Origin of the sequence: Comamonas odontotermitis (assembly GCF_040396735.1) — a bacterium.
GTDB classification, from domain to species: Bacteria; Pseudomonadota; Gammaproteobacteria; order Burkholderiales; family Burkholderiaceae_C; genus Comamonas; species Comamonas odontotermitis_C.
This window is the reverse complement of the sequence record NZ_JBEBNZ010000015.1, coordinates 1-55,535: the sequence shown is the minus strand read 5'-3', so window position 1 is coordinate 55,535 and position 55,535 is coordinate 1. Positions and strand designations below refer to the sequence as shown.

Annotated in this window: 49 protein-coding genes and 1 riboswitch (1 of these 50 running past the window's edge); of the genes, 28 read left to right on the top strand and 21 right to left on the bottom strand. The window is 63.4% G+C overall.

Features of this window, described 5'->3' with window-relative positions:
- Positions 1-302: the 5' end (the start) of a fumarate/nitrate reduction transcriptional regulator Fnr gene (gene fnr, locus ACH2DG_RS13965; protein WP_395026852.1), read on the bottom strand. The gene continues 421 nt to the left of window position 1, outside the view; 302 of the gene's 723 nt are visible here — the first part of the coding sequence; its start codon is at positions 300-302; its stop codon lies beyond the left edge, outside the window.
- Positions 303-456: 154 nt separating this feature from the next.
- On the opposite strand from fnr, the gene hemN reads away from it, so the two are divergent.
- Positions 457-1,839: an oxygen-independent coproporphyrinogen III oxidase gene (gene hemN, locus ACH2DG_RS13960; protein WP_395026850.1), complete on the top strand. Its 1,383-nt coding sequence runs from the start codon at positions 457-459 to the stop codon at positions 1,837-1,839.
- 4 nt (positions 1,840-1,843) lie between these two features.
- Here the strand turns inward: hemN and ACH2DG_RS13955 are convergent, their stop codons facing one another.
- The 3 genes from ACH2DG_RS13955 to ACH2DG_RS13945 all read right to left on the bottom strand — a co-directional run bounded on the left by ACH2DG_RS13955 (position 1,844) and on the right by ACH2DG_RS13945 (position 3,773).
- Positions 1,844-2,659: a sulfite exporter TauE/SafE family protein gene (locus ACH2DG_RS13955; protein WP_395026849.1), complete on the bottom strand. Its 816-nt coding sequence runs from the start codon at positions 2,657-2,659 to the stop codon at positions 1,844-1,846.
- Between the two features lie 509 nt (positions 2,660-3,168).
- The gene (locus ACH2DG_RS13950) at positions 3,169-3,558 is read right to left on the bottom strand and encodes a cell division protein ZapA (protein WP_395026847.1); all 390 of its coding nucleotides are present in this window, start codon (positions 3,556-3,558) and stop codon (positions 3,169-3,171) included.
- The gene (locus ACH2DG_RS13945) at positions 3,555-3,773 is read right to left on the bottom strand and encodes a PspA/IM30 family protein (protein WP_224149904.1); all 219 of its coding nucleotides are present in this window, start codon (positions 3,771-3,773) and stop codon (positions 3,555-3,557) included. The genes ACH2DG_RS13950 and ACH2DG_RS13945 overlap by 4 nt, the downstream gene beginning before the upstream one ends.
- Positions 3,774-3,809: 36 nt before the next feature.
- Positions 3,810-4,059: riboswitch (cobalamin riboswitch) on the top strand.
- Positions 4,060-4,142: 83 nt separating this feature from the next.
- Here ACH2DG_RS13945 and ACH2DG_RS13940 point away from each other — a divergent pair.
- From ACH2DG_RS13940 to ACH2DG_RS13880, 13 genes are all read left to right on the top strand, one after another.
- On the top strand, positions 4,143-6,041 hold the full coding sequence (locus ACH2DG_RS13940) for a TonB-dependent receptor domain-containing protein (RefSeq protein ID WP_395026846.1): 1,899 nt from the start codon (positions 4,143-4,145) through the stop codon (positions 6,039-6,041).
- Between the two features lie 37 nt (positions 6,042-6,078).
- Entirely contained in the window at positions 6,079-7,536 is a 1,458-nt protein-coding gene (locus ACH2DG_RS13935; RefSeq protein ID WP_395026845.1) for a cobyrinate a,c-diamide synthase, read from the top strand.
- 10 nt (positions 7,537-7,546) lie between these two features.
- Entirely contained in the window at positions 7,547-8,140 is a 594-nt protein-coding gene (locus tag ACH2DG_RS13930) for a bifunctional adenosylcobinamide kinase/adenosylcobinamide-phosphate guanylyltransferase (protein ID WP_395026844.1), read from the top strand.
- Between the two features lie 11 nt (positions 8,141-8,151).
- Positions 8,152-9,165, top strand: coding sequence for an ABC transporter substrate-binding protein (locus tag ACH2DG_RS13925; RefSeq protein WP_395026842.1), 1,014 nt, complete (start codon positions 8,152-8,154; stop codon positions 9,163-9,165).
- Entirely contained in the window at positions 9,165-10,208 is a 1,044-nt protein-coding gene (locus ACH2DG_RS13920) for a FecCD family ABC transporter permease (RefSeq protein ID WP_395026840.1), read from the top strand. The genes ACH2DG_RS13925 and ACH2DG_RS13920 overlap by 1 nt, the downstream gene beginning before the upstream one ends.
- Complete coding sequence (locus ACH2DG_RS13915) at positions 10,208-11,005, top strand: ABC transporter ATP-binding protein (RefSeq protein WP_395026839.1); 798 nt, start codon at positions 10,208-10,210, stop codon at positions 11,003-11,005. Before ACH2DG_RS13920 ends, ACH2DG_RS13915 begins: the two co-directional genes overlap by 1 nt.
- Positions 11,006-11,114: 109 nt before the next feature.
- Positions 11,115-11,684, top strand: coding sequence for a cob(I)yrinic acid a,c-diamide adenosyltransferase (gene cobO / locus ACH2DG_RS13910; protein ID WP_395026838.1), 570 nt, complete (start codon positions 11,115-11,117; stop codon positions 11,682-11,684).
- A 67-nt stretch (positions 11,685-11,751) separates the two neighbouring features.
- The gene (gene bluB, locus ACH2DG_RS13905) at positions 11,752-12,450 is read left to right on the top strand and encodes a 5,6-dimethylbenzimidazole synthase (RefSeq protein ID WP_395026837.1); all 699 of its coding nucleotides are present in this window, start codon (positions 11,752-11,754) and stop codon (positions 12,448-12,450) included.
- Positions 12,447-13,523, top strand: coding sequence for an adenosylcobinamide-phosphate synthase CbiB (gene cbiB, locus ACH2DG_RS13900; protein ID WP_395026836.1), 1,077 nt, complete (start codon positions 12,447-12,449; stop codon positions 13,521-13,523). The genes bluB and cbiB overlap by 4 nt, the downstream gene beginning before the upstream one ends.
- Positions 13,516-14,511, top strand: coding sequence for an aminotransferase class I/II-fold pyridoxal phosphate-dependent enzyme (locus tag ACH2DG_RS13895; RefSeq protein WP_395026834.1), 996 nt, complete (start codon positions 13,516-13,518; stop codon positions 14,509-14,511). Before cbiB ends, ACH2DG_RS13895 begins: the two co-directional genes overlap by 8 nt.
- A 58-nt stretch (positions 14,512-14,569) precedes the next feature.
- Positions 14,570-15,376: a HipA family kinase gene (locus ACH2DG_RS13890; protein WP_395026833.1), complete on the top strand. Its 807-nt coding sequence runs from the start codon at positions 14,570-14,572 to the stop codon at positions 15,374-15,376.
- Positions 15,363-15,770: a DUF3037 domain-containing protein gene (locus ACH2DG_RS13885; RefSeq protein WP_184708430.1), complete on the top strand. Its 408-nt coding sequence runs from the start codon at positions 15,363-15,365 to the stop codon at positions 15,768-15,770. Before ACH2DG_RS13890 ends, ACH2DG_RS13885 begins: the two co-directional genes overlap by 14 nt.
- Positions 15,767-17,230 carry a cobyric acid synthase gene (locus ACH2DG_RS13880; protein WP_395026832.1) on the top strand — a complete coding sequence of 488 codons (1,464 nt, stop codon included), beginning with the start codon at positions 15,767-15,769 and terminating at the stop codon, positions 17,228-17,230. The genes ACH2DG_RS13885 and ACH2DG_RS13880 overlap by 4 nt, the downstream gene beginning before the upstream one ends.
- 94 nt (positions 17,231-17,324) lie before the next feature.
- On the opposite strand, the gene ACH2DG_RS13875 is transcribed toward ACH2DG_RS13880, so the two are convergent.
- Positions 17,325-18,701 carry an Ig-like domain-containing protein gene (locus ACH2DG_RS13875; protein ID WP_395026831.1) on the bottom strand — a complete coding sequence of 459 codons (1,377 nt, stop codon included), beginning with the start codon at positions 18,699-18,701 and terminating at the stop codon, positions 17,325-17,327.
- Positions 18,702-19,022: 321 nt separating this feature from the next.
- Between ACH2DG_RS13875 and ACH2DG_RS13870 the strand changes: the two genes are divergently transcribed.
- Positions 19,023-19,433, top strand: coding sequence for a hypothetical protein (locus tag ACH2DG_RS13870; protein ID WP_395026829.1), 411 nt, complete (start codon positions 19,023-19,025; stop codon positions 19,431-19,433).
- Between the two features lie 257 nt (positions 19,434-19,690).
- Positions 19,691-20,782, top strand: a complete 1,092-nt coding sequence (gene cobT, locus ACH2DG_RS13865; RefSeq protein ID WP_395026828.1) for a nicotinate-nucleotide--dimethylbenzimidazole phosphoribosyltransferase — start codon at positions 19,691-19,693, stop codon at positions 20,780-20,782.
- An 81-nt stretch (positions 20,783-20,863) separates the two neighbouring features.
- On the opposite strand, the gene nth is transcribed toward cobT, so the two are convergent.
- The gene (gene nth / locus ACH2DG_RS13860; RefSeq protein WP_395026826.1) at positions 20,864-21,517 is read right to left on the bottom strand and encodes an endonuclease III; all 654 of its coding nucleotides are present in this window, start codon (positions 21,515-21,517) and stop codon (positions 20,864-20,866) included.
- 208 nt (positions 21,518-21,725) lie between these two features.
- On the opposite strand from nth, the gene ACH2DG_RS13855 reads away from it, so the two are divergent.
- Positions 21,726-23,180, top strand: coding sequence for an amidase (locus ACH2DG_RS13855; protein WP_395026825.1), 1,455 nt, complete (start codon positions 21,726-21,728; stop codon positions 23,178-23,180).
- Between the two features lie 61 nt (positions 23,181-23,241).
- Here ACH2DG_RS13855 and ACH2DG_RS13850 read toward each other — a convergent pair whose 3' ends face one another.
- Entirely contained in the window at positions 23,242-24,288 is a 1,047-nt protein-coding gene (locus ACH2DG_RS13850; RefSeq protein WP_395026824.1) for a DUF4105 domain-containing protein, read from the bottom strand.
- Positions 24,289-24,583: 295 nt separating this feature from the next.
- Here ACH2DG_RS13850 and ACH2DG_RS13845 point away from each other — a divergent pair, with 295 nt between their 5' ends.
- The 3 genes from ACH2DG_RS13845 to ACH2DG_RS13835 all read left to right on the top strand — a co-directional run bounded on the left by ACH2DG_RS13845 (position 24,584) and on the right by ACH2DG_RS13835 (position 26,817).
- Positions 24,584-25,780, top strand: a complete 1,197-nt coding sequence (locus ACH2DG_RS13845) for a PLP-dependent aminotransferase family protein (RefSeq protein ID WP_395026823.1) — start codon at positions 24,584-24,586, stop codon at positions 25,778-25,780.
- A gap of 88 nt (positions 25,781-25,868) precedes the next feature.
- Positions 25,869-26,090, top strand: a complete 222-nt coding sequence (locus ACH2DG_RS13840; protein ID WP_395026822.1) for a SlyX family protein — start codon at positions 25,869-25,871, stop codon at positions 26,088-26,090.
- Positions 26,091-26,322: 232 nt separating this feature from the next.
- The gene (locus ACH2DG_RS13835) at positions 26,323-26,817 is read left to right on the top strand and encodes a DUF2721 domain-containing protein (protein WP_395026821.1); all 495 of its coding nucleotides are present in this window, start codon (positions 26,323-26,325) and stop codon (positions 26,815-26,817) included.
- A 157-nt stretch (positions 26,818-26,974) separates the two neighbouring features.
- Here the strand turns inward: ACH2DG_RS13835 and ACH2DG_RS13830 are convergent, their stop codons facing one another.
- The 4 genes from ACH2DG_RS13830 to ACH2DG_RS13815 form a co-directional block, all read right to left on the bottom strand.
- The gene (locus tag ACH2DG_RS13830; protein WP_395026820.1) at positions 26,975-28,351 is read right to left on the bottom strand and encodes a hypothetical protein; all 1,377 of its coding nucleotides are present in this window, start codon (positions 28,349-28,351) and stop codon (positions 26,975-26,977) included.
- Positions 28,348-29,343: an ABC transporter ATP-binding protein gene (locus ACH2DG_RS13825; protein WP_395026818.1), complete on the bottom strand. Its 996-nt coding sequence runs from the start codon at positions 29,341-29,343 to the stop codon at positions 28,348-28,350. The genes ACH2DG_RS13830 and ACH2DG_RS13825 overlap by 4 nt, the downstream gene beginning before the upstream one ends.
- Before the next feature lie 103 nt (positions 29,344-29,446).
- Complete coding sequence (locus tag ACH2DG_RS13820; RefSeq protein WP_395026817.1) at positions 29,447-30,643, bottom strand: M20/M25/M40 family metallo-hydrolase; 1,197 nt, start codon at positions 30,641-30,643, stop codon at positions 29,447-29,449.
- Positions 30,644-30,851: 208 nt separating this feature from the next.
- Positions 30,852-31,751 carry an HTH-type transcriptional regulator ArgP gene (locus ACH2DG_RS13815; RefSeq protein WP_395026815.1) on the bottom strand — a complete coding sequence of 300 codons (900 nt, stop codon included), beginning with the start codon at positions 31,749-31,751 and terminating at the stop codon, positions 30,852-30,854.
- Between the two features lie 71 nt (positions 31,752-31,822).
- Between ACH2DG_RS13815 and ACH2DG_RS13810 the strand changes: the two genes are divergently transcribed.
- Positions 31,823-32,494, top strand: coding sequence for a LysE/ArgO family amino acid transporter (locus ACH2DG_RS13810; protein ID WP_395026813.1), 672 nt, complete (start codon positions 31,823-31,825; stop codon positions 32,492-32,494).
- 113 nt (positions 32,495-32,607) lie between these two features.
- Here the strand turns inward: ACH2DG_RS13810 and ACH2DG_RS13805 are convergent, their stop codons facing one another.
- Entirely contained in the window at positions 32,608-33,675 is a 1,068-nt protein-coding gene (locus tag ACH2DG_RS13805) for a pirin family protein (protein ID WP_395026812.1), read from the bottom strand.
- Between the two features lie 233 nt (positions 33,676-33,908).
- The gene (locus ACH2DG_RS13800) at positions 33,909-34,379 is read right to left on the bottom strand and encodes an Lrp/AsnC family transcriptional regulator (RefSeq protein WP_395026810.1); all 471 of its coding nucleotides are present in this window, start codon (positions 34,377-34,379) and stop codon (positions 33,909-33,911) included.
- A 99-nt stretch (positions 34,380-34,478) separates the two neighbouring features.
- Here ACH2DG_RS13800 and ACH2DG_RS13795 point away from each other — a divergent pair, with 99 nt between their 5' ends.
- A complete protein-coding gene (locus ACH2DG_RS13795) occupies positions 34,479-35,396 on the top strand; it encodes an EamA family transporter (RefSeq protein WP_395026809.1) in 918 nt (305 codons plus the stop codon).
- 82 nt (positions 35,397-35,478) lie between these two features.
- Here ACH2DG_RS13795 and ACH2DG_RS13790 read toward each other — a convergent pair whose 3' ends face one another.
- Complete coding sequence (locus tag ACH2DG_RS13790; protein WP_395026808.1) at positions 35,479-36,780, bottom strand: UDP-N-acetylglucosamine 1-carboxyvinyltransferase; 1,302 nt, start codon at positions 36,778-36,780, stop codon at positions 35,479-35,481.
- A 200-nt stretch (positions 36,781-36,980) separates the two neighbouring features.
- A complete protein-coding gene (locus ACH2DG_RS13785) occupies positions 36,981-37,769 on the bottom strand; it encodes a MetQ/NlpA family ABC transporter substrate-binding protein (protein ID WP_395026807.1) in 789 nt (262 codons plus the stop codon).
- A 189-nt stretch (positions 37,770-37,958) separates the two neighbouring features.
- Between ACH2DG_RS13785 and ACH2DG_RS13780 the strand changes: the two genes are divergently transcribed.
- Positions 37,959-38,225 (top strand): DUF3820 family protein, encoded by a 267-nt coding sequence (locus ACH2DG_RS13780; RefSeq protein ID WP_395026806.1) that lies wholly within the window; start codon positions 37,959-37,961, stop codon positions 38,223-38,225.
- Between the two features lie 140 nt (positions 38,226-38,365).
- Here ACH2DG_RS13780 and ACH2DG_RS13775 read toward each other — a convergent pair whose 3' ends face one another.
- From ACH2DG_RS13775 to ACH2DG_RS13760, 4 genes are all read right to left on the bottom strand, one after another.
- Positions 38,366-38,851: an ABC transporter substrate-binding protein gene (locus tag ACH2DG_RS13775; RefSeq protein ID WP_395026805.1), complete on the bottom strand. Its 486-nt coding sequence runs from the start codon at positions 38,849-38,851 to the stop codon at positions 38,366-38,368.
- Between the two features lie 329 nt (positions 38,852-39,180).
- Positions 39,181-42,255 carry a beta strand repeat-containing protein gene (locus tag ACH2DG_RS13770; RefSeq protein WP_395026804.1) on the bottom strand — a complete coding sequence of 1,025 codons (3,075 nt, stop codon included), beginning with the start codon at positions 42,253-42,255 and terminating at the stop codon, positions 39,181-39,183.
- A gap of 133 nt (positions 42,256-42,388) precedes the next feature.
- Positions 42,389-43,762, bottom strand: a complete 1,374-nt coding sequence (locus tag ACH2DG_RS13765) for a CsgG/HfaB family protein (RefSeq protein WP_395026802.1) — start codon at positions 43,760-43,762, stop codon at positions 42,389-42,391.
- Between the two features lie 17 nt (positions 43,763-43,779).
- Positions 43,780-44,355 (bottom strand): hypothetical protein, encoded by a 576-nt coding sequence (locus ACH2DG_RS13760; protein ID WP_395026801.1) that lies wholly within the window; start codon positions 44,353-44,355, stop codon positions 43,780-43,782.
- A 377-nt stretch (positions 44,356-44,732) separates the two neighbouring features.
- Here ACH2DG_RS13760 and ACH2DG_RS13755 point away from each other — a divergent pair, with 377 nt between their 5' ends.
- The 3 genes from ACH2DG_RS13755 (at position 44,733) to ACH2DG_RS13745 (ending at position 49,265) form a co-directional block, all read left to right on the top strand.
- Complete coding sequence (locus ACH2DG_RS13755; RefSeq protein ID WP_395026799.1) at positions 44,733-45,389, top strand: response regulator; 657 nt, start codon at positions 44,733-44,735, stop codon at positions 45,387-45,389.
- Positions 45,390-45,445: 56 nt separating this feature from the next.
- Positions 45,446-47,008 (top strand): ABC transporter substrate-binding protein, encoded by a 1,563-nt coding sequence (locus ACH2DG_RS13750; protein WP_395026798.1) that lies wholly within the window; start codon positions 45,446-45,448, stop codon positions 47,006-47,008.
- A gap of 232 nt (positions 47,009-47,240) precedes the next feature.
- Positions 47,241-49,265, top strand: coding sequence for a hybrid sensor histidine kinase/response regulator (locus tag ACH2DG_RS13745; RefSeq protein WP_395026797.1), 2,025 nt, complete (start codon positions 47,241-47,243; stop codon positions 49,263-49,265).
- Here the strand turns inward: ACH2DG_RS13745 and serB are convergent.
- Together serB and mfd are read right to left on the bottom strand one after the other, a co-directional pair.
- Positions 49,222-49,929, bottom strand: coding sequence for a phosphoserine phosphatase SerB (gene serB / locus ACH2DG_RS13740; RefSeq protein ID WP_395026795.1), 708 nt, complete (start codon positions 49,927-49,929; stop codon positions 49,222-49,224). The genes ACH2DG_RS13745 and serB overlap by 44 nt on opposite strands.
- A gap of 205 nt (positions 49,930-50,134) precedes the next feature.
- A complete protein-coding gene (mfd, locus tag ACH2DG_RS13735) occupies positions 50,135-53,623 on the bottom strand; it encodes a transcription-repair coupling factor (RefSeq protein ID WP_395026794.1) in 3,489 nt (1,162 codons plus the stop codon).
- Positions 53,624-53,870: 247 nt separating this feature from the next.
- On the opposite strand from mfd, the gene ACH2DG_RS13730 reads away from it, so the two are divergent.
- Positions 53,871-54,764: a 2-C-methyl-D-erythritol 4-phosphate cytidylyltransferase gene (locus tag ACH2DG_RS13730; RefSeq protein ID WP_395026793.1), complete on the top strand. Its 894-nt coding sequence runs from the start codon at positions 53,871-53,873 to the stop codon at positions 54,762-54,764.
- 119 nt (positions 54,765-54,883) lie between these two features.
- Positions 54,884-55,372 carry a 2-C-methyl-D-erythritol 2,4-cyclodiphosphate synthase gene (gene ispF, locus ACH2DG_RS13725; protein ID WP_395026791.1) on the top strand — a complete coding sequence of 163 codons (489 nt, stop codon included), beginning with the start codon at positions 54,884-54,886 and terminating at the stop codon, positions 55,370-55,372.
- Positions 55,373-55,535 lie beyond the last annotated feature (163 nt).

Genomic DNA, 55,535 nt, shown 5'->3' with positions numbered 1-55,535 from the left:
CAGGAATGCTGGTCGTTGACGATGCCGTCCAGACCAATGATTTCGCCCGCCATCTGAAAACCGGTGACCTGATCGCGTCCATCTTCGGTGGCCACGCTGGTCTTGAAAAAACCGGTGCGAATCGCATACAGCGATGTGAACGCCTCGCCATTGCGAAACAGCGCCCCCCCGCGCTTGATCTTGCGGCGCGTTGCCACGATCTCATCGATGCGATCCATCTGGTCGGGCGACAGACCCACGGGCATGCACAGCTCTCGCAGGTTGCAGTTGGAGCAGACCACTTTGATTGTGTTGGCTGTCATGAGTCAATATCCGTTCACAAAAAGATCGCGCGGGGGGCGGAGGTTCCTTGAATGCTTCCATTGTCTACGCAGACAAGAAAAATAATCTTGATGTAAGTCAAGGACGTGGTCGGCCGCTTGCGGCACATTGGGGCATCCGTACGGAATTGAGACCATGATTTCCCTGACCCCCGATTTGTTACGCCGGTTTGATGTACCCGGCCCCCGTTACACTTCGTATCCTACCGCAGACCGATTTGTTGAAGCCTTTGGTGCGAATGGCTACAAACAGGCGCTGGAGCAGCGGCGGACCGGGCTGGGTACCCGTCTGGCACCCTTGTCGCTGTATGTGCACATTCCATTCTGCGAATCGCTGTGCTACTACTGCGCCTGCAACAAGATCATCACCAGGCACCCCGAGCGCGCCGACGAATACCTGGACTATCTGGAGCGTGAGTTGGACCTGCAACTGGCCCACTGTCCGGCCCGCCAGGCCGTCAGCCAGTTGCACCTGGGCGGCGGATCGCCGACCTTCCTCTCCGACGATGGGCTCTCACGCCTGATGGACATGTTCAAAAGCCGGTTCCAGTTGCAGCCGGGGGGCGAGTACTCGATCGAGGTCGATCCACGGACCGTGAGTGGGGAGCGCCTCGCGCATCTGTTTCAACTGGGCTTCAACCGCCTGAGTTTCGGTGTGCAGGATTTTGACCCGCAAGTGCAGAAGGCAGTGCACCGCGAGCAGCCCTCGGAGCAGGTTTTTGCCCTGATGGCCAAGGCGCGGTTGATCGGCTTTGAATCCATCAATATTGATCTGATCTATGGCCTGCCTCACCAGACGCCAGTCAGTTTTGCGCGCACGATGGAGCTGGTCTGCCAACTGCGGCCCGATCGTATTGCGCTGTATGCCTATGCGCATTTGCCTGAACGCTTCAAGCCCCAGCGCCGCATTGCCGTGCAGGATCTGCCCAAGCCCGTAGACAAGCTGACCATGCTGGCCCAGGCGCTGGAAGCCCTGCAGGCAGGCGGATACGTCTATGTGGGCATGGACCACTTCGCGCTGCCCGATGATGCGCTGGCCGTGGCCAAGCGGCAGGGGCGCCTGCATCGCAACTTTCAGGGCTACAGCACGCAGCCCGATTGCGATCTGCTGGCGCTGGGTGTCTCGGCCATTGGCAAGATCGGCGCCACCTACAGCCAGAATGCCAAGACGCTGGAGGAGTACTACGACCTGATCGACCAGGGACAGATTCCTGTGGTGCGAGGCCTGGCGCTCTCACGCGATGACATGCTGCGCCGCTCCGTCATCATGGGCCTGATGTGCCAGGGCAACCTGGTGATCGAATCGGTGGAGCAGGCCTGGCTGATCGATTTTCACCAGTACTTTGCGGCGGAGCTGGAGCAATTGCGCAGCATGCAGGAGCAGGGACTGGTTCAGATCACTGACGATGCTGTTTCCGTGACCGAGCTGGGCTGGTACTTTGTGCGCGGCGTAGCGATGGTGTTTGACAAGCACCTGCAGGCGGATCGCACGCGAGCCCGGTTCTCCAAAATCATTTAATTCGCTACCAGGCTCGCAGGCTCTTGTAGAGCATATAGACCGCCAGGCACAGCAGAATGCCGCCAAATATCTTCTTGAGCTGGGCCACCGGCAGCCGGTGCGCCGCCCTGGCGCCCAGCGGCGCGGTCAGCACGCTGCATATGGATACCGCCAGCAGGCCGGGCAGCCAGATATAGCCCAGCGAGTGGGGTGGCAGGCCTTGCACGTGCAGCCCCGCCACCATGAAGCCCAGCACATTGGTCACGGCAATCGGGAAGCCCAGCGCAGCGCTGGTGGCCACCGCGTTGTGGATGGGCACATTGCACCAGGTCATGAACGGCACGCTGATGAAGGCGCCGCCCGCGCCGACCAGCCCCGAGAGGCAACCGATCACGCCGCCGGCTGCCAGTTGACCGCCTGTGCCAGGCATGGTGCGCGAGGCTGCAGTTTGGGATTTGCGAAACATGCGCAGTGCTGAGTAGCCGACAAACAGCCCGAAGAACAGGCCCAGATACTGGCCCTTGAGCAGCGAAAAGATACCCAGGCTCGCGACCAGTCCGCCCAGCACGATGCCGGGCGCAAGGCGCCGGGCGATGTCCCAGCGCACGGCGCCACGCCGGTGGTGGGCGCGCACGCTCGAGATGGAGGTGAACATGATGGTTGCCATCGACGTGGCAATCGCCATCTTGATGGCCAGTTCCGGGGCCACGGCCTGGGTGCCCAGGATGTAAGTCATGAAAGGCACCAGCACCATGCCCCCGCCGATGCCCAGCAGGCCCGCCAGAAAGCCGGTGATCAAGCCCACGCACGAGAGCGGTAGCAGAACGATGGGATCAGTCATGGGCACCAGTATCCACCAGGGCAACTGCGGTGCGCCCAGTAAAAAGGCCACCTGAACCAGGTGGCCTGAAGCCCCGCCGCGGCGGAGAGGAGAAGTCGATAGTTGCTGGTCTCATTGCTTCGAATCAGGCCAGCCAGGCCGAAAACAGGTGTTCGCAGCGGATCTACCAGACCGTCATCCTGAACCGGGGGTTCAGGTGGGCAAGGGCAACCTGTCGTTGGGTTCATCTGACGCGAGACGATCACGCTCAACAGGTGATGTACCAAGCCCGTGCTCGTAGAGCATTGGTTCAAGGAACTATAAAGTCTGGCAGGGCTGCGAACGACTCCATTGTACCGGCAGCCAGGGGTGGATGGCCGTAAAAAACCAATTCAATGTCCAAAGGCTGGGTAAAAACAATAGCGCCCATTGCTTGCTGGATATGAGCTTAATGCCAATTTTTTTGCAGATACTTGCATGCGGCCGCGATCTGGTGTTGGGTACGGCCGATGGAGGCGTTTTGCGAAACCCTACACCGTCTGCGCCGCACTGCCTGCGGCTGGCTGTCCAGTGGCGGCATCGAGGCGCTGCATGATGGATTGCAGGCGGGGCTCCTCCCAGTCGAGCGAAGCCTGGGCGGTAGCGGGCTCGGCCTGCTCCACCTGCGCCGCCTGGGTACGGGCCTGTTCGGCCTCCTGGTTCAGCTCGGTGTTCTGGGTTTTCAGATCGAGCAGATCAAAGGCCATGTTGAGGGCCGCCAGCACGGCGATGCGCTCGCGTCCACGGATCTTGCCAGCGTCACGGATGCCGCACATGGCTTCATCCACCTGCTTGACCGCGGCCATCAGCCGCTCTTCCTGGCCTTCGGGGCAGCCCAGCATATAGCTTTGCTGCATGATGTGAACTTCAAGCTGCTTCATGATTCGTCCTGGTCAAAAGTCTTGGGCAGGCGTTCGATCAGCGCGTCAACGCGCGAGCGGGCGGCCGTCAGGCGCGATTGTAGGGAGTCGCGTTCATGGGTGAGGGTATCCACCTGTTCCTGCAGGGTGGCATGCGCACGCTGCAGTTGTTCGTAGCGGGTCAGCAAAGTTTCCACCCGCTCAAGCATCAGGTCCAAAGAAGGCGTAGTGACCATAGAGAGACAGTTTTATTAAAGCGCAACAGTAAAGACGATAAAATTGTACCCGTTGGTGCTCGCCAGGGTGGTTCACATTCTGGCAGTTCAACGGGAAGCAGGGGAGTGCGCTTGTGCCCTACAAGCCATGCTCAACCTGCGCTGCCCCCGCAACGGTAAGCGATGGACGGTATTTTGCCCTCCGCAGCCCGCACTCTAAGCCACTGGATACCTTGAACAAGTCTCTGGGAAGGCGCGCGCTGTGTCATCGTCAGCCCGGATACCGGCCAACACTGTGGATGGCGGTACGCTGCAGAGCGTGCCGCTTCTGTTTTTCCCCATTTGCCGGCGGGGAGGCTGGCGCGGGGTACTTCATCGCCTGAGATGTAGATGCATTCCCATTCGCCAGTGGTGCGCCTGTGCGCGCCCGATTCTGCTATCGTTTTTTCTTCGTTGTACTCGTCACACACCCGCATTGCCCTGGCAGCGGCCCTGGTGGCTGCCAGCCTGTCGGCACAGGCCCAGGCTGCGAATGAAACAGAGGGTAAAACCCTGGAGGCGATGGTAGTCACCGCCAACCGCATCGAGCAACCGCTGTCCGATCTGACGGCCGACATGTCCATCATCGACAGCAAGACCATCGAGCGGCAGGGGCCTGGCGGCGTGGCCGATGTGCTGGCACGCGTGCCAGGTATCCAGATGACCCGCAATGGCGGCCCGGGCACCAGCACCAGCTTGTTCATTCGAGGTGCCGAGACGCGCTTTACCGCCGTGTACGTGGATGGCGTCCGTGTGGATTCGCAGTCCACCGGCGGTGCCTCGTGGCAAAACCTTCCGCTGGCCCTCATCGACCGCATCGAAGTGCTGCGTGGCCCGGCAGCGGCCGTGTATGGGTCCGACGCCATGGGTGGCGTGGTGCAGATATTCACCAAGAAGGGCGAAGGCGCGCCCAAGCCCTATGTGGGCTTTGGCGTTGGCAACCGTGGCACCTATACGGCCGAAGCCGGCATCTCGGGGGGCGAAGGGGCGTGGGATTACTCGATTGGCCTCAACCGCGCGCAATCGGATGGCTTCAACGCGCGCACCACCCCTACCGCCAACCCCGACAAGGATGGCTACCGCAACAACGCGGTCAATGCGCGCCTGGGCTACCAGCTCAACCAGCAGCACCGGCTGGAGGCCACCATGATGGCCAGCAACATGAATTCGGGCTACGACGTCTCCCCCAAGGAAGATGACCGCAGCATCAACAAGATGTATGCGTTGGGCCTGAACTGGCAGGCCAAGTGGACCGACCACTACAGCACCAAGCTGCAGCTCACCCAATCGCGCGATTACTACGAAACCCGGCCATCGCCCTACCAGACTGATACCCGCCTGCACAACTACCTGTTCCAGAATGAGTGGCGTTACGGCATCCACACCATGACGGCCGCGCTGGAGCGCCGCGAGGATTCGCTGGTAAATGGCGGCATCGACCGCGACCGCAGCCAGAACGCGCTGGCGCTGGGCTACGGCATGCACAGCGGCGCGCACACTGTGCAGCTGAACCTGCGCCGCGACGACGACAGCGAATTCGGCGGCAAGACCACGGGCAGCGCGGCCTATGGCTACGAATTTGCACCCAACTGGCGCGCCACCGCAACTGTGGGGACGGCCTTCCGCGCGCCCACGCTGTACCAGCGCTTCAGCGAGTATGGCGACGCATCGCTGGCTCCGGAGAAAAGCAAAAATGCCGAACTGGGCCTGCGCTGGGCACAGGGTGCGGACAGCTTCTCTGCCACCGTGTACCGCAACAACGTCACCAACCTGATCAACTGGGTGGGCGGTACGGGTACTTGCAGTGGCAACAATGGACCTTATGGCGGCTGCTATTCCAACGTTGGCAAGGCGCGCCTCGAAGGCATCACCCTGGCTGGCACCACCAAGCTGGGTCAGTTCAGCCTGCATGGCTCGGTGGATTTCCAGAACCCGCGCGACCAGACCACGGACAAATTGCTGGCACGCCGCGCCAAGCGCTATGCCACGCTGGGTGGTGACACGCGCGTGGCTGGCTGGACCCTGGGCGCCGAAATGCAGGCCACTGCCAAGCGCTATGACAACGCGGCCAACACCAATGTGCTGGGCGGCTACACCTTGTTCAACCTGTCGGCCAGTACGCAGATTGCCAAGGATTTCAGCCTGATTGCCCGCATCAACAACCTGGCGGACAAGAAGTACGAAACCGCACGCACCTACGCTTCGGAAGGTCGCAGCGCGTACATCGGCATCAAGTGGATGCCCCAATAAGGGCATCCAGGAAGTCAGGAAGTCGGGAGCAAACAGGGTGACGGATGCAGCGGTGAGCGGAGGCGATGGTCAGAAAACCTCCCGGTGCGTGGCGCTGCTGGTGGCGGCGCCCGCATCCGGGCAGGGCAAGACGACGGTGACGGCGGCGCTGGCACGCCTGCACGCGCGCGCCGGACGGCGTGTGCAGGTGTTCAAGTGCGGGCCGGATTTTCTCGATCCGCAATGGCACCGTCTCGCCAGTGGCGGTGATGTGCACACGCTCGATCGCTGGATGAACGGCGAGCACGATGTGCGTGCCCGCCTGTACCAGGCGGCCCTTTGTCATGACGTGCTGCTGATCGAAGGTGTGATGGGCTTGTTTGATGGCGAAAGCAGTGCCGCAGACCTGGCCAAATCCCTTGGCATATCGGTGGTCGTCGTCATTGACGCCTCGGCCATGGCTGGCACCTTTGGCGCCATCGCCTATGGCATGCAGCACTTTGATCCTGACATGAAGCTTGCCGGAGCGCTGGCCAATCGTGTAGCAAGCAACTACCACGGCAAACTGCTGCGCGATGGCCTGCGCGACCCGGCGCTCTGGCTCGGGGCGATGCCCCATGTGGCGTTGGCAGGCGGTGCTCCGCGTGCCAACCTGCTGCCGGAGCGCCACCTGGGTCTGGTGGCCGCCCAGGAACTGCCCGATGCGCTGGAGCGGCTCGATGCCGCAGCCGATGCGCTGGCCCAGACGCCGCTGGGGCAGCTGTCCTGGTCGGACTGGCAGCAGCGCTGGTCGGTGGATTTTGCGGCCCAGGACGATGCGGCCGAGGTGCCTGCGCTGCTCACTGGGCGCCGCATTGCCGTTGCGCGTGATGCGGCCTTCAGCTTCATCTATGCGGCCAATCTGGAGTGCCTGCGCGCCATGGGGGCGGAGCTGGCATTTTTCTCGCCCGTGGCGGGCGAGGGCCTGCCTGCATGCGATGCCTTGTGGCTGCCCGGTGGCTACCCCGAGCTGCACCTGCAGGCCCTGCAGGCCAATGCCGGCCTGCAGCTGGATCTGCAGGCCCATGTGGAGCAAGGCAAGCCCGTGTGGGCCGAATGCGGCGGCATGGTGGCGCTGGCCGAAGGCTTGACCGATCTGGAGGGCCGCTGGCACAGCCTGTGGAGCCTGTTGCCAGCGCAGGCGCGCATGCAGCAGCGCCTGGCGGGCCTGGGCATGCAGCAACTGGCGACGCCTTGGGGCGTGCTGCGTGGCCACACCTTCCACTATTCGCGGCTGGACAGCGATGCGGGCCTGGTTGCACGCAGCAGCCGGCCGGGCCAGGAACCTGAAAGCGGCAAGGGGGAAGCGGTGTACTGCCATGGCAGCATCCATGCCAGCTATTTCCACGCATGGTTCCCTTCCTGCCCGCAGGCTGTGGCTGCCCTGCTGGGGGCGGATGTACTGCAGGCCTTACAGCAAACTGCACAGCAGGGCTGGCCGGATGCGTGTGCCGCATCGGCCACCCAGACTGCATAAGATGGCGACCATGGCAGAACCTTCTTTTTCAGTGGGCGGTGCAGCGCTCAAGCTCTTGCTGCTGGGCGGGCAGAAATCCGGCAAATCACGGCAGGCAGAGCTGCTGGCGCGCCAATGGCTGCAGCAAGGCGCGGGTTACACCGCCAGTCTGATCGCCACTGGCACTGCCTACGACGATGAAATGAAAGCCCGCATTGCCCGCCACCAGAGCGACCGCGCCGCACGCGTGCCGCAACTGGCCACGGTGGAAGAGGCGCTTAATGTGGCGCAGGCGATAGCCGCATGCAGCGGGCCGCAGCACCTGCTGATCATCGATTGCCTGACCTTGTGGCTCACCAACTGGCTGATGCCTGCACCAAACTTTGAAGAAAATCAGGCTGCAGTGCATAACTGGCAAGCGCAGAAAGCTCTTTTTTTAGGAGCCATTGAGCGCGCGACCGGCCCGGTCATTCTGGTCAGCAACGAGATCGGCCTGGGCGTGATTCCCATGGGGCGCGAAGTGCGCGCCTTTGTCGATGCGCTGGGCGTGCTCAACCAACAAACGGCTGCGGTGTGCAACCGCGTCACACTGATGGCGGCGGGGTTGCCTCTGCACATGAAATGATGGCCCGTTCTATGCGTTTTCCAAATTCCCTCCTCTTGCTGCGTGCCGTGCGTACCGCAAGCATCGCAGTGGCGGCAGCGTTGCTGGGCGCAGCAGCGGCCACCGCAAAGGAGTTGCCTGCTGCCGAGCGTGCAGCAGCGATTCCTGTGCTGGCCGAATCCGCACGCCTCGCCCCCCAGCCCATCACCGACGACCGTGGCAAGACCGTGCAACTGGCACGGCCTCCGCAGCGCATCGTCAGCCTGCTGCCTTCGCTGACCGAAAGCACCTGCGCCCTGGGGCTGTGCGACCGGCTGGTCGGGGTGGACCGCTATTCCGACTGGCCCCTGGCCGTCAAGAAACTGCCAATAGTGGGGGGCGGGCTGGATCCGAGCGTGGAATCCATCGTGGCGCTCAAGCCCGATCTGGTGCTGATGTCGCATGCCTCGAAGGTGGCAGAGCGGCTGGAGGCGCTGGGCGTGAAAGTGGCGGCGCTGGAAGTGAAATCGCAGGCCAGTGTGCACAAGGTACTGCAACAACTGGGCCAGGTGCTGGGCGTGCCTGCGGCAGAAGGTGCCGAACGTGTGTGGCGCGAGCTGCAAGCGGGCGTGGCCGATGCGGCGCAGCGTGTTCCTGCCTCTGCCAGGCACAGCCGGGTATATTTTGAAGTGAGCCGGGGCCCGTATGCTGCCGGGCCGCAGTCCTTCATTGGAGAAATTCTGGCCCAATTGGGGGTGGACAACGTGGTGCCTGCCGAGTTGGGGCCGTTTCCGCGCCTGAGCCCCGAGTTTCTGCTGCGCTCCCAGCCCGACGTGATCATGCTGGGCAACCGCAGCATGCAGGCCGCCACCAGCTACCCAGGCTGGAACAGCCTCAAGGCCATCAAGGGCGGGAACCTGTGTGTCTTCAACGACCAGGACTCCTACACCATTGTGCGCCCCGGCCCGCGCATGGCAGAGGCCGCCCACCTGATTGCGCAGTGCCTGATTGACAAGGCGCCTAAAAAGCAGGACGCAGAAAAGCCGGTCGAAGGAGGGCAGCGTTGATGGCGGCTCAGGCGGAGCAGGCGCTACTGCACGAATGCGCCCCCGGCCAGCGCCGCAGTGGCTGGCTGGCGCTGGTGTTACTACTGCTTTCCATCGCGCTGCTGATGGTGGGCGCCAGCGTGGGCAGCACGGGTTGGGAGAGCGTGCTGCGCATGCGGGACGACGCCACGGCCTGGCAGATCGTGATGGACATCCGCCTGCCGCGCTCCCTGGGCGCCTGGCTGGCAGGCGCGCTGCTTGGCCTTGCCGGGGCCGTGGCGCAAGGCCTGTTTCGCAATCCGTTGGCCGATCCGTACCTGCTGGGCAGCGCATCGGGTGCATCGCTGGGCAGCGCCGTGGGCCTGGTGCTGATGGGTTCGTCCCTCACCAGCCTGAGCCTGGTCTACCGGCTGGGCATGACCGGCATGGCCTTTGCCGGTGCCGCCTGCGCCGTGGGCCTGACCGTGGTGCTGGCGCGCAACGTGCAAAACACCTTGCGCCTCTTGCTGGCGGGTGTGATCGTTGGCGTGGTGCTGGGTGCCATGCGCGATCTGCTGGAATTGAAGCACCCTGACATCCTGCAAGCCATGCAGGCCTTCACGCTGGGCACTTCGGCCTTTGTGGGCTGGGAGGGCTGCGCACTGATGGGCGGGGTGCTGCTGGTCTGTGCACTGGCCACCTGGGCCTGCTCGCGGGTGCTCGATGGCCTGACGCTGGGCGAAGCCACGGCCACCAGCCTGGGCCTGCCGCTGACGCAACTGCGCTACGGCCTGGTGGCGGTGCTGGCGCTGGCCACCGGTACCTCGGTGGCGCAGACAGGCCTGATTGCCTTTGTGGGGCTGGCTGCACCGCACCTGGTGCGCAGCCTGGTGCGCATCGGCCACGGTCGTAGCACCTTGCTGGCGGCGGCCATGGGCGGCACGCTGCTGCTGGCCGCAGACATTCTGGCGCGGTGGCTGGTGGCGCCGCAGGAGCTGCCGGTAGGCGTGCTGACTGCAGCGCTGGGGGGCACCTATCTGCTGTGGCGCATGCACCGCAGCACCCGGGCGGCAGGAGCCATGTGATGCCGCAAAATACTACCGAAATCATAGCTATTGCTGCGCGTCAGATATGTGCCAGCGTGCATTCCAAGCCGATATTGCATGGCCTGTCTGCCGGGTTTGCCAAGGGCCGGTGGACCAGCATCGTCGGCCCCAATGGCGCAGGCAAATCGAGCCTGCTGAAGGTCATGAGCGGCCTGTGGCCCGCGCATGGCCTGCAGGGCCAGGTGCATCTGCTGGGCAGACCGCTGCAGTCGTGGCCGCGCAAGGCGCGCGCCCAGGCCCTGGCCTGGCTGGGCCAGGGTGAGGTGGTGACCGAAGACCTGACGGTACTGGATGTGGCCTTGCTCGGCCGCCTGCCGCACCAGCCCTGGCTGGCAGCGCCCAGCCACGAAGACCACGCCATTGTGGAGCGCTGCCTGCGCCAGACCCAGGCCTGGGAGTGGCGCCACCGCCCGGTGGTGGAACTCTCGGGCGGTGAGCGCCAGCGGGTGCTGCTGGCCCGGGCTCTGGCGGTGCAGGCCCAGGTGCTGCTGATGGATGAGCCGCTCGCCAACCTCGACCCGCCGCACCAGACCGACTGGGTGGACAGCGTGCGCGCGCTCACCAGCCAGGGCACCACGGTCATCAGCGTGCTGCACGAAATCTCGGTGGCGTTGCTGGCCGACGATATGCTGATCCTGCAGGAAGGCCGGGTGGTGCACCAGGGCGCCTGCAGCGACCTTGCCACCCACGCGGCGCTTGAAGCGGTGTTTGACGACCGCATCCAGGTGCGCAGCATCGATGGCCTGTGGATGGCGTTGCCGCGTATGGCGAAGTGAAGAATCCCCCCGCCTGGGCGGCTCTGTCCGGCGTGTCTCGTCCCGGGTGGGTCAAATTTTTAAAAGCTGTGGGTGGTATGTGCCGCTTGCAGCCCAGAGAAGGAAAAACATGCAGATCGAAACTCCCCCTACCGAAAAACCGTACGAGAAGCCCGAGGGAGAGCGCCGGGGCCTCGTCATTGTCAATACCGGCGACGGCAAGGGCAAGAGCACGGCCGCATTCGGCCTGGCTTTCCGCGCGACGGGCCGGGGCAAGGCCGTCAAGGTGTTCCAGTTCATGAAGGTGCCCACGGCGCGCTTTGGCGAGCACCGGCTGGCCGATCAGGTGGGGATGCCCATCGAAGGCCTGGGCGACGGCTTCAGCTGGAAGAGCAAGGATCTGGAGCAGTCGGGCCAACTGGCGCGCGACGGCTGGGAAAAGGCCCGTGCCGCCATCCTGTCGGGCGAATACTTCCTCGTGGTGCTCGATGAAATCACCTACCCGCTGATCTACGGCTGGCTGCCGCTGCAGGAGGTGCTCGATACGCTGGCTGCGCGGCCCAAGGATGTGCACGTCTGCCTCACGGGCCGGCGCTGCCCGCAGGAGATCATCGACATTGCCGACACGGTGACCGAGATGAAGCTCGTCAAGCATGCCTTCCAGGCGGGCATTCCTGCCCAGCGCGGTATCGAGGATTGAGCGTGAACGCACTCCGACCCTGTTGCCCCGCAGCCCCGGTGGCAGCGTAAGGGTCCACAATCGAACCATGCCCGATACACCGATTCCTCCCCCAGCACCGGCCCTGGTTGCCGCCACGCCTTTCACCGAGGCGGAGCGCGCGGCTGTCTACCGGGCCATCTACGAGCGGCGCGACATGCGCCACTTTGCTGGTGGCGCTGTGCCTGAAGAGGTATTGCTGCGCCTGTTGCGCGCGGCGCACCACGCGCCCAGCGTGGGCTTCATGCAGCCCTGGCGCTTCATCCGTGTGAAAAACGCGGCGTTGCGCGAGGCGATCCATGCACTGGTCGAGGAGGAGCGCGTACGCACCGCCCGCGCACTGGGCGAGCGCGAGGAAGATTTCATGAAGCTCAAGGTGCAGGGCGTGCTGGATGCCGCCGAGGTGCTGGTGGTGGCCATGCCGCCGGGGCGCGAGGCGCACATCTTTGGCCGCCGCACCCTGCCCGAGATGGACATCGCCAGTGCGGCCTGCGCCATCCAGAACCTGTGGCTGGCCGTGCGTGCCGAAGGGCTGGGCATGGGCTGGGTATCCATCTTCGACCCGCAGGCGCTGGCGCAACTGCTGCAAATGCCGGCAGGTGCCCACCCGCTGGGCGTGCTGTGCCTGGGGCCTGTTGCCGCCTACTATGCCGAGCCGATGCTGCAGCAGGAGAAATGGGCCTGCCGTGCACCGTTGGAAGACATGCTGATGGACGATGTCTGGACTGAGGGGCCGCCTGCGGCATGACGGCCATCACCTGGTCGGAACTGCTCGCCTGGTCCTTCAGCCCGCTGGGCTGGCTGTACCGGGCGCTCACGGCCGCGCCAGATGCGGCGGTGCTGTGGTCGCAGAACCTGCTGTGCGCCTTGATTGCCGTGCTGGTGGCCCTGGCGCTGGACCGGCTGTGGGGCGAGCCCCCCGCCTGGCTGCACCCGGTCGTCTACATGGGCAAGCTGCTGAGCGTGATCGGAAAATACATAGCGCCGCGCGCAGAACAGTCGCAAGATTGGATGCGATTTGTATTGGGAATGGTTGCATGGTGCGCGCTGGCTGCTATTGTTTTTGTGATCTACTGGGCCATTCTCTTTCTGCTGCCGTATCAGCCTTGGTGGCTGGCTGGTGTGTTCATGGGGGTGCTGCTCAAGCCCCTCTTGTCCTGGCGTATGTTGAGGGATGAGGTACTGGCCGTTGAAGCCGCGCTGCAGCAGTCATTGCCAGCGGGCCGCGAGCGCCTGTCGTGGCTGGTGAGCCGCGATACCTCCCAACTTGATGCCGCCACCGTGCGTGAAAGCGCCATCGAGACCCTGGCCGAGAATTTGGGCGACTCCGTCATTGCGCCGCTCTTCTGGTTTGCCATTGCAGGCCTGCCCGGTGCGGCGGTGTACCGCCTGGCCAACACGGCAGATGCAATGTGGGGCTACCCCGGCTGGCGGGGGCAGGGCGAAGATCGCCGTTACTGGCAGTGGGCTGGAAAATGGGCGGCGCGGGCGGACGATGTGCTCAACTGGGTGCCTGCACGCCTTACCGCTGCCTGGCTGGCGCTGCTGGCAGGGGGTGTTGCCTGGGGCGCACTGCGGCGTGATGCGCGTGTGACGCCTTCGCCCAACGGCGGCTGGCCCATGGGTGCGATGGCGCTGGCGCTGGGCGTGCACCTGTCCAAGCCGGGAGTGTACCAGTTGAATCCGCAGGGTATGGCGCCCGGGGCACCGCATCTGCAGCAGGCCGTAAATCTGGCTTCCAAAGTGATTGTGGTGCAGGTGGTATGCGTGCTGTTTGCTATTTTTTCAGTAGCATTGTGGATGGGAACTCGCCATGCTTGAAGGCATCCATGGCGGCACCGACGCGCTGGGTGTACCCGCGCACGATTTTTCCACCAACCGCAATGCTTTCGGGCCGTGCCCTGCGGCGGTGGCGGCCCTGCAGGCCGCGCATGTGGCGCAGTACCCCGATCCTCTCTATATGGGGCTGCGGGATCGCCTGGCGGCTTTTCACGCAGTGGTGCAGCGGCGCATTGTCATCGGCGGCAGCAGCAGCGAGTTGATTCACCGGATCACACAACATGCAGCGCGCAACGGTGCATCGGCCGTTACCTTGCCCCGCCACCACTACGGCGACTATGCGCATGCCGCGCGGGTGTGGGGGCTGGCGCTGCAGCGGCGCGACAGCGCAGAGGCCGGCGTGAGGGATGGCGATCTGCACTGGTTCTGCGAGCCATCGAGCCCGCTTGGCCAGTTGGATACCATTTCTGCGTCTGCAAGGGGGGGCTGGCATGTTCTGGATTGCGCCTACCGCCCTTTGTGGCTGGAAGGCGATGCTCCGCAGCGCAATCTGGACCGCTTGTGGCAACTGTGGACGCCCAACAAGGCCCTGGGCATGACGGGGGTGCGTGCCGCCTACGCGATTGCACCGCTCCACGCCACGGATGAGGCGCTTTGCGCGCTGCGCGAGCTGGCGCCATCCTGGGTGGTGGGTGCGCACGGCGTGGCCATGCTGGAAGCCTGGACGACCGACGAAGTGCAGCAATGGCTGGCCCTGGGCCTGCAAAGCCTGCGAATCTGGAAGCGACAGCAACTGGCGTTGTGCGAGCGGCTGGGCTGGGCGGTGGCGCCCGGCCACCAGGCCAACTACTTTGTGGCACGGCCACCTCTGGACGAAGAAGCACTCGTGCAGCGCCTGGCCTGCCTGCGCGCGCAGGGCATCAAGCTGCGTGACTGTGCCAGCTTCGGCTTGCCCGGCCACGTGCGCCTGGGCGTGCTGCCGCCTGCGTCGCAGGCCGCGCTGGAGCAGGCCTGGAGCGTTTTGCCCTAACTCATAGAGAATCAGCGCGGCCAGCCCCGAGGGCATCCATCCGGCGCTACCATTTCGCATGGACTCACCAATTCCTTCCCTGCGCTCCGTTGTGGTGGAGCGCTATGTCACCCCCTTGCGCGAAGGCGGCTCGATGCCCGCCGTGGTCGAGGCGGACGATCTGGGCCTGTACGTGCTCAAGTTCCGCGGCGCCGGGCAGGGCGTGCGCGCCCTGATGGCGGAGCTGATTTCGGGCGGCATTGCCCGGGCGCTTGGCCTGCCCATTCCCGAGATCGTGCTGGCCCGGCTGGATGCCAAGCTGGCGCAGACCGAACCCGATCCCGAAATCCAGGACCTGATCCGCGCCAGTGACGGTCTGAACATGGGGCTGGATTACCTGCCCGGGTCGGTGAACTTCGACCCCGCAGTCGACGCGGTGGACAGCGGTTTCGCATCGCGCCTCGTGTGGTTCGACACCCTGGTCAGCAACGTCGACCGTACGGCGCGCAACACCAATCTGCTGATGTGGCAGCGCCGCCCATGGTTGATCGACCATGGGGCCACGCTCACCTTTCACCATGCCTGGGAAGGGGTTGTGGCTGACCCTGGCAAGCCCTATGCCCCGATTGCGGACCACGTGCTGCTGCCGCAGGCCACGCAGCTTGCACAGGTGGACGAGGCGATGGCAGGGCAGTTGACCGCCCCGGTATTGGAAGCCATTGTGGCGGCGGTGCCCGACTGCTTTCTGAACCAGGCGGCGCAAGACCGCCATGGCGATGCGCTGGCCGATCCGCAGGCCCACCGCGCGGCCTATGTGAATTATTTTCTGGCCCGTCTGCAGGACCGTGGCCGTTGGTTGCAAGGAGCCATCAATGCACGCGCATGATGTATATGACTACGCTGTCGTGCGCGTGGTACCCCGGGTGGAGCGCGAGGAATTCATCAACGCCGGGGTGATCGTCTCCTGCCAGCGCAGCGGTTACCTGCAGGCTGCCATGGCGCTGGATGAGGCGCGGCTGCTGGCGCTGGACCCGCAGGCCGATCTGGAGATGGTGTACCGGCACCTGGGCAGCATCATCGCCATCTGCGAGGGCCGGCCCGAAGGCGGGCCGATTGCGCAACTGCCGTTTCGTGCGCGCTTTCACTGGCTTACTGCCAAGCGCAGCAGCATCATCCAGACCTCGGCCGTGCACACGGGCCTGTGCCTGCATGGCGACCATGCGCTGGAGCGCATCCTGCAGCGCATGGTGTTGCCCCTGCAACCCAAGGTGCACGCATGACCGCCCGGTGCGTGATGGTGCTGGGCACCAGCAGTGGCGCAGGCAAGAGCTGGGTGGCCACGGCACTTTGCGCCTGGTACCGGGCGCAAGGCTACAAGGTGGCGCCTTTCAAGGCGCAGAACATGAGCAACAACGCGCGCGTGGTGGCCACGCCTGATGGCCAGTGGGGCGAAATCGGTACTGCGCAGTACTTGCAGGCGCTGGCCGCAGGCGCCACGCCCGATGTGCGCATGAACCCGCTGCTGCTCAAGCCCGAGGCCGATACAAAAAGCCAGGTGGTGCTGTTTGGCCAGGTGAATGACGAATTGACCGCCATGCCATGGCGCGGCCGCAGCGCACGGGTCTGGCCGCAGATCGCCCAGGCACTGGACGAGTTGCGCGCCGAAAACGATGTGGTGGTAATCGAAGGGGCGGGCTCGCCCGCCGAGATCAACTTGCACGCGAGCGACGTAGTCAATATGCGCGTGGCGCGGCACTGCGATGCGCATTGCCTGCTGGTGGCCGACATCGACCGGGGCGGCGCGTTTGCGCACCTCTATGGCACCTGGGCCCTGTTGCCACCGGAGGAGCAGGCGCTCATCAAAGGCTTTGTGCTCAACAAGTTCCGGGGCGATGCCAGCCTGCTCGCGCCCGCGCCGCAAATGCTGCAGGAAAAAACCGGCGTGCCTACCGTGGCCTGCATCCCCATGCAGTTTGCGCACGGCCTGCCTGAAGAAGACGGCGTATTTGATGACCGTGGCAGCGCCGGTGCCGGGCAGGCGGTGCACACCACCATCGCCATCATTGCCTATCCGCGCATCAGCAATCTGGATGAATTTCAGCCGCTGCTGCAGGTGCCGGGCGTGCGGGTGGTCTGGGCCCGTTCTCCCTCGCAGCTGGCGGGTGCCGATTGGGTCATCCTGCCGGGCAGCAAGGCCACTGCGGCTGACCTGGCCTGGATGCGCTCGCAGGGGTTGGACGCGGCCGTGACCGCACACGCCCAGGCAGGCAAGCGGGTGCTGGGTATTTGCGGAGGCCTGCAGATGCTGGGCGAGGCGTTGATCGATCTGCATGGCGTGGACGGCAATGCAGCGGGCCTGGGCCTGTTGCCGCTTGCCACCCTGTTTGCGCAGGACAAGACGGTGCAGCCCACCGTGTTCGTCTTGCCTGCCTTGCAGGCGCCGTGGCAGGCTTTGGGGGGCGTGCAGGTGCGCGGTTATGAAATCCACCATGGGCAGACCCAACTGCGAGCCGACATGCAGGCGGGCACCAGCCATCCTGCACACGAACTGCGGCCAGGCCTGTTGTGGCAGGGCGGCAATCCGGCGGTGCTGGGCACCTATCTGCATGGCTTGTTCGAGAACGGGGAGGTCATTCATGCCCTGTTCGGCCATGGCGCGCCCAGCCTGGAGCAGGTTTTCGAGCGGCTGGCGCAGGGCGTCGGCGAGTGGTTTGAAGCGGAGGCTCTCGCGCTCCGGTAAAACCCGCCCTTCTGCATGACCCAATGAAAAGCGCCAGCGCATTCATCATGCGCTGGCGCTTTTACCGTTGTGGGGCGATGCGGATCGTGTCAGATCAGCGTTTGGTCCGGCGCACGGCCAGAGCCATCAAGCCCATCGATGCCAGCAAGAGTGCCCAGGGGCTGTCCACCGGAACGGATGAGGTTGCGCCGGGCGTTGGTGGCGTTACGGTGGGAGCGACGACCACCGTCACCTGTGCCGTCGCGCATGCCGGTGCAGGGTAAGGGCCCTGTGCGGTGCAGATCTGGTACTGGAAGGTATCGGTGCCGGTAAACCCTGCCGCAGGGGTATAGGTAGCAGTGCCATCGGGGTTGTAGACGACGGTGCCATGCGCGGGGGCAGAAACCGCTGTAGCGGGCCCGGCCAGCGGGGCATTGGCAGGATCGGACGAAGCGTCGTTGGCCAGAATGCTGACGGTCACCGGTGTATCCACCTTGGTAGTGGCAGAGTCTGCCGTGGCGGTTGCTCCCAGCACGTTCACGCTCACCGTCGCCGTTTTACACTGGGTGGGGGCCGTCTGCACGCACACCTGGTAGGTGAATGTATCGGTGCCCGAGAAGCCTGCATTAGGGGTATAGACCACATTGCCGGAGCCATCGACAGTAACCGTGCCATTCGCAGGCGGCTGCGTAATGGTGGGCGGCGCGAGGGTTGCCGGTGGCGAGGAGGTGGTGTCATTGGCACGCACATCAATGGTGACGGGCTGGCCCTGCACGGTGTTGCTGGTGTCGGCAACCGGGTTGGGTGTGGGGGGGATGCCCAGCATCATGTCAATGGTGGAATGCCTTGGCAGTCCCAGTTCCTTGGCCCGGATTTCGCAGACATCGGCAGCTTTCACCACCAGGCCCACTGTGGTGCCGTTGAGAGGGCCGGTGGTGGGGCTTGCCAGCTTCCAGAAAGAATCGGTGGCGCCCGCCACTGGAGGCGTCTGCACTGGATTGTTGGCCGTGGCGATCTGCAGGTATTCGACCAGGCTTGCATCCACCTGCGTGCCGTCACAACGGTAGAAGCGGTATTCCATGGCATCGGCTGAGTCGAAGTCATGGCTGAACAGGGTCGTTCCCACCACCATCGGTGCCTGGAACTTCATCGAGACCTCGCCGGCGCCCACTTCCCATACATTGCCCGGGTCCGTCGGAAGCCCGATATTGGCAGGCAGGTCGGTAGAGCTCATGAGCATGTTGCTTTGTGCGCTGCCCCAGGTCGCCCAGGTTGTGGGCGGTGTGCCCACGGTGTTGATCGTGAACGGAGTTGCGCCAATCGTGGCATTGATCGGAGTGCCCGCTGTGGGTGTGGGAACCGCCGTCACAAATTTGGCCATTTTCCAGCCGGTGAAATACTGTGAATTGGCCGCCACCGGGGTTTCCGCGCGCGCCGCAATGCACACCAGCAGGGCTGCGCACAGCCCTAACGTTCCTCTCGTGGTTCTCATTACCGTCCTCTGTTATAAAGAATTTATTTATATTATTAATTAATAAATGAAATTTAATTGTTAAAGAGTATTTTGGTTTCGGCTGTGTTTAAAAATCACAACAAAACTAGGTACGAGTGAAAGCCATGGTCCGGAGCTGGGCACCTGGGTCATTGCACAGAGAGTGCCGAAAAGAGGGTGGCGCATGAGCCACATGTTCGTCATGGCGATATGTAGGCCATGGACTGCATGGTCTGGCGGGCTGGGCCGATAACGACAGCCAGGGATCACAAGCATGCTGTTGGTTGCAATTGCCCATTACCAGACAGAAGGAAGATCACCATGAAAAATGTTGTCCGCCAATCCTTGCAAGTTGCCATTGCCGCGGTTGCCTTGGGTGTGACCGGTTTTGCCTCTGCTCAACCAGCTGCGCTCGAGAAGGCCCCAGCCAAACACGCCCAGCATCCGCACAAGAGCGGCAAAGCCCATCAACGCGCGGATCGCAGTGTGGCTGATGGCAGCTCCAGCGCCCGGGAGGCTGCAGCCGCCCTTCAGGCCGGCCGACAGGGCCAGTTGACCGACCGCAGCAGTGACCAGTACGCCGGCAACGCCGTGGCCCGCTGCGGTGTGTTCCGGGTTGAAGAAGACAGGCGTGCCTGCGTGGACCGGGTGACCAACGGCCAGGACAGCGGCTCCGTGCAGGGCGGCGGTATTCTGCGCGAATACACCTACACCGTTCCGGCCAAGCCCTGAGAACGTGAACACGTTCTGAAGCAGCGCGTAAATGCGTCTGCAGGTCTTCGATCACTCCTGAGCTCTCTCGGATGGGTGTGTAACACGCCAGTGCATCCATCCGAATTTGCGCTCTGGCCGGGCAACCGGTCAGAGCGTTTTCTTTTGGTATGGGCCAGAGGCCCTGCAACGTGTTGCGGGTCGCGCGATACTATGCGCCTCTGGCTTGGATGGCGTGCGCCGCTGCATCCCAAGTCTGGCCCCCCGTATTTCGCACCATGTCTGATATCCGCACGACCGCACCCATCCCCTCCATTTCCTCAATTCACGATGCTGGCCTGCAAAGCCGGGTTCAGCATTTGCTCGATCAGAAGACCAAGCCGGTGGGATCTCTGGGCCAGCTGGAGCAGCTTGCGCTGCGTATCGCCTGCATTTTTGGGGACGAGCAGCCTGTGCTTCAGGCGCCGCAGATGCTGGTGTTTGCGGCCGACCATGGCCTGGCTGCGCGGGGGGTGTCGGCATATCCGGTCGATGTGACCTGGCAGATGGTCGAGAATTTTCTGGCGGGAGGCGCCGCCGTCAGCGTGCTGGCGCGGCACAACGGCATTGCCCTCAACGTGGTGGACTGCGGCGTGGCCAGGGATTTTGTCGTGCGCGAGCAGGATCCGGCGCACAAGCTGCCCGTGCCAGGCGAGCCCCGTCTGTGGCGCCGCAAGATTGCCTACGGTTCTGCTGATTGCAGCGCGGGCCCGGCGATGACGGCAGAGCAATGCGCGATGGCCCTGCGCAACGGCATGGCGCTGGTGCGGCAATTGCCGGGCAATGCACTGCTGCTGGGCGAGATGGGAATCGGCAACACCTCCAGCGCATCGCTGCTGCTGGCGCGTTTGTGCAATGAACCCATCGAGGCGGTGACCGGCGTTGGCACCGGGCTCGATGCGGCAGGCCTTGCGCGCAAGGTGGAGGTGCTGCGCCAGGTGCTGGCCCTGCATGCGGGCGCGCAGGAGCCGCTGGATGTCCTGTGCGCGATGGGCGGGCTGGAGATCGCCACCATGGTGGGCGCCGTGCTGCAGGCTGCCGTGGAGCGCCGTGTGATCGTGGTCGATGGCTTCATCACCACGGCGGCCGTGCTGGTGGCCAGTCGCCTGCAGCCTGCCGTGCTGGAGCGCTGCGTCTACGCCCACCGCTCGGGCGAGCCGGGCCATACGCGCATGCTGGCCCATCTGCAGGCACAGCCGCTGCTCGATTGGCAACTGCGGCTGGGAGAAGGCTCGGGCGCTGCACTGGCTTGGCCGCTGTTGCAATCGGCCTGCACCATCCTGCGCGAGATGGCCAGTTTTGCATCTGCCGGGGTCAGTCAGCAGAGTTGATGAAAAAGAGGCCGCTGGCGCTACATAGCAATGTATTGGCAGTTATTGGTTGGATAGCATCAACCGCTGAGCGCTGAGCGCTCAGCGCTTGCCCGAAGCCGGCGCAGGTGTCTTTGGCGTGAAGTCGCAGTAAGGCGCCACCACGCACTCCCAGCAGCGCGGTTTGCGTGCCTGGCACACATAGCGTCCCAGCAGAATCAGCCAGTGGTGCGAATCGACGGCGTATTCATCGGGTACGCGCTTCATCAGCTGCTTTTCCACTTCCAGCGGGTTCTTGCCGGGTGCCAGGCCCGTGCGGTTGCCGACGCGGAAGATGTGCGTATCGACCGCCATGGTTGGCTGGCCAAATGCCACGTTCAGCACCACATTGGCCGTCTTGCGGCCCACGCCCGGCAGGGCCTCCAGCGCTTCGCGGGTATCGGGTACCTTGCCGCCATGGAGCTGCACCAGCATGCGGCAGGTTTCCATCAGGTGCTTGGCCTTGCTGCGGTACAGGCCGATGGTCTTGATATGACTCTCCAGGCCTTCGAGGCCCAGGTCCAGAATGGCCTGCGGCGTGTTGGCGACGGGAAAGAGCTTGCGCGTGGCCTTGTTCACGCCCACATCGGTGGCCTGGGCTGACAGCAGCACGGCGGTAAGCAGCTCGAACACCGAGGTGTATTCCAGCTCGGTCTGCGGCGAAGGGTTGGCGGCTTTCAGCGTGGCGAAAAACGGTTCGATATCGGCGGTTTTCATGGGGGCAACTTGTTTTGATGCATGTGCTGGCGCAAAGCCCGAGGTGCCCAGGGGCGCCTTTGGCAGGCAAGCGTCTGGCCTTCGCCTGATCTGCATCCTTCGTTGAAGGGTTTGACCGCGATTATCGCCATGCACGGACGCGACAGCGGGCTTGCCGGGGATTTATGCGCGCTGGTTAGTATGGGTGCCAAGCCATCAAGGAGCCGCCATGCCCAACCTGCCCACCCAGATCACCGAACTATCGGGTGTTGCGTTGTCTGCCGCCATCCATGCGCGCCACCTCTCCTGTGTGGATGTGCTGCATGCCTATATGGCGCAGATCGACGCCCTCAACCCGCAGGTCAACGCCATTGTGGCTCTGCAGGACCGCGAAACCCTGCTGACCCAGGCGCAGCGGCTGGATCTGGAGCTGGCCCAGGGGCGCTCGCGCGGGTTGCTGCACGGCATTCCGCAGGCTCCCAAGGACATTCTGCCGGTGCAGGGCATGGTGACAACGCGAGGCTCACCACTGTTTGCAGGCCAGGTGTCCGAGGCCGATGCCATTCACTTCGAGCGCATGCGCGCCAGCGGCGCCGTGTTTGTGGGCCGCACCAATTCACCCGAATTCGGCCTGGGCGGCCATACCTACAACCCGGTGTATGGCGCCACTCGCAACGCCTGGGTACCCACGCGCTCTGCTGGGGGCAGCTCGGGCGGCGCGGCAGTTGCTACCGCCTTGCATATGCTGCCGTTTGCCGATGGCTCGGACATGATGGGCTCGCTGCGCACGCCGGCTGCCTTCAACAACGTGTATGGCTTTCGGCCATCGCTGGGAGCAGTGCCTTACGGCCCGGCTGAGGAACTGTTCCTGCAGCAGTACAGCACCAACGGCCCCATGGCCCGCAATGTGCCCGATCTGGCCCTGCAGATGCAGGTGATGGCAGGCGCCGACACCCGCACCCCGCTGGCGCGCGAGTGGCCTGCGGGTGCTTTTGCGCTGGAAGGTCTGCAGCGCGATTTTCAGGGCGTGCGCATCGGGTGGCTGGGCGACTGGGGCGGTCATCTGGCCATGGAGCCCGGCCTGCTGGCGCAGCAGGAGGCGGCGCTGGAGCACTTTCGCAGCCTGGGGGCGGTGGTGGAGCCGGCCGTGCTCGACTTTGATCTGGAGCAATTGTGGGAGGCCTGGCTCGATCTGCGCAGCTTGCAGGTAGCGGGCGGCAACCTGGCGCTCTACACCGATCCGGCCAAGCGCAGCCTGCTCAAGCCCGAAGCGGTGTGGGAGATCGAGCGTGGAATGCGCCTGTCAGGCATGCGCATCTACGAGGCTGCCAAGGTGCGCAGCAGCTGGTACCTGCAGCTGCACAGCCTTCTGCAGCGCTTTGACTATCTGGCGATGCCCGGCACCCAGGTCTACCCATTCGCGGTGGAGCTGGACTGGCCGCACACGGTGGGCGAGCGCGAGATGGACACCTACCACCGCTGGATGGAAGTGGTGATTGCCGCCACCATGGCGGGCCTGCCCGCGCTTGCCGTGCCTGCCGGCATCAGCGCCCAGGGGTTGCCGGCCGGTATCCAGATTGTGGGAGGCCTGCGGGCAGATTGGCCGGTGCTGCAGCTCGGCCACGCCTATGACCAGGTCAGCGGCTATAGCCAGTTGCGCAGCCCGCTGCTGCAAGGCGTCTGACCCGGCTGTGTGGCCGGACAGGCGCTTGGTTATTGATGGCTATCAAGATTTACACAGTGGATCAGGGCAGGGCGGGCGCCTGCGGCACGCCTTTGCGGATGGCTGCTGAAAAATCCTCGCCGGGCAGGGTTGCCCTGGCGCGGTCATTGATATGGGCTGCGCTGCGCAGCGCCTCGAAATCATGGGGGCGGGCCAGCGCGCCCAGGCTGTCTACATACTGCGGCAGATAGCCGCTGGCCAGCAGGCGCCAATCGAGCGGCAGGCCGGGAACGATGCTGCGCACCATGTCGAACACGATGGTGGTGCAATTGGCAAATACCGTGTGGTAGAACGCAGGCGTCTCCACCAGGGCGTTGGCCTTGTCGACATAGGCGGCAAACAGCGAGCGCATGGCGGCGCGCGGCATCTGAATGCTGTAGAGATAGACTTCTTCGCCGCGCAGGTTGCTGCGCACGCGCAGAATGTCGCGCTCTTCGGCGGCAACCAGGCTCAGCTCGAACTGCTTGAAGAAGCCGCCAATGGCCGAAAACGACTCGCCCGCCTCCTTGCGAATTTCGACCGAGAACGTCAGGTACCTGCGCGGGCCCTTTCCATCGTCAAAGCCAAACGACACCAGGGTGTGCGCAATGGCCGGGCCCATCCAGTACGAGGTGGCCATGTCCACCGATACCAGCTGGTTCAGGTCATAGCTGCGGTCTTCCCAGCGCGGCGTGGCACGGGTGGCGGTCTGCCAGTCAAAGTTGCGGACGTTGTGCAGCGTGGCGATGTCGCCGCTGATGCTGCCGGAGAGCTGTTGCGCCACATCGGGCGCCCAACGGCGGGTGTTCGAGGGGTGGATGGTGCTCCACCATACGAGAATGGCGCCCAGCAGCACGCCGTAGACCAGCAGGCCCTTGGGCACGCGCTGCTGCCACAAAAGATAGATGCTGTAGAGGCCAAAGCCGACCCAGACGCCCAGAATCAGCCCTCGCGCCGAGCCCGATTTGACCGTTTGCGCCAATTGAAACCACAGGGCCCCGCAGGCCCAGACCACACCTGCCAGCATCAGGAGCGAGGCGATCAGCTTGGTGATGGCAAAAAAGAAACCGGCAATCCGCATGTCATTCATGCCCAGGGGGCGTAGGCTTTGTGGCTGCAGAACGGGTGTGCCCGTCCGCAGATTCTGTCTGGCTGCAAGCATAGACGATGCGCGGGTATGCAAAACCCAAGAACCTGTTCAAAACCGCCACCACAGGGGAGCGCAGGCACTGAGCCGGTTGCCTGCCGATGCCAGAGCGACGCCTGTGGGTGGCAAAAAGCTGCAAAATGGCAGAGTTGCCATGTCGCGCACCTCTGGATTTGCGGCACTGGCCACCGGCCCAGGTGCCGGACTGTCCTGTTTTTGATCCTTGAGAGAAAGCTCCATGACACTGCGTTTCGCCTCTCGCCTCGACAATGTCGAGACGTCCGCCATCCGTGAACTGTTCAAGCTGCTGGGCAAGCCCGGCATCATCAGCTTCGCTGGGGGCTTTCCAGATGCCGCCATGTTCGATGTGGATGGCGTGCAGCAGGCGGCGAATGCTGCCTTGAAGGAAGAGCCGGGCGCGGCCTTGCAGTACGGCGCCACCGAGGGCTACCAGCCTTTTCGCGAGCAGATTGCCAGCTTCATGGCTGGCAAGGGCGTGCAGAATCTTGCGCCCGAGCAGTTGATCACCACCACCGGAAGCCAGCAGGCGCTGGATCTGCTGGGCAAGACCATGATCTCGCCTGGCGACAAGGTGATTGTCGAAGGGCCGACCTTTCTCGCCACGATCCAGTGTTTCCGTCTGTACGGCGCTGAAGTCATCAGCGCGCCGATCGATGAGCATGGCGTGATCACGGAAGAGCTGGAGCGGCTGATCGCCCAGCACAAACCCAAGCTGGTGTACCTGGTGCCCACCTTTGGCAACCCCAGCGGTGCATTGCTGAGCCTGGAGCGCCGCAAGCAGGTGCTGGAGATGGCCGTGCGCCACCAGACCCTGGTGGTGGAAGACGATCCCTATGGGGACCTGTACTTTGACGCGCCACCTCCTCCGAGCATGCTGGCGCTCTCCCACACCGTGCCGGGCAGCCGCGAGTATCTTGCGCACTGCGGCAGCATGAGCAAGGTGCTCAGCCCCGGCCTGCGCCTGGGCTGGCTGATCGCCCCGGCCGAGCTGCTGGCCAAATGTGTGATGTGCAAGCAGTTCAGCGATGCGCATACCAGCACCTTCACGCAGGCCACCGCCGCGCAGTACCTCAAGGCGGGCCGCCTGCCAGCCACACTGGCACGCGTGCGTACCACCTACGCGGCGCGCAGCAAGGCCATGGGCGATGCGCTGCGCAGCCACCTGGAGGATGCGGTGCGCTTTGTGCAGCCGCAAGGCGGCATGTTCATCTGGGTGCAACTGACCGGGGCCAACGGTCAGGAGAAGGACGGCAATGCGCTGGCCAAGCGGGCCATCGAGCAAGGTGTGGCCTTTGTGCCCGGCACGCCATTCTTTGCGCAGAACCCCGATCCATCTACCCTGCGCCTGTCCTTTGCCACGGCCGACATCCCCAGGATCGAAGAAGGCATGGCGCGCCTGGCCAAGGCGTTCTGATTTTATAAACACGTTTCGTTCCTGACGCCGGTGTGTGAAGTTTCACACACCGGCGTTATCGTTCCGGAACGCACTTGCAGGATTTGCCATGACCCCTACCGAACAGCTCCAGGCCCGTGTTGAGGCACTGGAGATCAAATCGGCCTACGCCGAAGACCTGCTGGAAGATCTGAACCTGACGATCTACAAGCAGCAGCAACAGATCGACCGCCTGCAGCAAATGCTGCTGGATGTGCAGCAGCGTCTGCCCGAACAGGGTGGCGGCGCCAGTGTGCGCAATCTGCGGGATGAGCTGCCGCCGCACTATTGAGTGCCTCCCACTTTGCCATGAGTCACTGCACTATGCTATCTAATTTGTAGCTAATGGTGCATGCTGGATGAGATTCAGACGCCATTTCTCTCAGTGATTCCAGAGGGCGTCGCTTAGGCACCACTTTAGTGCCCTCTATTTGGCCCGTTTCTTGCGATAGCTGAGACAGGTATTGCCTTGATCTATAAAATTGTTTGGCAATACTGGTTTTCCCTAGGTTTTTATCGCAACCATGGCCATCGACGTCAGCAATATCACCCACAGCATCCAGCTTGCTGTGGCTCCTGTTTTCTTTTTGACCGGCGTGGCCGGAATGATCGGTGCGGTGGCCGGGCGGCTGGCGCGCATCATCGACCGTGGCCGTGTGCTCGAAGACCGCATGAGCGCCTCCAAGGATGCGGATTACATCCAGCGCTCCATGCTGGAGCTGGGCTTCCTGCGCCGGCGCGGGCGCCTGGCCAATGTCTGCATCGGTCTGCTCACGGGGTGTGGCGCGCTGATTGCGCTGACCATCATCCTGCTGTTCATCGGCCAGACGGCGGCGGCGGAAATCGATGCGCGGGCCTGGTCGATGGCGGCGATGATCAGCTTTGGCCTCGGGGTGGTGAGCTTTGTGTCGGCGCTGTGCTGCTTCATGATCGAGACCATGATGGCAACCCGGCTGTTGAACTTTCATCCACTGCGGCAGGCAGCCAAGGCCGAAGAGAGCCGATCTTCGGCGTTCTGATGCATTGGGTGGTGCATTAGGGTATTTGCTGGCAGATACGCAGCTTCAGGCCATTGCAAGGTGGGCACCGAGCCTGCTTTGCGCAAAAAAACCTGATGTGCCGGACTGGACGGAGGCCAGGCGCAGTCCTTGCCTGTGCCATGGTGACTCCTGGCGCTCAACGGCCGGTTGCCTGTAGCGGCCACTGCGTGCCCTGCGCTGTGGGGGCGAGCTGTCGAAAGCGCCACAGGATGGCCGCAGCCACGGCCACCAACTGCACCAGCATGCCGATCCAGGCCAGCCAGCCCAGGGCGGGGGCATTGGTCATGGTGTGGCGCAGCGGAGCGGCCAAGGCTCCAAACAAGGGCTCGAACAGCGGGGCAAGGCCGGTGGACCAGAGCATGGCGGGCAGGATGCCTCCCAGCACCAGCAATACCAGCATCGTCATGCCCAGCGGGGAACGGTAGCTGTTGCGCAGCGCAAAGAACAGATGGATGCCGCAGTCGCGCAGCACGTGCAGCAATACCATCAGCACAAAGGGGCCGAGGTGGTCGCGTGCCGCCAGGGGGTCTGCATTCCACAGGATATAGGCGGGCAGCACTACCGCAAAAGCCATGCACCAGCTCACGGGCCACAGAGGCAGGCTTTGCAAGACCCGCCGCCACCGGCCATGACGTGCGTTGTAGAGCACGCTGCGCCAGCGCTGGGCCACCTGGTTCTCCAGGGCCGCAGCATAGTAGGTGGCGAGCACCAGCAAAGCGATAGCGCCAAGCACGCGGGCCGTGTTGTCTGGTACCAGGCCGAGCAGCAGCACACAGGCGGCCGCATTGCCCAGCGCCCACGCCCACGGCGTGGTGGGCACCGACAGTTGCATGGCCATGGCGCGCCACAGCGCCAGCAGGCCCAGCAGCAGGGCGAGTGCCGCGAAAAACAGCGCCAGCCGAGGGGCTGCCACCGGCATGCCCCACCAGCGCACCGCGTCCCGATTGCCGAGCAGGCTGTCGAGTCCGACGACCAGGCCGCCAACCATCTGCACCAGAAAGAACACGATGATCACCAGCCCCCAGGTGCTGCGACTGCCTGCAGGTTTGGCCGGGTCCATGCCATACAGCCGGCTGGCCATCAATGCGCAGTGCAGCGCACCCACACCCAGCACGCACAGCAGTACGGTCTGTAGTGTGTGGCCGGTACGCCCTAGCAGCACGCCGCTCGCAAAGGCTGCCGCCGCACACAGCAGCGCGCCATACCAGGCATAGCTCGGGCCTCCCAGCAATTTTCCCCATGCCATGCGCCATGGGCCCATGGCGCTCATGCGCTGCTGGTCCCAGGTGCGTTCGTTCACCTCGTCATTGATGCTGGAGAGGGCCGTGAATGTACCCACACAGGCGGCGAGCAGGCCCATGACGACCAGCGCACCCTGGTGCAGGTAGAGCAGCGGCTCCTGCTGCTCGATCATGAAGACGCAGACCGCCATCAGCAGCAGGATGGCGGGCATCAGCACCAGACGCGACGGGGTCAGTTCCAGCGTGAGCTGGCGACGCAGTTCCGGGTTCATTCCGGCTCCTTGGCAAAAAGATCGACAGGCGCGCCAGGGATGGGGGCGGTACCCATCTGCAGGCTCTGCTGGTAACGTTCCTGCAGGCTGGTGCGGGCCGGGTGGTAGCTCAGCACCTGGGCCCCATGGGCGACCAGTTGTTGCAGCAGTTGCACGCGTGCGGCGTCGCTGTTGGCGGGCAGGGCAATCCAGAGCGCATGGCTCGCCTCGCCAGTGGCGCGCATGTCCACGAGCCGGTAGCCATTCAGGGCCATACTGCTGTTTGCCAATGGTGCAGCCAGCTCGACCTGCATCACCAGTTCGCCCGACTGCGTGCCGGTGCCGCTGGTGTGCGGGGCCGCATTCAGCGCCTCATGGCTGGTGATGCGGCCTTCCCGGATCGACAGGATGTGTGTGCAGTATTCGTCCAACTCGCTCAGGATATGGCTGGAAACCACCAGGGTCATGCCCTGGGCGTGCAACTGGCGAAAGAGGGCCGAGAGGCTGCTGCGCGCCTCCGGATCGAGCCCGCTGGCGGGCTCGTCTAGCAGCAGCACCTGCGGCTGGTGGATGATGGCCTGGCCGATGGCCACGCGCTGGCGCTGGCCGCGAGAGAGGTTGCGCGCTGCATTGCCGAGCTTGTCGGTCAGTGCCAACTGGCGGGCTACGGCCTGCACGCGCTGAGCGGCGGCCTGGCGGCTCAGTCCCTGGCTTTCTGCCGCGTACTGCAGGCACTGGGCAACGGACAAGGCCTCGTACAGGCCGAAGAAATCGGACAGATAGCCCATGTGCTGGTGGGCGTGGCGCGGGTTTTCCTGCACATCCACTTCAGCCACACGCACGCTGCCCGCGAGCGGTGATTCCAGCCCGGCCATGCAGCGCAACAGGGTGGATTTGCCCGCGCCATTGGGGCCGACGAGCGCTGTGACCGTTCCCGCGGCAATCTGCAGGCTGATGCCATGTAATGCCCGGTGGCCGGGGTAGTCAACGATCAGGTTCTGTACCTCAATCATGGTGCCTGTTCTGCAAAAAATTCCAATGCTGTCCAATGCATGGCAGGTGGCGCGCTCCAGGCGCATTCCTGTGCGCGGGCCTGCCTTGCTTGAGCTATGCAATTTAGCGCAAAAAATCACCGGCCTGGGGCACAACGCCCTGGCCGGGGTCTGCCGGGTCGGCCAGGGCCACGGCCAGCACGGCGTTCACCGCCTGTGCCATGCGGCGGTAATCGAGTTTGTCCCAGGTGTCCGTGCTGCGGTGGTAGTGCGGGTTGCGCATGAACGAGGTGTCCGTCACCATCAGCGCGGGGTAGCCAAGGCGCCAATAATTCTGATGGTCGGAGTAGTCGATGCCGCGCAGCGACGCAGGCGCGCTGAGTGCGCGCATGGGCAGCGGCGCGGTGCCAGCGGCGTCGATCTGTGCGCCACCCAGCAGTTGGGCATAGGTTTCGCGCGTTGCTGCAAAGTGGCCCAACTGCCCGATCAGCGCCAGAAAATTGCCCGCGCTGGGGTAGATGGCCGTCATGCCCGGTACCGGGTAACGCTGGCTCGCAGGTCGGTCGTCAAAATAGCCAATCATTTCCAGCGACAGCATCATGCGCAGCGGCTGGCCTGCATAGGCCAGCGCGGCTGCGTGCTGGTAGCTCCCCATTTGCGGAGTGCGGAACTGGGGCGGCTCCTCCAGCGTATAAGCCACCAGTTCGACAGGCTGACTGGGCGGGTGCGCGACCAGCATGCGGGCCAGCTCCAGCAACCCCGCTACGCCGCTTGCATTGTCGTCTGCGCCGGGTGTGTGGCTGTGGGCATCTGGGGCAGAGCCTGCTGCGGCACCATTGGTGCGCACTGCGTCGTAATGCGCACCAATCACCAGCAGGGGGGCGTCGCTCCCTGGCTGGCCCTTTTGCGGGCCCAGGCGCAGCACGATGTTGTGATAGCGTGCCTGTCCGTCCACCAGTACGGGTTGGCGTGAAGGCGTGGTGCCCAGGGCTTTCAACTGGTCATGGATATAGCTGGCCGCCATGTCCAGTTGCGCGGGCTGGTCAAAGCTGCGGCCGGGAAAGTTCTCGCTCAGCGCCTGGACATGCGCTTGCAGACGCTGTGCCGAGGCGCCCCCTGTACCGCGCAGTGGCTGTGCAGCCATGGGCAGGGCACTGGCCGTCACACCCGGGTAGGTCAGCAGCCACCACGCGGCGGCTGCCGCCATTGCCAGCAGAACCAAGGCAATCAGGCACAAACGCAGCAGGCGCTTAAGCAGGCTGCGCTTGCGGCGGGGCAGCACCGCCAGGGATAGAGGCGTGAAATCGGTGGATAAGGCCATGGCATGCAGTGTGTTGCAGGGGCCGCTGGGCATGCCGCCGTGGGGGCGGCATCCTTCTCTCGCTCAGCCTGGCGCTGCCCCTCGAGGATTGTGGATGTTTTTATTCCCGCAATGATAGGAGTGCTTGCTGCGGTTTACCAGAGTTTTGCGTCAGGCGGTCAAAGGCAGTGCGGCATAGTTGCTACAGTTTCGATACTGCCGCTGCTGTTCAGGCGGGCGTCAACACTTCTGCTGCCGCCCGCATGACGCAGTCGGTCAGCCGCGCAAGGCTCGTTTGCGCGCTGCGCGGCAAGGCCCAGAACAGGGGCACATCCAGCGGCGTGCCTGCAATCAGGGGCACAAGGCGGCCGCGCGCCAACTGCTCGTCAATCAGCACCTCCGGATGCATGCCCCAGCCCATGCCGATCTCGCAGGCGCGCACGTAGCCATAGTTGGACGGCAGAAAATGGCGCGGCCCGCTGTTGCGCGAGGCCAGGCCGTGGGCCTGCATCCACTGGTCCTGCAGGCGATCCTTGCGGTCGAACGTCATGATCGGGGCCCGGGCCAGCGCCTCTGCGGTCACCCCGTCTGCAAAGTAGCGTGCCACAAAGCCGGGGCTGGCAGCGGCAACATAGCGCATGGTTCCCAGTGGCCAGCTGTTGCAACCGGGGATCTGGCTACTGGTGCCGGTGACCGCACCAATCACGGCGCCCTCGCGCAGGGCCTGCGCCGTGTGGTCCTGGTCATCGATGCGCAGATCGAGCAGTTCATTGCCGTCCGCAGTGAATTCTGCCATCGCGTCCATGAACCAGGTGGAGAGCGAATCGGCATTCACCGCCAGCTTGAGCGTGGGTGCCACCGGCGCCTCGGGCAGCAGATCGGGGTTGCTGCGGCGCAGCTCGTTTTCCAGCAACGCCACCTGCTCCAGATGCAGGCATAGGCGCCGCCCCGCCTCGGTGCCGGTGCAGGGGTTGCCGCGCTGCACCAGCACCTGGCCGGTGCGCTCTTCGAGCTGCTTGACGCGCTGCGACACCGCCGAGGGCGTGACATGCAGTTTCTTGGCGGCGCGCTCAAAGCTGCCTTCGCGCACCACGGCGGCAAGGGCTGCCAATCCCAGGTAGTCCAGCATTTAGCATCACTTCATATGATTCAGATTATTTAATTTTACTTAATTATTGCGGCAGCGCACAATCGCCGCCTATGTGGACTACAACAATGACTTCTACCTGGCTGGCAGGCTTTACCGTCTGTCTGTCCCTCATCGTGTCAATCGGCGCGCAGAACCTGTACGTGCTGCGCCAGGCCGTCAATGGTCAGCACATCCGAGCCTGCGTGGCCTGGTGCGTGCTGGCCGATGCCCTGCTGATCGGTATCGGTGTGGCTGGCATGGCGCAGGTGCTGGGCGATTCACCCAAGCTGGCCTATTACCTCACCCTGGGTGGCGCGGTCTTTCTGCTCGCCTATGGCCTGATGGCGCTGTGGCGCATGGTGACGGCGCCTGATGCTTCTTTGGGCGCAAACGCCGATGGCGGCGCTGCCCAGAAGACCACGGCCGCAGCCCGCCGCAGCCTCTGGAGCGTGTTGGGCGCGCTGGTGGTCATCACCTTGTTCAACCCGCACGTATACCTGGACACGGTGGTGCTGGTCGGCTCCATCGGCGCACGCCAGGACGGCATGCTCAAATGGGTGTTTGTACTGGGAGCAGCCTGTGCCAGCCTTACCTGGTTCGTCACCCTGGCACATGCGGGCAAACGCATGCAGAAGCTGTTTGCCAATCCGCTTTCCTGGCGCATTCTTGACGGGCTGACCGGCGTGATGATGCTGACCCTGGCTTGGTGGGTGTATGGCGGACTGGATCAGATCGCTGCATAGCTCGCGATCTTGATAAAAGCCAATTTTGACCTGTCGCCACTGCACTGGTTTCCAGGAAAAAAGAACCCGCCAATGGCGGGTTCTTTTGTTTTCTTCTCGGCCGTCGCGGCTCTTCAAACCTGCGGCGTTTCCACCCGGCCATCGGGATGCTGGGCAAACCGGCCCCTGGTGCCATGGGTGTGGGCATGGCTGGGCCAGGGCCAGCCGCCAAACTGGGTGCGCTGAAAATCATGCACCGCCTGAACGACCTCCTGCTGGGTGTTCATCACAATCGGGCCGTGAGATGCCACGGGCTCGCCAATGGGCTTGCCTTGCAGCATCAGCACTTCGACCACTTCGTTGCCGTCGTTGCGCAGCGGTGCAGGGCGATCGGGCAGCACTTCCACCATTACCGGCTGGTGAAAGCGCTGGCCGTCCACCGTCAAGGTCGAGCCTGTTGTCAGATAGAGTGCGCGGCGCGCCTGGCTGCTGGCGGCGGGCAGCACCAGGCTGGCGCCGGGCTCCAGGCGGATGATCCAGATCGCCACATCGGCCCCCGGCTCGCTGGCCCATGAATGGGTGGGCGGTGCCAGCGCCCTCGCCTGCGTCGGGCGGTCGCCAGCGCCTGAGTGAACGGGTACGTAATCGCCCGCGATCACTTCCACCTCGCTTTGGCGGCCCTGGGCATCGGATTGCCGCACATGCGGAATGTCATGCGCCCAGAACATGGTGAAATCGGGCGGCGCCATCTTGTTCTTGGCAGGCAGGTTCAGCCAGATCTGGAACAGATCGAGCGTGTTGTCCTTGTCCTCGTGCACCAGGGGAAACATCTCTCCATGCTGCACACCCGAGCCGGTGGTGAGCCACTGCACATCACCTTCGCCATAGCGGGCGGTGGCGCCCAGGGAGTCTGCATGGTCCACCAGGCCCTTGCGCACGATGGTGACCGTCTCGAACCCCCGGTGCGGGTGCGCAGGAAAGCCCGGCACCTGCTCGCCGTGGTACATGCTGAATCCGTCCTTGCCGCTGAAATCCATGCCGATCTCGCGGCCTTGCAGCAACGCCTGCCCGGGACCCAACTGGCCATTGCCTGCGGGATAGCGGTCCTGGTGGTACATGCCGAAGATGAACGGATCGATGCCCGGCAGGCGCTGGTCCAAGGCCTGGGCGCTGAGGATGATGGTGGGGTGGTTGTCTTGCATGGCGCGTCCTCTTGAAGAGAGCGCAGGAGGCTTCTGCCCGCCTGCTACAGATAGCAAGTAGATGGTGGTGAGAAGGCCAAATGCAATGCCTGGCAGGGTGCGGGCGAAAGCTGCCGCCTTGGGAAAAAAGCTTGCGAATAGACCTCTTGATGGGGCCTCGGTGCTCAGCTGATCAGCCTGATTCGCTATGTTTTGAATAGCAGATTCAAGCGCCGGATACAGGCCAGGCCGGCTCAACCGGGCAGTGGCATCTGCAGGCTGCGTTTCAAGGTGGCCAGGGCGATGGAGGTTGTGAAGCGCTGGATGTTCTGGTCGCCGCCGAACAGCCGCTGGGTGATGGCCTGGTACTCCTGCATATCGGCGGCCGTGACGACGAGCAGGTAATCCGTGTGTCCTGTGGTGCTGTAGCACTGCTGCACGGCGGGCTCGGCCGCCACGCGGGCACGAAATCCGGCGGTCAGCGCATCGAGCTCATTGACCAGTTGCACTTCGATCAGAATCGTCAGCGGCCGGCCGACGGCTTCGGGGTTGAGCTGGGCGGTATTGGCCGCGATCACACCGCTGTCCTGCAGGCGGCGAATGCGCCGCTGCACGGCGGCGGGCGACAGATGCACCCGTTCGGCAATTTCGCGTTGCGGGGTGAGGTTGTTCCTTTGCAGAATGGCCAGGATGGCCCAGTCAAAGGGGTCGAGATCGGCTTTCATCGGCGAGGTTCACATTGCCAGGGCGGACAGAGTGGAAGTTGCATGTTGTAGTGCAATTTTGCGCAATTTACTTGGCAGCTTCGCAATATTATCTCGTCCATGCAAAATTCCTTGGGGCAGCGCGTGCTGCCATCGGTGGCGGTTCTGGCTTCGGTCACATCTCTGTGCCTGGGCACCAGCTTTGCCAAGCACTTGTTCCCTGTCGTTGGTGCGCAGGGCACCACGGCGCTGCGGGTGGGGTTTTCGGCGCTGCTGCTGCTGGCCATCTGGCGCCCATGGCGGTTTGGGCCAAACCGTGCCCATCTGCGGCAGATCGCCATCTTCGGCGCAGTGCTGGGCTTGATGAACCTGCTGTTCTACATGGCGATCAAGCGCCTGCCGTTCGGAGTGACGGTGGCGATCGAGTTCATCGGGCCGCTGTCCGTGGCCGTGCTCACATCGCGGCGCTGGCTGGACTTTGTCTGGCTGGGGCTGGCGGCCACGGGGTTGTTCATGCTGCTGATCCTGCCGATGTTCGGCGTGCAGGTGGGGCAGCTCGATCCGCTGGGTCTGCTGTATGCCGGCATTGCCGCCGCCTGCTGGGCCGGCTACATCGTGCTGGGCAAGCGGGCCGGCCATATGCATGGCGGCATGGTGGTGTCGCTGGGGCTGTTGGCCGCTGCATTCGTGGTGGTGCCGTTCGGCATTGCCGAGGCGGGCGCCAAGCTTCTGAGCCCTTCGATCCTGCTGTACGGGCTGGCTGTGGCCGCCGTGTCGAGTGCGGTCCCGTATTCGCTCGAAATGTTTGCCTTGAAGCGGCTGTCACCCGGTACGTTCTCGACCATGCTGGCCACAGAACCTGCCATTGCGGCGATTGCCGGCATGCTGGTGCTCGGGGAACATCTGAGTCCGGTCCAGTGGTCGGCTATCGGCGCCATCATGGTGGCGGCCATGGGCAGCGCGCTCACATCAAGGCCAGCACCTGCCACAGCACCCGTGCCGCAGAAGGCTGCAGGAGATGCGCAGGCTGTCGTCTGATGGGGCTTCTTGCCGGGAGAGGGCAATAAAAAAGCGCTTGCCGCAGATGCAGTAGGCGCTTTTTGCTATCTAAAGTGTAGCTTTAGTTTTCGCCAGCCCATTCTACCTTGGCGCCCAGGCTCTGCAGGTTTTCAACAAAGCGGGGATGCGCGCGCTTGATGGGGGCGGCGTTGCGGATCTCGGAGCGGCCGGGGATGCTGGCGGCCACCATGAACAAGGCGATGGCCACGCGGATGATGTAGGGGCTCTCGACCACGGCGGGGCTCAGCGGGTTGCCGCCCAGGGTCACGATACGGTGCGGGTCGGACGAGAAGACGTGGGCGCCGAACTTGGACAGCTCGCCCGTCCAGCCCAGAGCACCGTCGTACACCTTGTTCCAGAACATGGCATTGCCTTCGGCGCGCACGCCCAGGGCGATGAAGATAGGCAGCAGGTCGACCGGGAAGTAGGGCCAGGGAGCGGCTTCAACCTTGGTGAGCACATTGCGGGTGAAGGGTGTTTCGACTTTGAGCGGGCCGGTGCGGATGGCGCGCGACCAGCCGTCCTTGTGTTCGATCTGCACGCCGAACTTGGCAAAGGTGCGGTCGATCAGCGGGAAGTTGTCGGGCGTGCGGTTGCGCACCTGCACGTCACCACCGGTGATGGCGCCCAGCGCCAGGAAGGTGGTGATTTCGTGAAAGTCTTCCTCGAAGTGGAAGTCTCCACCACCCAGCTTCTGCACGCCATGCACCGTCAGGCGCGAAGTGCCGATGCCTTCGATCTGCGCGCCCAGCATGGCCATGAAGCGGCAGAACTCCTGCACGTGCGGCTCGCAGGCCGCATTGGTCAGCACCGAAGTGCCCTGTGCCGTGGCTGCGCACAGCACGAAGTTCTCGGTGGTGGTGACGGATGCGTAATCCAGCCAGTGCTGGGTAGCGTGCAGTTTCTCGTCGGCACGCACGATCAGCGAGCCTTCGCCGTGCTCCACACGCCCGCCAAAACGGCGGAATACCTCGATATGCGGATCGATCTCGCGCACGCCCAGGGTGCAGCCCTTGACGTTGTCCTCCAGTCGCGCTACGCCAAAGCGGGCCAGCAGCGGCGGCACCAGCATGATGGACGAGCGCATCTCTTCGGGCAGGTGGTGCTTGCAGGCGTCGAAATGCGTGTCGCGGTGGTGCAGCTTCAGCTCACCCGTCTGGTAGTCCATCTCAACGCTGGAGCCGAGCTTCTCGAAGATATCGAGGATCTTGCGCACATCTGTGATGTCTGGCACGCCATGCAGGGCCAGCGGCTCGCTGGTCAGCAGGGTGGCGCATAGCACGGGCAGCACGGCGTTTTTGTTGGACGAGGGAATGATGCGGCCCTGCAAGGGTGTGCCGCCGTGCACGATGAGTTTGGACATACAGAGGGAGAAATCGCGGAATCGGGGTGCAATGGGGCTATCGCCCTTCGCAGACCCTGCATGTTACAGGAGCCACCAAGACAAAAGGCACTCTCAATGAGTGCCTTTTGTAATCAGCGGTCAATGCAAGCATTGTTAACGGCAGCTAAATCCTTGTCGGAATCATAGTTTTGTCGCCGCAAGCGGATGCTGGCGTCAGTTCAGTTGGCAGGAACGACGGCGCCCTTGTACTTTTCCAGGATGAATTTCTTCACATCTTCGCTGTGCAGGGCGCGGGTCAGCTTGGCAATGGTTTCGTCGTTGGCGCGATCGGCACGGGCGGCAATGATGTTGGTGTAGGGCGAATCCGAGCTTTCGATGAACAGGGCGTCCTTGGTCGGGTTCAGCTTGGCCTCAATGGCGTAGTTGGTATTGATCAGGGCCACATCCACGTCCGCCAGTGCGCGCGGCAGGAGGGGCGCTTCCAGTTCCTTGAACTTCAGCTTCTTGGAGTTCTTGGCAATGTCCAGCGGGGTCGAAGTGAGCTTGGTGGCGTCCTTGAGCTCGATCAGGCCATGCTTTTGCAGCAGCAGCAGGGCGCGGCCGCCATTGGAGGGGTCGTTGGGGATGGCAATGGTTGCCCCGTCCTTCAAGTCCTTGATATTTTTGATCTTGCTGGAGTAAGCACCAAAGGGCTCCACGTGCACCTTGCCATTGGGAACGGCCACGATGCTGCTCTTGCGATCCTTGTTGTAGCTGTCGAGGTAAGGCTGGTGCTGGAAGAAGTTGGCATCGAGCTGCTTGTCTTCGACGGCGGCATTGGGCTGCACATAGTCGCTGAACTCCTTGACCTGCAGGTCCACGCCCTCAGCCTTGAGCTTGGGTTTGACGAAATTCAGGATTTCGGCGTGCGGCACGGGCGTCGCAGCCACTTTCAGAACCACGTCGGCAGCGTGGGCAGACACGGCCAGAGCCGCGATGGCGAGAACGGAAAGCGTTTTTTTGAACATGGTGTTTTGCAATAGTAAAAAGACCAGCCCCGGCAACACATGAAGTCTTTCTTGATGGGACTGAACCAAGATGGGTGCCAAGTCTAGCGGCAAAAAAAGCCTCGTCCAAAGAATATAAAGAGATTTGGTTATAAGGATTAATGTCTTTATATGATATTGACGCAGTTTCGCTCCGCTATGCTTGCTGCCATGACTTCTGCCAATGCCTTAGGCCTCGATCCTGCACAGTTGCTGCGCCTGCTGACCACCGCCATGCCTTTTGGCAAGTACCAGGGCCGCGCGATTGCTGATTTGCCCGGCAACTATCTGAACTGGTTTGCCCGCGAAGGCTTTCCCAAGGGCGATCTGGGCAGGCTGCTGGCGCTGATGCATGAAATCGACCACAACGGCCTGGGCGAGCTGCTGCGGCCCTTGCGTGCCGCGCTGGCCGAGCAATTGCCGGAGCCAAAGCGTTGAGCGGTTGCTGGCAGCGCCTTGGAGGCTGACGCGCTGCGTGGGGGGGCGGGTCTTTTTCATCGCTCCATAACAAAAACAAAAGCCCGCATTGCGGGCTTTTGTTCTTGAACCATCAGGCTGCACGGCCTGAGCGGGCTTCTTTACTTGGCGGCAGCGCGTGCGGCTTCTGCCTTGGCTTTGGCTTCATCGGCCTTCTTCTGCAAGTCGGCTGCCTCGGCTTCTGCCTTCTTGGCTTCGGCTTGCTTGGCGGCGGCTTCTTCCTTGGCCTTGTCGCCACCCATGGCTCCGGCCATGGCACTGCCTGCCATGGTGCCTGCAACAGCACCCACGGCTGCGGCACCCATGGTGCCCATCATGCTGGGGCGGGCGGCTGCGGCAGGAGTGGCTGGCGTCGCTGCTGCTGCAGAATTGGTAGCGGCTGGCGTTTGTGCCGCGGGGGCAGGCGCTGCCTTGGTTGCTGTATTGGCAGCGGGCGTGGCTGCAGGCGCAGGCGCGGCCTTCTGCGTAGCTGCAGGGCGCGATTTGAAACCACCGCCCATGCGCTTGGCGTGGGCCAGCCCTGGCAGCACGAGGCCGGCAACGGTCAAAGCGATCACGCAGGCGGATGTACGAAACGAAGAATTCACAAGTGTCCCATTCAAGAAAAACAGCCAAGCAGATGACGGGCTGCAACAGCAGTGCCTTGCTGACTCTGGAGAGATAAGGGCAGCCACTGCGGATATCAAGCTGCGTTGCAAGCAGAAACAGTGGCCAGGAGGCTGCGCTTTGGTTATTCGTTCTGGGTAGCGCAAGCTGAAGTTGATTGTAGGGCATGGTGCTTCTGCGCTGCTTCGGATGCCGCGCAAAATCACCGGCTGTCCTGAGCAAGGCAGAGGCAAAAGAGCCCACCGGTGGTGGGCAAAAGGGCGGACGGCGAGGGACGATGCGTCCGCCCGGGCGGCAGTGAGGGTGCCGCTTATTTCACGCCCAGTGTCATGGACGACACCGCGTTGTTGCCCACGGCCACGGCGCTGATGCGGTTGCCGGAGATATTGTTGCCAGTCGACACGCCACCACTGCTGATATTTCCACCGGCGGTAGCGGTCACCGCACCGGTGTTGATCTGCGTCGAGGTCAGGTTGGTGCTGGCAGCCAATTGACCGGGCAGGGCGACAATGTTGATCTGGTTGACCGCATTGTTGCCATAGGCCGTGGCTGTGACCGTGTTGTTCAGCAGATTGGAGCCGCTGGCACCCCCACTCACCATGGGCTGGCCAGCGGGAGCGTTCAGCGCTGCAGTGGCGGTGATGGCGCCGTTGTTGGTCTGCGTGTTCAACAGGTTGGCACTGTTGCCGTTGAAGGCGGTGCCTGCCGCAGCGTTGATGCTGTTGAGCGCGGCATTGCCTGCTCCCAGCGCATCGACCGCGTTGCCAGAGACGGTGACGGCCCCGGTGTCCAGCGCGCCTTGCACGCCGATCGTCATGCTGGTGTTGGCGCTGACCTGGCCACCATTGGTCTGCAGGTTCGACAGAAGACTTGTCAGGCCTCCGGTGGCGGTGGTCGAGTCAAGAGCAATCACGTTGTTGGCGACGTTGGCACGCGCACTGGTGCTTGCCTGGTTGTCACTGACGGTAGTGGCCCCGCCGTTGCCTGCGCCCGCGCCGGTCAGCAGATTGGTGGCAACGGTGGCACTGGTATTGCCTGCGGCCTTCTGGTCGCTGCCCAGCAGCAGTTGCGACCCGTTCAGGCTGGTTCCGGCCTTCTGGCTGATCGTATTGATGGCCTGGTTCTGGCTGGCACTGGCGCTGGCACTGTTGTCCGAGACGATGGCTTCATGCCCGCCCGAGCGCAGGCCCGACACCCCGAAGTCCACGCGCACCAGCGAAGTGGCATTGCCCGCCTGCGCTTCCTGCACGTTGCCGACAACTGCACCGGTGCCCGGGCCGTTCATGCTGGTATCGCTTTTCAGCGTGACTGCATTGGCGGCCAGATTGATGTTGGCATCTGCATTGGCCTTGTTGTCCGACACAACACTTTGGCCTCCGGACAGCGACAGTCCGCTCACGCCCACCATCGTCATGGTTGGGCTTGGTGTGGGGGCTGGGCTGGTCTGGTTGAGGTTTGCGACCGTGGCACTGACGTTGCCTGAGAGGTGGATCTGTGAGTTGGCAATGAGCGCACCGGCATTGTCCAGGCTGGTGCCAGTGATGGCTGCCTGATTGCTGGCGGTCTGGCTGCTGGCGATGGCAGTCAGGTTGTTACCGCTCACCGTTTGCTGGTCACGGGTATAGATATTGATCGGCACGAGCCCCAGCGTGGTGCGGGCACTGCCAAGCTGCGCTACGTCCACGGTAGCGCTGGTATTGCCTGCGGTGTGTGTCTGGGTGCTGGCAATGGCAGCGGGAGTCATGTCGAGCGTGCCGCCTGTGATGGTGACGGCATTGCTTGCCTGGGTGCTTTGGGCGGTCGCCAGCAGGCTGTTTCCGGTTATCGTCTGGCTGCCGTCCTGAGAAAAGAGCGCCCGGCTGCCCAAGGTCGTCACTTCGGTGGTGGCCCAGACATTGCCGCTGAGGTGGGTTTGGACGCTGTTCACCGTGGCGCCGGTGTTGTCGATGCTGCCGCTTGCCTGCAGACTGGCGGTATTGGTGGCATCCGAGCCCTGGGCCGAAGTGGAGACCTTGTTGCCGGAAATGGTCTGGGTATCGCCGCTGGAGTTGCCAAGAGCCGATGGCGCCACCGAAGACCCCAGCTGCGTGACTTTGGCAAGGGCACTCACCCCTGTGCCGGTAAAGCTCTGGGCATTGCCCACACTCACCATGGCTGTGGGGCCGGCAGGGCCGGTGATGCTGCTGTCGGCCAGAACGGAAACACCTGTACTGCCGGAGTTGCCGCTGGCGCTGGCGCCCACGGTGTTGCCGTTGACGATGTACTGGTTGTCCGACGAGTTGGTGGCCAGATTGTTGACACCCAGCATGCCTACGTTGCTTTGTGCCTGGGTGCTGCCAGAGGCGCTTTGAATGGAGTTGGCATTTGCAGGCAGCGCGACGTCAAGCTGAACAGTGCCCGCATCCATCGCGATGTGGTTGCTTTGCTGATTGCCTTGTGCCGACGCGGTCGCCTGGTTTCCGCTGGTGTTGAAGCTGCTGCCTGATGGGCTGGGTGTTGGAGTGAAGATGGAAGGGGAACCCTGAATCACGGTGCCCAACGTATTCACGTTGCTGATGGCCTTGGTGGTACCGGTCTGTACCTGAATCACGCCACTCGAAAGCACGCCTGCGGCCGAGATGGTGAGATCTGCCGGCGAGGAGACGGCAATCCCGGTCTTGGATTGGTTGGCGGTGGCATCGGTATCTGCTGCGTTGCCTGAGACGTTGACGCTCAATCCTGTCCAACTGCCGCTGCGGGGCTGGATATTGGCGCCAAGCAGGTTGGTATTGTTGTTGGCCGAGATATCGCTTTGCACTGCCTGCACGGTACCCGCGATGGCCGGCGTGCCAAGCGTCAGCGTCGGGGCGCTGATGGCCATCGTGGCAACGTCGGAGTTGCCGGTGGCCTGTGACAGGACCTTGTTGCCACTGACATTGGCGGTAGAGCCGATGCGGTTGCCCGTATTGGCCAATGCATTGGCCGTGCCCGTAGTGTCGATGCCGACGGTGGTGTTGGTGGTATTGGCGGTCACAGCACCCGTGACTGCCTGGACTGCTGCCACCGTAGGATTGGTTGCTCCGGCCTGGCTCGTGATGGTGAGCGCTGCCGTGGCCCCGGATGCCAGTTGGTGCTCGTTGCCATGGGCGCTGGCGCCAATGCTGTTATCGCTGTTGTTGGTGGTGACGGGATCCAGGGTGCCGAGAACCAGACTTCCGCCACCAATGGCAGTGACCGGGCCGCCGCTGCTCTGCGTTGGCGTGGCGCTGATGACGGCTGGGGAGCCGGCGCTGATGATCTGCGCCTGCGCTCCTAAGGCAGCACTCAGCAGGGCCACGGCTGCGGCCAGGGGCGCCAGATGGTGCCGAGGAAGGCGGCGCGATGGGGATGTGGTGTGACGTGACATGGTGCTCTCCTTGGAAAAAATGGAGCGTGGCTGGGGAAGAACTCTTGAAAAAAGGGGTGAAATTGGCCTCAAGCGCTTTTGAATAGGGCGCCATCAGCCATGTTTCTGATACCTATCCACATGCTGTGAGGCCTCAGGGGGCTACCTGCAGTTTTGTCAGCAGCCGGTAGCCGGCACCATAGCGATGCACGGTGTTGTCGCCCGGTGATGGCCGCCAGGTGACGCGTATCTGATCTGGCGGTACGCCGTGCTGTGCCAGCAGGCCGCGAAAGGCCTGAATGCGCGCGTCAGTCAACTCGTCGCGGCGGGTGGGGTTCTGGTCGGCTTCGCGCTCGCGAGCGAGCAAGGCGATGCGCACGCCCTGACCGGCGCGCAGGCGTGTCGAGACGGTTTCAGCCGCAGTAGCCGATTGCTGTGCAATGCGGTTGGAGTTTTCCTCGAACACCACATCCAGCGCAGTGAGCGCAGCGGTTGTGCTTTCCTGCAGCGGCTCGGTGGCCACTGCGGCTTGCGGAGCAACTGCAGTGGGCTGGGCCGGAGCGGGAGCTGGAGGAGGCTCTTCCGGTACGGCGGCGGTGGCCTTCGCCTGCTCGGCAGTACCGGGTTTTTCCATGCAGGGTGCTGCCGGTGTCTGGGTGATGGTGCTGATGAGTTCGAGCACGCCTTGCTCCAGCGTGGTGCGCACGCCCAACTGCACGGGCTCCAGATCCTTGCTGCCGGCGTTGATGTCGAACAGGTTGCTGCCGAAGAAGCGGAAGATGCCGGCACCGATTTCCCGGCCCACGATCTGCTTTTGCAGGCTGACGGCGCGCACCACACGCAAGGTCCGGGTCTCGACAATGCGCAGGTCCGCACCCACATTCATGGTGAAGACCCGGTAGCGCGGACCGATTTGGTTGACCTGGGCCTCGATGCCGCCCGACTGGATGTTGTAGTTCACCTCGGTCAGGCCGCCGATGATGTAGTAGTCGGACTTGAGGATGGAGCCACCGTAGTACGGAAGCCAGGGCACGGCGCGCTGGCCCTTGTCGTCGGCAAGGGCATGCGAGTTGCCGTCTCCCAGTTGGCGCCGGTCGGTGTAGGCCAGCTCCAGCTCGGCCACGCGGGTGTCGAAGCGCTCCCGCACGTCGATCGCGCCGCCGAGCTTGCCCAGCGCCGAGTAGACCATCAATGCACCGCCCTGGGTGACGACATTGCCATCGCCCTGCGAGTACTTACCCGTGTAGTCCTTGATGTCGCCGACGGCCACGGACAGGGGGGCCCTTCCGCCCTGCTGCGCGACGATGCGGTGCGACATGCAGGCCAGTACGCCGTCGAGCGGGGTGCCGTTGTGGCGCGGTCCGGGGCCCTGCATGACAGCGGCTTCCCCTTCGGCCATCTGCACCTGCTGGTAGGTGGGCAGCGCGCAGCCGCCCAACAGCAAGGCGGACGCCAGGGTGGACAGAGGCAGGACTTTGCTGCGCCCCGCCTGCAGTGCGGGACCTGTGTGCTTGGTGAGTGTGAGCATGGTGTCCTCCGCCGCGCTTAGTTGATGGCACCGCTGGAGCTGAACTGGCAGGCGGAGCTGCCGTTCACGTTCGTGGTCTGGTTGCCGCTGTTGTTCTGCGCGACCTGCATGTCCTGCTGGCCGTTGGAGCGATCGCTGTTGATGGGTGCCGTGGTGGTGGTCGAAGGGCTGCCCTGTACGCCGCTGGTGATGGGCCCCGAGTTGCTCTGGTTGTTGTTGGAAACCCCGCCGCGGCCAAGGTTGTCGCGGCTCTCGCTGGAGCTGCCGGTGCTGCTGGCACTGGTGCCCGACGAAGCATTGGTCACTGGCGAGGCCACGTTGTTGGCCTGGTCGGCAGCGCTGCTGTTGCCAGCCGAGGTGGGCTGGAAGTTGCAGTTGACCTGCCGCTCGATGTTGGTGATGTAGGTGCTTTTGAAGGCGTCGTAGTAGCCGCCTTTTTTCTTTTCTACCAGGTCATTGACCAAGGCACGGTTGGCACGGTCGGCACTGGTCTGGAACTGCCATGGCACGGATTCTCCGAGCCAGCCCTGTGCATGGACCTGGGCGGTTGCCGTCAGCAAGCCAACGGCCAGATAGGTGGTGGTTTTTTTCATGTCGTCCTCGCATTGGTGGATCCGCCTGCTGCAAGCCAGACGGATGGAAGTGCGAGTGCATTGACCGCATCGCAGCAATGCCTTCGCATGGCTGCATCGTCATTTTTTGGTGAACAATCGTAAATAGTTAAGATGTACTAGGTCACGGCGAGAAAAATCGGTTAGGCCGCATGGAATCAATGGTTCAATTTGATTGCTTTTTATATATTTATCAATTGCTTGTTAATTTTTATAGTTGCTCGAATTGATGGCGAAAACATTGCCCGATGGGAATTAGTACAAATGAACTATTGGTTACGGATTGGTTTGGATGTAAGGTAACGACATGTATGCGTTTGCGCCAAAAAATTATCAAAAGAGAAAGACGAGGGGTGAACATGACGCTTCCATTGCCATCGGTTGTGCTGGTTGATGACCACCCCATGTTCCGCAAGGGGCTGCGGATGATGCTGTCCACCAGCGACATGGTGCAGGCCCATATCCATGAGGCGAGTTCCGTGGAGGAAGCGGTCGCACTGCAGTGCTGGGCAGATCTGGTATTGCTGGATATCAGCATGCCCGGCTGCGATGGACTGGCCGGCATTGACCACGTGCGCAAGCGCTGGCCGCGTGCCTTCGTGGTGATGCTCTCCGGCCATGACCATCCGGAGCTGATGAAGGACGCAGTGCGCCAGGGCGCATCGGGCTTCATGTCCAAATCAATGCAACCCGATGCCATATGCGCCCAGGTACAGCACTGGCTGCGCAGGAGCCCGGGGATGGAGCCGGTCAGCCGCAGCAAACCCGTGAACCTCTGTACCGTGCCACCGCTGGCGCACGGGGAGAGCGAACTACCGGTGCGCCAGTACGAAGTGCTCAAGATGCTGGCCAAGGGCTACAGCAACAAGGCGATCGCCAGGCAGTTTGGCCTGAGCGAGCACACCATCCGCAACCAGGTGGCATCGGTGCTGAAGCATTTTGGCGCTGAAACCCGTACCCAGGCCGTGTTGAACGCGCAGCGCAGTGGCGTTCTGCCGGCCATGCCGATCAAGTAGACACAAGCGCCAGCCCATGCAGCAGGGGGGCGAGCGATGGGCAGGAGGAATGCAGTATGGCGGAGCAAGGCACTGGAGTTGAGCGCAGACACCCGGCAGGATGCTTGGGCCAGGGGCCTGTCAGCCTGTTGCGACAGCAATGGCAGCAATGGCGGCCATGGTTGTTGGGGCTGGTGTGCTGGCTGGGGCTGCTGCCTGCCTGGGCAGGCTCGGACAGTCTGCGCATCGGCATCCAGCTGGAGCCTCCGTCGCTGGACATCACCACGACCAGCGCAGGGACGGCCAGCGAAATCACCTATGCCAACGTCTACGAAGGCCTGACCTTCATCGACGGGGAAGGCCAGGTGCGTCCTCGGCTGGCAACGCAGTGGCAGGTCAGCAAGGATGGGAAGACGGTCGACTTCGAGCTGCGCAAGCAAGTGTTCTACCACGACGGCAAACCATTCAATGCAGATACTGCAGTCTTCAGCCTGCAGCGCATGATGAAGATGAAAGGCATGAATGCCTACCTCGAGTGGTTCGACAAGGTCGCGTCGGTCGAGGCGGTGGATGAACAGAGGCTGCGCATTCACCTGACCGCGCCCGACAGCCTGCTGCCCTATGCGCTGGCGCTGCCGGGCGCCGTCATGGTGCATCCCGATACGGCCGACACCAATGCCACACGACCGGTGGGCACAGGGCCCTACAGGGTGCAGCCGTGGAAGCGCGGCCATTCGGTGAGCCTGGTGCGCAATGATTCCTGGTGGAACTCCCAGAAACCGCAGATACGCGAGGCGCAGTTCCTTTTCATGACCACTTCGTTCGAGACGGAGAGCATGCTTGCTGAAGGGCGCATTGATGTGCTGAGCAGCGTGACGCGGCTGACCGGCGCCTTCGCGGGGCGGTCCGACTACGTGATGACTTCGCGCGGCGTCGAGGGCAAGCAGATCGTGGCGCTGAACAATGCCCGTGCGCCGCTCAATGACGTCCGCGTACGTCGGGCACTGAGCCATGCCATCGACCGCCGTGAATACCATGGCATCTATGGGCCGCTGATCCAGGCCGTGCCCATCGGCTCGCATTTCTCGCCATTTCACCCTGCGTACGTGAACCTGGTGAACCGCTACCCCTATGACGTGGAGCGCGCCAAGGCATTGCTGCGTGAAGCCGGAGTCGCGCCGGGTACGGTGTTGAAGCTGGCCTTGCCGCCCACGGACTATGGGCGCTATGGCAGCCTGATCGTGGCCCGGCAGATGGAGGCCATCGGCATCCAGGTCGAAATCGTGACCATGGACTGGCCGACCTGGCTGGACAAGGTCTTCAAGCAAAAGGACTATGACATGACCGTCATCATGCACGTCGAGCCCATGGACCTGAACATCTACGCCCGCAGCGGCTACTACTTCAACTATGACAACCGCGCCTTCAAGAAAATCTGGGAGAAGGTCCGCGCCGCGCGCAGCGACGCTGAACGCAACGAACAGCTGGGGCAGGCACAGCGCCAGATCACCGAGGATGCGGTCAACCTCTTCATCCAGTTGCGGCCCGAGCGAAATTTCATCCGTCGCGAACTGACAGGCATGTGGGAGCACTGCCCGGTCCCCGTCTTTGCGATAGAGAACCTGCGTTGGCAGAACTGAGTGAAGCCATGCAGCCCTTGCAAGCGCTTTCAATAGGAGAGCGATGGAGCGATTGGTGCCCATGGGTATCGGAGGGGAAGGGTTTCAATGCAACCCAATGAACAGAAGCGCGAATCACCATGTTTTTAAAATCTCCGCAGCCAGGTCGTGAAGGCGGGCGTTGCCAGGCGGGGCTTTCGGGCCGCTGCGCGCAGGCATGTCTTACCTGCCAGGTGTTCATGGGTGCACACGCATGTCCCGCTCCTTGAAGCTTGCCAGGCCTTCGGTCACTGCCAGGCTGCTGATCATCCTGACGGTGGTGGCGCTGGGCATTGCCCTGGTCTTTGTATTTGCGATCCGGGGGCTCAAGCGGACTGACCACGAAGTGCGGCGCCTGGCGAACGTCGAGATGGAACAACTGGTTGCCAGCACCCGGCTGATGCAGCAAAGCGAGATGGTGGCAAGCTATGCGCGCCTGGTGGGGCAGAGCAACAGCCAGAGCGAACGGCGCCTGAACATGATGGAGTTGACTGACCGCATGCTGTGGCTGGACAAGCTGGTGACCGAACTGGTGGCCAGTGGCGATCTGCGCGATCTGGGGCCGCAACTGGTCACCGCGCGCGAGGCGCTTCGGGTGAAGGTGGGCCAATTGAGCGGGGCGGTGTTCGAGCCTTCGGTCAATGGGGAGGCAGCGATGCAGACCGACGCGCTGGTGGCGGGAAGCCAGGCGCTCGCCACCAAGCTCTCCTTGCTGGCCAGCCATGTGGCAGCAGACCTGCGCCGCGAACTCAATGAGCGAGGGCGCCAGCTCTCGAGCGACGTGGCCAACCAGCAGGAGCGCCTCAACTGGCTGGTGACGGCGTTGATTCTGATCGTGATCGCCGCCGGCATCTATATGGATGCCTCGGTGTCGCGGCGGATTGTCAGCCTGCAGCGCGAAGTGCGCGATGACGAGTTCGGCGGAATCCACGCCGCGCCCGATCTGCATGGCGATGAGATTGATCAGCTGGCGCATGCCATTGCATCGTACAAAAAACACCTGAGCGACCATGCCCGCCATGCGCAGAATGCGGTGCACGACAAGAACCGCGTCCTTGCCGGCGTGAGCCATGACCTGCGCCAGCCCGTGCAGGCACTCAACCTGTTTCTGGAAACCCTGCGCGGCTCAGGCCTGACGCCACCGCAGGCGAGCGTGCTGGAGCACGCGCGCGCGGCCAGCGCCGCAAGCCGCGAGATGCTCGATACGCTGATGGACTACTCGCGCATCGAAGCCGGTGTGCTGGACGCCAAGCTCCAGCCGGTGGCCATTGCCGGCATTCTGCGCCGCCTGGAGAAGGAGTTTGGCCCGCAGGCCGATGCAGCGGGCCTGCTTTTCCGGGTGCGGGACAGCGAGGACTGGGTCTACACCGACCAGTCGCTGCTTTTCATGCTGCTGCGCAATCTGGTCTCCAACGCGCTGCGCTATACCGACCAGGGTGGCGTGCTGCTGGCAGTGCGCAAGCGCGGCCTGCAGCGCTGCATTGAAGTGTGGGATACAGGCCTGGGAATCGCGCCCGCCCACCATGAACTGATCTTTCAGGAATTCCGCCAGGTCGGTGAAGACCATGGGCCCGGTGGAAAAGGGCTCGGCCTGGGGCTGGCCATCGTGCGGGAACTGGCAGACATTCTGAACGTGCAGGTGACGCTGTCTTCGCAGCTTGGCAAGGGCTCGGTATTCCGCGTCGCCTTGGTGGCCGAGGCCGCGCCTGCAGGCGGCTATGGCTTGGTGTCGGGCCTGTGGGAAGATGCCGACGATGCGGGGTATGAGCCGCTTGCGGGCATGAAGGTGCTGGTAGTGGACGACGAGCCTTTGGTGCGCATTGGCCTGTCAAGCATGCTGGAGCAGTGGCAGTGCGAAGTGGCGAGTGCGGCAACCGTTGGCCAGGTACAGCGCCTGCTGCGGCGTGCGCAGGACAGCGCAAGCCGCCCGTTCGATGTGGTGCTGACCGACCTGCGGCTGTCAAAAACCGAAGACGGCAGCATGGTGGTGATGGCGATGCGCGAAGCGATTGCCCATTACCCGCCATGGCAGACGCACCTGCCGCACTACATCATCCTGACGGGCGATACAGCGCCGGGGCGGTTGCAGTTGGCCAATACCATGGGCGCCACCCTGATGCACAAGCCCATCGACCCGCGCCAGCTGCATGACCTGCTCAGCCGCGAGCTGGGCCTGCGGCTGGACATGGAAGAGTTTATGGAAACACTTCCAGCAATCGATCCAGACCGCCCTGATTGATGGCCACCTTGGCCTCGGCACGTACGCGGGGCTTGGCATGGTAGGCCACGGACAGGCCCACCTCGCGCATCATCGGCAGGTCGTTGCTGCCATCGCCAACGGCAATCACCTGGGCAGGTGCAATGCCCATCAGCGATGCCAGGCCCAGCACCGTGCGGCGCTTTTCCTCGCCGTCGCAGATGTCGCCCCAGCTTTGCTCCACCAGGCCTCCGGTGAGCTTGCCATCCTGCACTTCAAAGATGTTGGCGCGCACAAAATCAATGCCCAGCTGGGCTTTGACATGGTCTGCAAAGAAGGTGAAGCCGCCCGATACCAGCAGCACCTTGAGGCCTGCTGCATGGGCAGCGTCGATCAAGGTCTTGGCGCCTGGGGTCAGCTGCAGGCGCTCCTGCAGCACGCGCTCGATGTCGGCAATCGGCACGCCCTTGAGGAGAGCCATGCGCTGGCGCAGGCTTTCCTTGTAATCGGTAATCTCGCCGCGCATCGCCGCTTCGGTGATGGCTGCCACCTCGGCCTTCTTGCCGGTGATGTCGGCAATCTCGTCGATGCACTCGATGGTGATCAGGGTTGAATCCATGTCGAACGCGATCAGCTTGTAATCAGCCAGCTTGTGGAAGGGAAGCGTGCCTTTGATTTCGATGGCGGGCGGGGGCGTGGCGGTCATGGGTGTGGATGTTTTTCGTGGAGGGGCCGCTGCTTGGGCGCTGCGGGCGTCTGGCGCTGATTCTACCCAGAGGCGCTGTCCGTGGCGCGGTACGAGGATCGATGCCACCGGGGCAGGCTTGGGAGGAATTTGCTATGAATAAAAGAGTGCTGATGACCAATGGACGGGCGCCAGCGGTCATATTGCTATATTTTCTGTGCCAACTCTACGCCGTTGCACCTTCGGTCCTGGGGGTGTTTGCCAGCGGCTTGCCAAGGCTGCGCACCACATCGCGCACCATCTGCACGCGGTCCTTCACCTCGGGCAGGGCGCGTTCGATGCGCAGTTTGTCGTTGCCAGCCAGCTTGATGGCCTTGTTCTTCTGGATCAGGCCGATGATGGTCATCGGGTCGATGGGCGGGTTGGGGTGGAAGCTGATGCTGATCACACCCGGCGCCGCGTCGACCTTCTGCACGCCAAACGGCTCGCACAGCACCCGCAGGCGGTGAACGTCGATGAGGGTCTGCGCCTGCGCTGGCAGCTTGCCGAAGCGGTCGACGATTTCCTCGAGCAGGCCGTCGATCTGGTCGGCCGTCTTGGCGGTTGCCAGCTTCTTGTAGAACGACAGGCGCAGGTGCACATCGCCGCAATAGTCGTTGGGCAGCAGGGCCGGGGCGTGCAGGTTGATGTCGGTGGTGGCGGCCATCGGCGAGAGCAAGTCCGGCTCCTTGCCGTTTTTCAGGCTGCGCACGGCTTCGGACAGCATCTCGTTGTACAGCTGGTAGCCGATCTCCATCATGTTGCCGCTCTGGTTGTCGCCCAGCACCTCGCCCGCGCCCCGGATTTCCAGGTCGTGCATGGCGAGGTAGAAGCCGCTGCCCAGCTCTTCCATCTGCTGGATGGCTTCGAGCCGCTGCGCCGCCTGCTTGGTCAGGCCTTCCATGTCGGGCACCATCAGGTAGGCGTAGGCCTGGTGGTAGCTGCGGCCTACGCGGCCACGCAACTGGTGCAACTGGGCCAGGCCAAACTTGTCGGCGCGGCTGATGATGATGGTGTTGGCGCTGGGCACGTCGATGCCGGTCTCGATGATGGTCGAGCACAGCAGGATGTTGTAGCGCTGGGCCACGAAGTCGCGCATCACGCGTTCGAGCTCGCGCTCGGGCATCTGGCCGTGGGCCACGGCAATGCGTGCCTCGGGCAGAATTTCTTCCAGCTTCTGGCGCCGGTTCTCGATGGTCTCGACCTCGTTGTGCAGAAAGTAGACCTGGCCGCCGCGCTTCAATTCGCGCAGCACGGCTTCGCGGATGACACCGGTGCCTTCGTTGCGCACAAAGGTCTTGATGGCCAGGCGCCGCTGCGGCGCCGTGGCAATGACGGACAGATCGCGCAGCCCGTCGAGCGCCATGCCCATGGTGCGCGGAATGGGGGTGGCGGTCAGCGTGAGCACGTCCACCTCGGCGCGCATGGCCTTCATGGCTTCCTTGTGGCGCACGCCGAAACGATGCTCTTCGTCGATGATGAGCAGGCCCAGGTTCTTGAACCGGGTCTTCTCCGACAGGAGCTTGTGCGTACCCACCACGATGTCGACCGTGCCGTCATCCAGCCCCTTGATGGTGGCATTGACTTCCTTGCCCGAGCGGAAGCGCGACACCAGCGCCACCTTGATCGGCCACTTGGAAAAGCGGTCTACCAGCGTCTGGTAGTGCTGCTCGGCCAGCAAGGTGGTGGGCGCCAGCAGTGCCACCTGCTTGCCGCCGGTCACTGCGACAAAGGCTGCGCGCAGCGCGACTTCGGTCTTGCCAAAGCCCACGTCGCCGCACACCAGGCGATCCATGGGGCGGGGCGAGATCATGTCCTGAATCACCGCGTGGATGGCCGCGCGCTGGTCGGCCGTTTCGTCAAAGCCGAAGTCGTTGGCGAACTGCTCATAATCCTGCGGGCTGTAGCGGAAGGCGTGGCCCTCGCGCGCGGCGCGGCGGGCGTAGATGTTGAGCAGCTCGGCGGCTGTGTCGCGCACCTGCTCTGCGGCCTTGCGCCGGGCTTTTTCCCACTGGCCGCTGCCCAGCTTGTGCAGCGGCGCTTCGTCTGCCGATACGCCGGTATAGCGGCTGATCTGCGCGAGCTGGCTTACCGGTACATACAGCACCGCCTTGTCGGCGTACTCGAGGTGCAGAAACTCCTGCAGCGCGGGCGAGCCATCGGGGTTCTTCTGGCCCACATCCATGTTGATGAGGCCATGGTAGCGGCCAATGCCGTGCTGGGCATGAACCACCGGGTCGCCCACTTTCAGCTCCGACAGGTCCTTGATCAGCGCCTCGACATCGCTGGCCTGCTCCTGCCTGCGGCGGCGGCGCGCACTGCCGGTGGCGGCGAACAGTTCGGTCTCGGTGACAAAGTCAATCCCTTGCTCGGCCCAGCGAAAGCCCTTGGCAAGCGCAGCAGTGGCGATGCCGACCTTCTCGTCCGTGGTCTGCTGGAACTCGGCCAGCGAATCAAAGGCCGGCGGGTTCAGGCCGCTTGCGCGGAAGAAATCGAGCAGGCTCTCGCGCCTGCCATCGCTTTCCGCCAGCAGCAGCGTGCGCGCCTTGCCGGATGCAATGTGCCGCTGCAGTTTGGCAAGCGGGTCTTCGGCGCCGCGCACCACGGCCAGGTCTTCCAGTTTCTGGAAAACGGCTGCGTCCTCCACGTCCTCCACTTGCGGGCGCAGCGCAAACTGGGCCGTTTCCCTGGCGGTGGTGTAGAACTGGTCTGCGGTCAGGAACAGGGTTTCAGGCGGCAGCGCAGGGCGCTCGGGGTCACCCTGCACCAGCCGGTAGCGGTCCTTGGTGTCTTGCCAGAAGCGCTGGAATGCGGGTTCCAGATCGCCATGCAGCACCAGGGTGGCGTGTGCCCCCAGGTAGTCAAACACGGTGGCGGTGCTGTCAAAGAACAGCGGCAGGTAGTATTCGATGCCGGCCGTGGCCACGCCGTTGCCCATGTCCTTGTAGATGCGGCTCTTGGTCGGGTCGCCTTCCAGCAGCTCCCGCCAGCGGTTGCGAAAGCGCGCACGCGCCTCGTCATCCATGGGGAACTCGCGCCCAGGCAGCAGGCGCACGTCCTTGACGGGGTACAGGCTGCGTTGCGTATCGGGGTCGAAAGTGCGGATGGAGTCGATCTCGTCGTCAAACAGATCGACCCGGTAGGGCACGAGCGAGCCCATGGGGAACAGATCGATCAGCCCGCCCCGCACGGAGTATTCGCCATGGCTGACCACCTGCGACACATGGTTGTAGCCCGCCAGCGTGAGCTGCGCCTTGAGCTTGGCCTCGTCGAGCTTCTGCCCAGCCTGGAAGGCAAAGGTATAGCTTGCCAGAAAGGACGGCGGCGCCAGGCGGTACAGGGCCGTGGTGGCGGGGATCAGCACCACGTCCGCCTCGCCCTGGCTGATGCGCCACAGCGTGGCCAGGCGTTCGCTGATCAGATCCTGGTGCGGCGAGAAGGTGTCGTACGGCAGCGTTTCCCAATCCGGGAAAAGAGCGGTGCGCAGCTCGGGCGCAAAAAAGGCCATCTCGTCCTGCAGACGATGCGCATCGCTCGCATCGGCCGTGACGATGGCGGTGACACGCTTGCCCGAGGCTTCGCGCTCGGCCAGGCGCGCCAGCAGCAATGCGTCGGCGCTGCCGGGCGGCATCGGGGACTGGAAGCGTTTGCCGGCGGTGAGTTTGGGGAGATCCATGGTATCAACAACCCATCTTGGCGAATGGGCTACCTTCACAACAGCTGAGCCCGCTGGTAGCGGGCTAGCAGCGGGAAGCAGAACAACAAAAGCACGGAAAGCCCAAGGGGGCCTCTGCAAACCTCGCTGCCATGGCCTGAGCGTGGTCTTGGGCGATCCGCGTCCATTCCATCCGGCGAGGGTTCTGCAGAGCCTTCCCAGGCTCCGTGCGTCAAATCAAAAGTCCGGACCATTCTAAAATAGACGCATGAACCAGTCTGTCCGCAATGATTTGATCCCTGTGGTGCCCGCTGCCGCACCTGCAGCGATTCCCCAGCCAGCGCCATTGCCCGCAGACACGGGTGCGGCCACGCAGACGCTGGACGAGGCAAGCCGCGACGTGATTGCCCGGTACTGGGCTTTTCTGCCCTGCGCCGGTGTGGGCGCGCGTGCGGTGGATGCCACGCGTCCGGCCCATGTACCCAAGCAATACCAGAAGGTGGCGGGTTGGCCGCTGGTGTTGCACACCCTGGCTGCCTTCATGGCGGTCAAGCCGCTCGCTGGCGTGCTGGTGGGGGTGAGCAGCGGTGATGACTTTCTGCAGCGCTACGCGCACGCTGGCTTTGCGATCAGCCCCTGTGGAGGCCCCACGCGTGCCGATACGGTGGCAGGTGGCCTGCGCAGCCTGCTCGATCAAGGCGCGCAGCGCCACGATTGGGTTTTGGTACACGATGCGGCGCGTTGCCTCATCAAGCCCGGTCAGATCGAGCAGCTGATGCAGGAATGTGCAAGCGATGCCGTGGGCGGCTTGCTGGCCCTGCCGCTGCCCGACACGCTCAAAGCCGCAAAGATTGACGCGCATGGCCAAAGCCGTGTCAGCACGACCTTGCCGCGTGTCGACAAGTGGCTGGCGCAGACGCCGCAGATGTTCCGGATTGGCACCTTGCTGGATGCCTTGGCGCAATGCCAGGATGTGACGGACGAGGCAAGCGCCATTGAAGCCGCCGGCCTGCACCCGCGCCTGGTGGCGGGCAGCAGCTTTAACTTCAAGATCACGTATCCAGACGATTTTGCCCTGGCCGAGGCCTTGCTCACGCAGCGCATGGCTGCAGGAGAGAGCCAGATTGCTGTCATTTTTGGCAGCGCGGCGCGCGATGGATAAGGGCCGATTGCCGAGGTGCCTATGGCGCGCTGCAGGCAATGAGGCCCTCAAAAGCAAGCCCCGCATGGGATGGGCATGCATGGAATATTTAACTGAAACTTGAATGAAAAAGGTACGTGATGTTGGCAATGCGGATTGGTGAAGGCTGGGATATTCATGCGCTGGTGCCAGGGCGCGATCTGGTGCTGGGAGGCGTCACCATTCCACATACGGCGGGCTTGCTGGGGCATTCGGATGCCGATGCCTTGCTGCATGCGATTACCGATGCGCTGGTGGGCGCTGCGGGCCTGGGTGATATCGGCACGCACTTTCCGGACACGGATGAACGCTTTCGCGGCGCCAATTCGGCCGTATTGCTGACCGAGGCCATGCGCCGCGTGGCAGAGCAGGGCTGGGTGGTGAACAACGTCGATAGCACGGTGATTGCGCAAGCCCCCAAGCTGGCGCCACACATTCCCGCCATGCGTGCCAGCATCGCCAGGGCCTTGGGTATCGACGAGGCCCAGGTCAACGTCAAAGCCAAGACTGCAGAGAAAATGGGGCCGGTGGGGCAGGGCGCCGCCATGGAAGCGCGTGCCGTGGTGCTGCTGGTGCGCGCGGGGGCGTAGGGCTTTGGTGGCAGGAGGCGCTTTCCGGAAAGGCCCTGGCGGCTTGCGGATCAGGTTTGGCGGCAACTGATCCTATTGTGGGAAGCGGGGCACTTCCTTGAATGTTCCGCTCAAGCCTCGCCGCCCTCATGCCGGGCCATGAACTGCGCGCCCGTCAGGGTGC

What these genes read in the sequence shown, in the direction of transcription:
- hemN (WP_395026850.1), top strand. Translation starts at nt 457, where the DNA reads ATGATTTCCCTGACCCCCGATTTGTTACGCCGGTTTGATGTACCCGGC.
- ACH2DG_RS13955 (WP_395026849.1), bottom strand. Translation starts at nt 2,659, where the DNA reads ATGACTGATCCCATCGTTCTGCTACCGCTCTCGTGCGTGGGCTTGATC.
- ACH2DG_RS13950 (WP_395026847.1), bottom strand. Translation starts at nt 3,558, where the DNA reads ATGAAGCAGCTTGAAGTTCACATCATGCAGCAAAGCTATATGCTGGGC.
- ACH2DG_RS13945 (WP_224149904.1), bottom strand. Translation starts at nt 3,773, where the DNA reads ATGGTCACTACGCCTTCTTTGGACCTGATGCTTGAGCGGGTGGAAACT.
- ACH2DG_RS13940 (WP_395026846.1), top strand. Translation starts at nt 4,143, where the DNA reads ATGCATTCCCATTCGCCAGTGGTGCGCCTGTGCGCGCCCGATTCTGCT.
- ACH2DG_RS13930 (WP_395026844.1), top strand. Translation starts at nt 7,547, where the DNA reads ATGGCAGAACCTTCTTTTTCAGTGGGCGGTGCAGCGCTCAAGCTCTTG.
- ACH2DG_RS13925 (WP_395026842.1), top strand. Translation starts at nt 8,152, where the DNA reads ATGCGTTTTCCAAATTCCCTCCTCTTGCTGCGTGCCGTGCGTACCGCA.
- ACH2DG_RS13920 (WP_395026840.1), top strand. Translation starts at nt 9,165, where the DNA reads ATGGCGGCTCAGGCGGAGCAGGCGCTACTGCACGAATGCGCCCCCGGC.
- ACH2DG_RS13915 (WP_395026839.1), top strand. Translation starts at nt 10,208, where the DNA reads ATGCCGCAAAATACTACCGAAATCATAGCTATTGCTGCGCGTCAGATA.
- cobO (WP_395026838.1), top strand. Translation starts at nt 11,115, where the DNA reads ATGCAGATCGAAACTCCCCCTACCGAAAAACCGTACGAGAAGCCCGAG.
- bluB (WP_395026837.1), top strand. Translation starts at nt 11,752, where the DNA reads ATGCCCGATACACCGATTCCTCCCCCAGCACCGGCCCTGGTTGCCGCC.
- cbiB (WP_395026836.1), top strand. Translation starts at nt 12,447, where the DNA reads ATGACGGCCATCACCTGGTCGGAACTGCTCGCCTGGTCCTTCAGCCCG.
- ACH2DG_RS13895 (WP_395026834.1), top strand. Translation starts at nt 13,516, where the DNA reads ATGCTTGAAGGCATCCATGGCGGCACCGACGCGCTGGGTGTACCCGCG.
- ACH2DG_RS13890 (WP_395026833.1), top strand. Translation starts at nt 14,570, where the DNA reads ATGGACTCACCAATTCCTTCCCTGCGCTCCGTTGTGGTGGAGCGCTAT.
- ACH2DG_RS13885 (WP_184708430.1), top strand. Translation starts at nt 15,363, where the DNA reads ATGCACGCGCATGATGTATATGACTACGCTGTCGTGCGCGTGGTACCC.
- ACH2DG_RS13880 (WP_395026832.1), top strand. Translation starts at nt 15,767, where the DNA reads ATGACCGCCCGGTGCGTGATGGTGCTGGGCACCAGCAGTGGCGCAGGC.
- ACH2DG_RS13875 (WP_395026831.1), bottom strand. Translation starts at nt 18,701, where the DNA reads ATGAGAACCACGAGAGGAACGTTAGGGCTGTGCGCAGCCCTGCTGGTG.
- ACH2DG_RS13870 (WP_395026829.1), top strand. Translation starts at nt 19,023, where the DNA reads ATGAAAAATGTTGTCCGCCAATCCTTGCAAGTTGCCATTGCCGCGGTT.
- cobT (WP_395026828.1), top strand. Translation starts at nt 19,691, where the DNA reads ATGTCTGATATCCGCACGACCGCACCCATCCCCTCCATTTCCTCAATT.
- nth (WP_395026826.1), bottom strand. Translation starts at nt 21,517, where the DNA reads ATGAAAACCGCCGATATCGAACCGTTTTTCGCCACGCTGAAAGCCGCC.
- ACH2DG_RS13855 (WP_395026825.1), top strand. Translation starts at nt 21,726, where the DNA reads ATGCCCAACCTGCCCACCCAGATCACCGAACTATCGGGTGTTGCGTTG.
- ACH2DG_RS13850 (WP_395026824.1), bottom strand. Translation starts at nt 24,288, where the DNA reads ATGAATGACATGCGGATTGCCGGTTTCTTTTTTGCCATCACCAAGCTG.
- ACH2DG_RS13845 (WP_395026823.1), top strand. Translation starts at nt 24,584, where the DNA reads ATGACACTGCGTTTCGCCTCTCGCCTCGACAATGTCGAGACGTCCGCC.
- ACH2DG_RS13840 (WP_395026822.1), top strand. Translation starts at nt 25,869, where the DNA reads ATGACCCCTACCGAACAGCTCCAGGCCCGTGTTGAGGCACTGGAGATC.
- ACH2DG_RS13835 (WP_395026821.1), top strand. Translation starts at nt 26,323, where the DNA reads ATGGCCATCGACGTCAGCAATATCACCCACAGCATCCAGCTTGCTGTG.
- ACH2DG_RS13830 (WP_395026820.1), bottom strand. Translation starts at nt 28,351, where the DNA reads ATGAACCCGGAACTGCGTCGCCAGCTCACGCTGGAACTGACCCCGTCG.
- ACH2DG_RS13825 (WP_395026818.1), bottom strand. Translation starts at nt 29,343, where the DNA reads ATGATTGAGGTACAGAACCTGATCGTTGACTACCCCGGCCACCGGGCA.
- ACH2DG_RS13820 (WP_395026817.1), bottom strand. Translation starts at nt 30,643, where the DNA reads ATGGCCTTATCCACCGATTTCACGCCTCTATCCCTGGCGGTGCTGCCC.
- ACH2DG_RS13815 (WP_395026815.1), bottom strand. Translation starts at nt 31,751, where the DNA reads ATGCTGGACTACCTGGGATTGGCAGCCCTTGCCGCCGTGGTGCGCGAA.
- ACH2DG_RS13810 (WP_395026813.1), top strand. Translation starts at nt 31,823, where the DNA reads ATGTGGACTACAACAATGACTTCTACCTGGCTGGCAGGCTTTACCGTC.
- ACH2DG_RS13805 (WP_395026812.1), bottom strand. Translation starts at nt 33,675, where the DNA reads ATGCAAGACAACCACCCCACCATCATCCTCAGCGCCCAGGCCTTGGAC.
- ACH2DG_RS13800 (WP_395026810.1), bottom strand. Translation starts at nt 34,379, where the DNA reads ATGAAAGCCGATCTCGACCCCTTTGACTGGGCCATCCTGGCCATTCTG.
- ACH2DG_RS13795 (WP_395026809.1), top strand. Translation starts at nt 34,479, where the DNA reads ATGCAAAATTCCTTGGGGCAGCGCGTGCTGCCATCGGTGGCGGTTCTG.
- ACH2DG_RS13790 (WP_395026808.1), bottom strand. Translation starts at nt 36,780, where the DNA reads ATGTCCAAACTCATCGTGCACGGCGGCACACCCTTGCAGGGCCGCATC.
- ACH2DG_RS13785 (WP_395026807.1), bottom strand. Translation starts at nt 37,769, where the DNA reads ATGTTCAAAAAAACGCTTTCCGTTCTCGCCATCGCGGCTCTGGCCGTG.
- ACH2DG_RS13780 (WP_395026806.1), top strand. Translation starts at nt 37,959, where the DNA reads ATGACTTCTGCCAATGCCTTAGGCCTCGATCCTGCACAGTTGCTGCGC.
- ACH2DG_RS13770 (WP_395026804.1), bottom strand. Translation starts at nt 42,255, where the DNA reads ATGTCACGTCACACCACATCCCCATCGCGCCGCCTTCCTCGGCACCAT.
- ACH2DG_RS13765 (WP_395026802.1), bottom strand. Translation starts at nt 43,762, where the DNA reads ATGCTCACACTCACCAAGCACACAGGTCCCGCACTGCAGGCGGGGCGC.
- ACH2DG_RS13760 (WP_395026801.1), bottom strand. Translation starts at nt 44,355, where the DNA reads ATGAAAAAAACCACCACCTATCTGGCCGTTGGCTTGCTGACGGCAACC.
- ACH2DG_RS13755 (WP_395026799.1), top strand. Translation starts at nt 44,733, where the DNA reads ATGACGCTTCCATTGCCATCGGTTGTGCTGGTTGATGACCACCCCATG.
- ACH2DG_RS13750 (WP_395026798.1), top strand. Translation starts at nt 45,446, where the DNA reads ATGGCGGAGCAAGGCACTGGAGTTGAGCGCAGACACCCGGCAGGATGC.
- ACH2DG_RS13745 (WP_395026797.1), top strand. Translation starts at nt 47,241, where the DNA reads ATGTCCCGCTCCTTGAAGCTTGCCAGGCCTTCGGTCACTGCCAGGCTG.
- serB (WP_395026795.1), bottom strand. Translation starts at nt 49,929, where the DNA reads ATGACCGCCACGCCCCCGCCCGCCATCGAAATCAAAGGCACGCTTCCC.
- mfd (WP_395026794.1), bottom strand. Translation starts at nt 53,623, where the DNA reads ATGGATCTCCCCAAACTCACCGCCGGCAAACGCTTCCAGTCCCCGATG.
- ACH2DG_RS13730 (WP_395026793.1), top strand. Translation starts at nt 53,871, where the DNA reads ATGAACCAGTCTGTCCGCAATGATTTGATCCCTGTGGTGCCCGCTGCC.
- ispF (WP_395026791.1), top strand. Translation starts at nt 54,884, where the DNA reads ATGTTGGCAATGCGGATTGGTGAAGGCTGGGATATTCATGCGCTGGTG.